The organism is Corynebacterium kalidii, from assembly GCF_022869005.1.
GTDB lineage: Bacteria > Actinomycetota > Actinomycetes > Mycobacteriales > Mycobacteriaceae > Corynebacterium > Corynebacterium kalidii.
In genome coordinates this window covers 165,440-222,855 of record NZ_JALIEA010000017.1, presented here as the reverse complement: position 1 = coordinate 222,855, position 57,416 = coordinate 165,440, and the positions used below count along the sequence as shown (strand labels likewise).

Genomic DNA, 57,416 nt, shown 5'->3' with positions numbered 1-57,416 from the left:
TTTGTCGGCGATGAGAACAACGGGACGGGAATTCTGGGTCACGGATACTCCTGACAGATGTGCTTGTCCCGGCCCCTCCGGCACGACCGCGTCGAAGAGGTCAGGGCCCACGCCTGACTCCCCACACCGAAAAGCCCAGGGGTGACGTGCGACATGGACAGCTTAGTACGTACATGGCCAGCCTGCTCACAGACCCCCGACATCGTGAGGACAACCACCACACGCAGGCGTTGTGACAGCCACCATCACGCACTGCCATACTGTGTTGGTTCACCTATCTTTCTTGAGGAGACCCACATGGACTCTTTCGCTGAGACGATGCAGTCACCAGGCGGGCTAACAGCCATCGGCCTGGGAATCATCATCGTCACCGTCGGCATCCTGCTGCGCGGCCGGAGCAACCCCACCGTCGTAATGACGCTCGTCCCGGTCATCGGCGCGTTGGTCGCCGGCTACGGCATCCAGAGTATCGGCGACTTCTACGAGGCGGGCCTCGGCAAGGTCATGAACGTCGTGGTGATGTTCATCTTCGCCATCATCTACTTCGGCATCCTCAGCGACACCGGCCTGTTCACCCCCTTGGTGAAGGGACTGATCATCGCCACGCGTGGCAAGGTCGTCCTCGTGGCCCTCGGCACGGCCGCGATCGGCATGGTCGTGCACCTCGACGGTGCCGGCGCCACGACCTTCCTGATCACCATCCCCGCCCTGCTGCCCCTGTACAAGGCGATGCACATGTCGCGCTACGTACTGCTGGCCATCGTCGCCACCGCGGCGTCGGTGATGAACATGGTCCCCTGGGCAGGGCCGCTCGGCCGCGCCGCCTCCGTCGTCGACCAGACCCCGGTCGAGCTGTGGCAGCACATCCTCCCCCTCCAGGGCATCGCCATCGTCCTCGTCTTCATCGTCGCCGGTCTCCTCGGCCTGTCGGAGTCGCGCCGTATCGCCAAGCTCCGTCGGTCGCCGGACTTCGTCGGGCACGGCGACGTCGACGTCAAGGGCATCGCCGCGGAGTTCATCGAACGTGAGAAGGCGAAGCAGGACGCCCTCGGCGCCAAGATGCGTACCGGACGGGGGATCACGGCGTTCAACGTCGTCCTGTCCCTGGCGATCCTCGCACTGCTGGTGAGTGGCTGGATCGACCCGGGCCCGGTGTTCCTCGTCGGCACCGCCATCGCCCTGGTCGTCAACTTCCCGCTCTCCGGAGAGCAGGCCGAGACGCTCAAGCGGCACGCCCCGAACGCGCTGTCCATGGCCGGGGTCATCCTGGCCGCCGCGATGTTCCTCGGTGTCCTCAACGAATCCGGCATGCTCGAGGAGATCGCCCTCAGCCTGCTGCACATCCTCCCCGAGTCCGTCGGCTCCCAGCTCCACGTGATCGTGGGCCTTCTCGGTGTCCCGCTGGACCTGCTGACCTCGACGGACGCGTACTACTTCTCCGTGCTCCCGGTGGTCCAGGAGACCGTGGCCTCCTTCGGCGTCTCGGGAAGTGGCGCGGCGGCCGCGATGATCGTCGGCAACATCATCGGCACCTTCGTCAGCCCCTTCTCCCCCGCCCTGTGGCTGGCCATCGGCCTGTCCGGCGGCACGATCGGCAAGCACATCAAGCTGACCTTCCCGATCGCCTGGGCCTTCGGCATCGTGATGGTCCTGATCGCCCTCGCCCTGGGCCTGACCGCCTGACGGACCGCCCGTCCGTCACGGCCGGCTGTCACGGTCGGCAGGAGTCACCACAGCCGGTGTCGCAGATCCCGGGGGCACCCGGCCGCGCCGGCGCCGCCTCCGTCTGCACGGTCACGTGGCCGATCCCGCGGTCCCGGAACACCTGCCTGACGTCGTCGCGCACGGCCTGCTCGTCACCGGTGGTCACCACGTGGACCGTCGCCATCGACGACTCCCCGTCCACCGACCAGATGTGCAGGTCGTGGGAGCCGTAGACGCCATCCGTCGCACTCACCGCCTCCTGCACCTCGACGGGGTCCACCCCGCGCGGCACCTGCTCCATGAGCACGGTCCCCGCCTCCTTCATCAGCGACCAGGCCCGCGGCAGGATCATCGCCGCGATGATCAGCGACGCCGCGGCGTCCACCCAGTACCAGCCGGTGGCGGCCATCACCAGCGCCGCGACGATCACGGCGACCGACCCCAGCAGGTCCACGAGGACATGCAGGTACGCCCCCTTCATATTCAGCGACTGCCCCGCCGTGCGGTGCAGGATGACCGCCGAGACCACGTTGGCGAGCAACCCCACCACCGCGACGGCGAGCATCAGGCCCGTCTGGATCTCCTCCGGCCCCTCCCCCATGCGCCGGAACGCGGCGACGGCGATCCAGACACCGATGACCGCGACCGCTCCGGCGTTGACGGCTGCAGCGAGGACCTCCGCCCTCCGGAACCCGTAGGTGGACCGCGCCGTCGCCGGACGGGAGCCGACCATCATCGCCAGCGCGGCGACGACGAGACCACCGGCGTCGGACAACATGTGCCCGGCATCGGCGAGCAGGGCGAGTGAGCCGGACACCAGGCCACCGACCACCTGGGCGAGGAAGATCGTCGAGGTCATCGCGATGACGACCCAGAGGGCCTTGCCGCGGACCTGCGGGGCGTGGTCGTGGGAGTGATCGTGCGCCATCAGGTTCCTCCATTTTCATTAAGGGCTGAACACTCACTCTACTGTCAGAGATACCGCAGGTCAACGGCACTTCATGGTCATCATTATCGTTACCATTAAGATCAGCTCGCCCGTGTCGCGGACGACCGGGCGAGCCCCCAAGGGGTCGTCCCGACCGCCGAAAAACAGCGAACCCCACGGAACGGGTGTTCCGTGGGGTCGCGGCACAGGACGGCGCTACGGGATGAGTGCGGGATCGCAGCACCTGGAGGCGGTGCCGGAAACCGGTTCTCAGCCGGTCAGACTACGCGGTGGCGTCGAGCGGGTTCTTGACCCAGCTCATCAGGTCGCGCAGCTTGGTGCCGGTGGTCTCGATCGGGTGCTTGGCGTAGTCGGCACGCAGCCCCTCGAGCTCCTTGTTGCCGCCTTCGACGTTCGCGATCAGGCGCTTGGTGAAAGTGCCGTCCTGGATGTCGGACAGGATATCCTTCATCCGCTCCTTGGTGCCGGGGTCGATGACGCGCGGGCCGGAGAGGTAGCCACCGAACTCGGCGGTGTCGGAGACCGAGTAGTTCATGTTGGCGATGCCGCCCTCGAACATCAGGTCCACGATCAGCTTGAGCTCGTGCAGGCACTCGAAGTAGGCCATCTCCGGCTCGTAGCCGGCCTCGGTGAGGACCTCGAAACCGGTCTTGACCAGTTCCTCGGTGCCACCGCACAGGACGGCCTGCTCACCGAACAGGTCGGTGACGGTCTCCGCCTCGAAGGTGGTCGGGATGACGCCGGCACGGGCACCACCAATGGCAGCGGCGTAGGACAGCGCCAGGTCGCGCCCCTCGCCCTTCGGGTCCTGCTCGACGGCGATGAGGCAGGGCACGCCCTTGCCGTCGACGAACTGACGACGGACCAGGTGGCCCGGGCCCTTCGGGGCGACCATGGCGACGGTGATGTTGTCGGCCGGCTTGATCAGCTCGAAGTGGATGTTCAGCCCGTGACCGAAGAACACGGCGTTCCCGTCCTGCAGGTTCGGGGCGATGTCCTCGGTGTAGACGGTGGCCTGGGTGGTGTCGGGCACCAGGACCATGACGACGTCAGCCCATGCCGCGGCGTCGGCATTGGACAGTACCTGGAAGCCGGCCTCTTCAGCCTTGGCTGCGGACTTGGAGCCCTCACGCAGGCCGATGACGACCTCGACACCCGAGTCGCGGAGGTTCTGGGCGTGGGCGTGGCCCTGCGAACCGTAGCCGAGAACAGCGACCTTGCGGCCCTGGATGATCGACAGGTCGGCGTCGTCGTCGTAGAAAACGTCAATTGCCATGAGGTACAGCCTTTCGTGGAAAAACGGGGATGAGGAAAGTGGTGCTGAGTCGGTTCATGAACCGGCATGAACCGGATGGAGCTTCAGTGCCTGCCATCATATCAGCAACGAGTATCAGAGGGTGAGACAGGGTATCCCACCCCGTGAATGACCACAGGTGATCAGAGTTTCGCGGGATACATCGCCTTCTGGCCGCGGCTCACCGCGGTCACGCTGGACTCCACGAGCTCGCGGATACCGAACGGTTCCAGGACCTCCAGCAGCGCCTTGAGTTTGGTCGGGGTACCCGTCGCCTCGATCACGACGGACTCCGGCCCGACGTCGACGACGTGGGCACGGAAGAGCTTCGCCGACTCGACGACCTGCGTGCGGTTGGAGTTGTCCGCGGACACCTTCACCAGCATCAGGCCGCGGCAGACGATGGAGTCCGGGTCGTGCCGGCTGACCTTGATCACCGGGATGAGCTTGTTGAGCTGCTTGGTGATCTGCTCGATCACGTGGTCCTCGCCCTCCACCTGGATGGTGAACCGGTTGACCCCGGCCACCTCGGTTTGACCCGAGGCGATGGAGATGATGCTGAACGCACGGCGGGTGAACATCCCGGTGATCCGGGACGCGATGCCGTCGACGTCCTCACACAGGACGCTCAGGGTGTGGACTTGAGACATTAGTTCTGCTCGCCTTCCTTGATCAGCGTGTGGATCTCGTCGGGGTCCTCCGCCGCGGAGTTCTCGTCGTCGAACAGCGGGCGCAGGTCGCGGACGTACTGGACTTCGTCGTTGGAGGCACCGGCGGAGATCATCGGCCACACCTGGGCGTCCTCGCCGACGATGAAGTCGATGACGACGGGACGGTCGTTGATCTCGCGGGCCTTGGCGATCGTCGCCGCCACGTCGTCCTTCTCCGTGACGCGGAAGGCGGCGCACCCCATCGACTCGGCGAGCCCGACGAAGTCCGGGAGGTAGTTCTCCCCCGGCTTGAGGTTGGTGTGGGCGTAGTGGCCGTCGTAGAACAGCGTCTGCCACTGGCGGACCATACCGAGGTTGCCGTTGTTGATCAGGGCGATCTTGATCGGCAGGCCTTCGACGGCACAGGTGACGAGCTCCTGGTTGGTCATCTGGAAACAGCCGTCGCCGTCGACCGCCCACACCTCGGTATCCGGTGCCGCCGCCTTGGCGCCCATCGCCGCCGGGACGGCGTAACCCATGGTCCCGAGACCACCCGAGTTCAGCCAGGTACGGGGGTTCTCGAACTTCAGGAACTGGGCGGACCACATCTGGTGCTGGCCGACGCCGGCGACGTAGACCGCGTCCGGACCGGCCGCCTCGGTGAGCTGCTCCAGGACGTACTGCGGCGCGAGCTTGCCGTCCTCCGGCTCGTCATAGCCCGGCGGGAAGTCCTCCTTCAGCCCGTCGAGGTAGGTCGTCCAGCGGGAGAGGTCCTGACCAGGGCCACGGTCCTCCATCGCCCGGCGCAGCGCCACGAGGACCTCGCGCGCGTCACCGACGATCGGGACGTTGACCTCGCGGATCTTGCCGATCTCCGCGGGGTCGATGTCGGCGTGGATCACCTTGGCACCGGGGGCGAAGGAGTCGACGTCGCCGGTGACCCGGTCGTCGAACCTGGCGCCCAGGGCGATGATGAGGTCGGACTTCTGCAGGGCCGCCACGGCCGGGACCGTGCCGTGCATGCCCGGCATACCGAGGTACTGCGGGTGCGACTCGGGGAAGACACCCAGTGCCATCAACGTGGTGGTGACCGGGACACCGGTGGCCTCGGCGAACGCCAGGAGCTCCTGGTGCGCGTTGGCCTTCAGCACACCGCCACCGGCGTAGATGACCGGACGCTTCGCCTGCGCGATGAGGCGGGCGGCCTCCTCGATCTGGCGGGAGTGCGGCGTGGTGACCGGACGGTAGCCGGGAAGCCGGTAGGTCGGCGGCCAGACGAAGTCCATCTCGGCGTTCTGCACGTCCTTGGGAATGTCGACGAGCACCGCACCCGGGCGTCCGGTGCTGGCGACGTGGAACGCCTCGGCGATCGCGGCCGGGATGTCCTCCGGGCGGGTCACCATGAAGCTGTGCTTGGTGATCGGCATGGTGATGCCGCGGATGTCGGCCTCCTGGAAGCCGTCGGTCCCCAGGAGGTGGCTGCCGACCTGGCCGGTGATCGCGACAACCGGGACCGAGTCCATGTTGGCGTCGGCCAGGGGGGTGACCAGGTTGGTGGCTCCGGGACCGGACGTCGCGATACACACTCCGACCTCACCGGAGACCTGGGCGTACCCGGTGGCGGCGTGTCCGGCACCCTGTTCATGGCGCACGAGGATGTGGTTGAGCTTCTCGGAACCGTAGAGCGCCTCGTAGAGCGGGAGGACCGCACCACCGGGGAGACCGAAGACGACGTCGGTACCCAGCTCCTCGAGGGAACGGACTACCGCCTGGGCACCGTTGATGCGTTCCGGCTTGCGGCTGCGTCCCGTGGCAGCGACTGTCGCGGGACTGGGGTGTGGGCGTGAGGTGTCATTCACCGTCCGTGCACTCCTTTAGGTGGTCATGAATTGTGGATGTCCGACATTCGAGGTCTCGCCAAGGGGTGGTTCCGCCGTAGAACCAACTGTGCCCCCGCTACCCGGGGTACGGGGCGGGGGCGCCAGATTGTTCCGCGAAGTGACCGCAGGGGCTCTAGCGCCCGGCGGATACAAGAATCAGGAACGTCGTCATGTTCGTAGACACTAGTGGAGCCGGGGCCTCCGGTCAATGGAAAATGAGAAAAATTCCCACCCGCTGGTACCCCCAATCTCACTTCGTGGACGACCGCGTATCTCCGGACTCCGTCCAGCGAACCCCAAGAAAACCACGTTACGGTGGACGCCATGAACGTCAGCTATTTCTTCTTCTCGCTGTGGGACTGGGGTGTCCAGCACGGGCTCCCACTGGCCGCGTTGTTGATCGTCGCCATCCTGATCCCCAGGGTCGGCCGACAGGTCGTCCGCGTCCTCACCGACCGCCTCGAGCACGGCCAGGAGGAGACCAAGGCCAAGCTGGCCCTGGTCGGTGCCCTGGTCTACATGCTGGAGATCGTGGCCTACTTCGTTGTCGTCCTGCTGGCGCTGACGAACCTCGGCGTCCCCGCGATGGGCGCCGCGATCCCTGCCACCGTCGTCTCGGCGGCGATCGGTTTCGGCTCCCAGAACATCATCGGAGACTTCCTCACGGGCTTCTTCATCATCTCCGAACGCCACTACGGGGTCGGCGACGTCGTCATGTTCGACGACACCAACAGCCAGGTCACCGGGACCGTGGTGAAGCTGACACTGCGCTCGACCCAGATCCGGACCCTGGCGGGCGAACTGGTCACCGTGCCGAACAGCAAAGCCAGCGTGACCACGAACTATTCGCAGACCTGGTCGCGCGCGGTCATCGACCTCGACATCCCGATGACCGACAACGAATCCATGGCCGATCTGCTCACCTTGGTGGAGGACGCTGCCCAGAGCGCGATCGACTCGGCCGGGGTCGGTGAGAGCATCCGCGGCGAGATCGAGGTCCAGCCTGCCTTGAGCATCACCCCTCCCGCCGCCGCCGGACTCCCCTGGTCTGTGGGTATGCGGATCGGTGTCGACACCGACCCTGCGATGCAGTGGGCCGTAGAGCGGGCCATCCGCGCCAACCTCGTCAACGTCTTCTGGGACCGCTACCAGGCCCCCGGCGAGGCCATGGCGGCGCGTGCCGAACTCGAGCTCGCGAGCCACACGGACACCGCCGCCCGACCCCACCACCCCACCACCGGCCAAGAGGACCACGAGGACGACTCAGCCAACTCACCGGATCCGTCGGACACCGACCGGGTCGTGGCCGCCGCCACCGCGGGCAGCGACCACATGTCGCTCAGCGAGGCGGAGGACGCCGACGGCGTCCCCGACGCCGACGACGCCGCCACCCAGGTGCTCCCCTCCCCGGACGCGTCGGGACCCGGCAGGCACGCCGCCGAGACGACCGCCACCGCCGCGACCACCGTTGCCGGTGCAGCGGGGACGGAGTCCGACGCGGACGACACCAGGAAGGCAGAACTCGGCGACCTCGTCCATGGCCCGTACGACTCCAAGGCCAAGAACGTCCTGAGCGTCGGCGGACGCTTCCGCCCCTCGACCGCCGGGCTGATCATCGCCCTGGTCGTGGTCGGGCTCCTGGCACTGTTCTCCAGCAACCCGGACGACAGCACCCCCGGCTGGCTCGCCCCCGACCGCTGGCGCGGCACCGCCGCCACGACCAGCGAAACCACGGGCCCCACCGAGACCCCCGCGACCTCCGACGCGCCGGCCGAGCCCCAGAACCCCGAGCCTGCCACCACGCCGGAGGACACGGAGAACACCCAGGACCCCGCCGACAGCGGCTCAACGGACACCGGGAACACCAGCGGGGACACACAGGACTCCGGTTCCGGCACCGGTTCCCGGGACAACCCCGACAGCGGAACCACCAACACCGGCGACTCCACCGGAAACACCGACTCCGGGACGACAGGCACCGGCGGCACCGGCGGCACGGACGGGGCCACCCAGAACCAGGGGCAGGCCAGCCGCCTGCAGAACGACACCACGACCGGCACCACCGGCGGCCAGTCGACCGCCCCCTGACCCCACACCTCCCCCTCGACATCGCCCGGACCACATGGTCCGGGCGATGTGTCTGTCCGGTCGGCGTGCTGATTAAATGGGACACCATGAGTGCTGTGGAGTCACCCAAGCTGCCGTACCGGGTCCGCACGGACCAGGCCCACCTGATCGCCGGTGTCCTCATGGTCGCCATGTCGTTCATCGGCGTCGCCTACGCACCGAAGATCCTGTTCTGGCTCCCGCTGCTGCCGATCCTGTTCATCGTCGGCGTCCTGCGCACCCGGACGGAGTTCACCGAACGCGGCATCACGGCCCGTTACCTCCTTCGCCCGACAAAGTCATTGGCGTGGGACGACTTCCAGGCGTTACGATTCACCCGTGGAGGCAAGGCCCTCGCCGTCGGCGCGGACGACACGACCTTCCTGCTCCCCGGAGTGAGCTTCAATTCGCTGGTGACCCTGGCGGAAGTGACCGGAGGCAGGATCCCCGACCCGGTGACCCCGAGTCTCTCCGCCATCGACGAGAAGGTCCGCGTCGTCGAACGCGACAGTGGGCTGGCCGTCCTCATGGACGACGACGAGTACAGCGAGTACGAGGCCGCGCGACGGGCCAGCCACATGGCACGCGAGGAACTCGAACGCCGCCGCGCCGCGAACGCCGACCGGGAGTCCACCTCCTCACCGTCCGACGACAGCTGACGACTGTCCCCACCCCGGACACCACTACCCCACACCTGCCTTCATCACCGACGTGACTGCCCACGGGCCGGGCAGCCGCCCGAGGCCCGACGAGAGGACGCTTTACCCATCATGAACGAGATCTCCTACCGGTCATCCGTGACCACCCAGGGACGTAACGCCGCCGGTGCCCGCTCACTGTGGCGTGCGACCGGCATGACCGACAGCGACTTCGAGAAGCCGATCATCGCCATCGCGAACTCCTACACCCAGTTCGTCCCCGGTCACGTCCACCTCAAGGACGTCGGAGACATCGTCGCCGACGCCGTCCGGGAAGCCGGCGGCGTCGCCCGCGAGTTCAACACCATCGCCGTCGACGACGGCATCGCCATGGGCCACTCCGGGATGCTGTACTCGCTGCCCAGCCGCGAGATCATCTCCGACTCCGTGGAGTACATGGTCAACGCCCACCAGGCCGACGCCATCGTCTGCATCTCCAACTGCGACAAGATCACCCCCGGCATGCTCAACGCCGCGATGCGGCTGAACATCCCGGTGGTCTTCGTCTCCGGTGGCCCGATGGAGGCCGGCAAGGCCGTGGTCGTCGACGGTGTCGCACACGCGCCGACCGACCTGATCACCTCGATCTCCGCGTCCGCCAGCGAGCAGGTCTCCCAACAGGGGCTCATGACCGTCGAGCAGGCCGCCTGCCCCACCTGCGGTTCCTGCTCCGGCATGTTCACCGCCAACTCGATGAACTGCCTCACCGAGGCCCTCGGTCTCTCGCTGCCGGGCAACGGCTCCACCCTGGCCACCCACTCGGCACGCCGCGAACTGTTCAGCGAGGCCGGCCGTACCGTCGTCGAGCTGTGCCGCCGCTACTACGGTGAGGGCGACACCTCGGTGCTGCCGCGCAACATCGCCACCAAGGAGGCCTTCCGCAACTCCATGGCCCTGGACATGGCGATGGGCGGCTCCACCAACACGGTCCTGCACATCCTGGCCGCCGCGCAGGAGGGCGGGATCGACTTCGACCTCTCCGACATCGACGAGCTGTCCCGCACGGTGCCCTGCCTGTCGAAGGTCTCGCCGAACTCCGACTACCACATGGAGGACGTCCACCGTGCCGGCGGCATCCCCCGTATCCTCGGCGAGCTGTGGCGTGGCGGCAAGCTCAACGAGGGCGTCCACACGGTCCACTCCGCCAGCCTCGCCGAGTGGCTGGAGAAGTGGGACGTCAGCGCGGAGTCACCGTGCCAGGAGGCCGTCGACCTCTACCACGCCGCCCCGGGCGGGGTGCGTACCACCGAACCGTTCTCCACCGACAACGTCTGGGACGAGCTCGACCTCGACGCGGAGAACGGGTGCATCCACGACGTCGACCACGCCTTCACCTCCGACGGCGGCCTGGTGATCCTGCGCGGGAACCTCTCCCCCGACGGTGCGGTCATCAAGTCCGCCGGTATCGACGAATCCCTCTGGCACTTCTCCGGCCCCGCGCTGGTCGTGGAGTCCCAGGAGGAGGCCGTGGACGTCATCCTCAAGAAGAAGGTCACCCCGGGCGACGTCATCGTCGTGCGCTACGAGGGCCCCTCGGGCGGGCCCGGCATGCAGGAGATGCTGCACCCCACGGCCTTCCTCAAGGGGTCGGGTCTGGGCAAGAAGTGCGCGTTGATCACCGACGGGCGTTTCTCCGGCGGGTCCTCGGGCATCTCGGTCGGCCACATCTCGCCTGAGGCCGCCGGTGGTGGCCTCATCGGCCTCGTCGAGAACGGCGACACCGTGACCATCGACGTCCACAACCGTCAACTCACCCTGGACGTCCCGGACGAGGAGATCGCCCGGCGTCGTGCGGCGATGGAGGCGTCCGACACCCCCTGGACGCCGGCCACCCGTCAGCGCAAGGTGACCAAGGCCCTGCGCGCCTACGCGAAGATGGCCACCAGCGCCGACAAGGGTGCGGTGCGCGAGGTCGACTAGACCCCGCCGGGTGCGCAGGGGTGCGCACCGTCCGCGCACGTCCGCGCACCGGGCCGGGACGCACCGGGGGATGTCAGAAGGTCCCCGGGTACGTCCCGCCGTCCAGCAGGACGTTCTGTCCTGTCATGTAGCCGGCCTGGGCCGAGCACAGGAACGCGCACACCGCGCCGAACTCCGCCGGGGTGCCGAAACGTCCCGCCGGGATCCCCTCGGGCGAGGGTTCCTCCCCACCGACGGTCTGCCGTAACCGGGCCGTGGCGAAGCGCCCGGGCAGCAGGTTGTTGACCGTCACGTTCGCCGACGCCAGACGCGGTTGCCGTGCCACGCCGGCGACGAACCCGGTCAACCCGCTCCTGGCCCCGTTCGACAGGCCCAGGTTCGCGATCGGTGCCTTCACCGCACCCGAGGTGATGTTCACGACCCTCCCGAAACCGCGTGCCGCCATGTCGTCCACCGTGGCCTTGATCAGCTCGACCGGGCCCAGCATGTTCCGGCGCACGGCGGCGAGCCAGTCGTCCTCCGTCCACGTCCGGAAGTCCCCGGGCGGCGGCCCACCGGCGTTGGTGACGAGGATATCCACCTGCGGGGCGGCGTCCAGCAGCGCCCCGCGGACGTCCGGGTCGCTCACGTCGCCGACCACCTCGCGCACGACGACACCGTGCCGGCGCAGGCGTCCGGCGGCGTCGGCGAGCGGCCCGGCGCGTCGCGCGTTGAGCACCACGTTCACCCCCTCGGCAGCCAGTGCGTCCGCGCAGCCGAACCCGAGCCCCTGGCTCGAGGCCCCGACCACTGCCCATCGATCACGTATCCCGAAATCCATGGCCCCAGGCTACCGCCTAGAATGGGCGGCCATGCCTGTCACGAGCCCCGATATCCGTGTCCACGACGCCCACCTGCGGAACCTCCGGCATGTCTCGGTGGACATGCCACACGGGAAGCTGGTGGCTGTCACCGGGGTGTCGGGGTCGGGGAAGTCGTCCCTGGCGTTCGGCACGATCCACGGGGAGGCGCAGCGGCGGTACCTGGAGTCGGTGGCGCCGTTCGCCCGGCGGTTGATCGCCGGCGCGGTGGACCCGCGGGTGGGACGTATCGACGGGCTACCGCCCACGGTGGCCCTGGAGCAGTCCCGGGGTGGCGGTGGCGCCCGGTCCACGGTGGGGACGTTCTCCACGGTGTCGAACTCGGTGCGCCTCCTGTTCTCCCGTGCGGGGACGTATCCGGAGGAGCTGCGCGGGCGTGTGGGACGATTGGACTCCGACCACTTCTCCCCCAACACGGCTGCGGGGATGTGCCCGACGTGTCAGGGCACCGGCACGGTCCATGCTCCGACGGAGGAGTCGATGGTGCCCGACCCGTCGCTGTCGATCGACGAGGGTGCGGTCGCCGCCTGGCCCGGCGCGTGGCTGGGCAAGAACTTCCACGACATCCTCGTCACGCTGGGCTACCGGACGGATGTCCCGTGGTCGACGTTGCCGCGTGAGGAGCGCGACTGGATCCTGTTCACCACGGACCGGCCGGTGGTCACGGTGCATCCGGTGCGTGGTGCGGAGCAGATCCAGCGGACCTACGAGGGGACGTGGCGGTCGGTGTCGACGTACCTGCGCGAGACGTTGGCCTCGACGTCGTCCGAGTCGACGCGTCGTCGGGTGTTGTCGTTCATGGAGGAGTCGGTGTGCCCGTCGTGCGCCGGGCGGCGGCTGACCCCGGACGCCCTGTCAGTGACGTGGCGGGGAATGTCGATCGACGAGCTCAACGGACGTCCGCTGGCCGAGGTGGCCGAGCTCATGGGCGTCGCCGGCGGGACGGCGGAGGCGGCAGAGCCATCGGAGACCTCGGAGGCCGAGCGGCTGCTGCTGGAGCAGGTGGTGCCCACGGTGAAGGCGGCGGTGGAGCTCGGGGTGGGTCATCTGAGTCTGGACCGTCCGGCGTCGACGTTGTCCGCCGGTGAGCTGCAGCGCCTGCGGCTGGCCTCGCAGCTGCATTCGGGCCTGTTCGGCGTGGTGTACGTCCTCGATGAGCCGTCGGCCGGTCTGCACCCGAGTGAGCGGGTGGCGGTGCGTGACCTGATGGACCGCTTCCTGGCGGCGGGGAACAGCGTGGTCCTCGTCGAGCACGACATGTCCCTGGTCGCCGGTGCGGACTGGGTGGTGGACGTGGGTCCCGGTGCCGGGGAGAACGGCGGTGAGATCCTGTGGTCGGGCCCCGTGGACGGGCTGTCGGGGCAGGACACGCCGACCGGCCGTGCCCTGGCCGCCCCGCCGCCGGTGCTCAAGGGTGGCGCGGTCGCCGTCCGTCCGGCGGCGTCGTCGCTGCCGGTGAGGACGACGGAACGCACCCTGGACGTCGACACGCACCTGGGGCTCGGCCAGTTCACGGCGGTGACCGGGGTGTCCGGCTCCGGCAAGTCGACACTGGTGTCCACGGCGCTGCCCGAGATCCTCGCCGAGGAGGGCGTGCGTACGGTGCGTATCACGCAGCAACCCATCGGCCGGACCACCCGGTCGTGTCTGGCGACGTACACCGGATTGTTCGACGCGGTCCGTAAGCTCTTCGCGGGGACGCCGGAGGCGCGTCGCCGGGGCTGGTCGGTGTCGCGGTTCTCCTACAACGTCGCGGCGGGACGCTGCCCCACGTGCAACGGCGAAGGGGCGATCGAGGTGGAGCTGGTGTTCCTGCCGGGGAGCTACACCACCTGTCCGGACTGCCACGGAGCGCGGTACAACGACGAGACCCTGGAGGTCACCTGGCACGGGCTCACCGTGGCCGGTGTCCTGGACCTCACGGTGACCGACGCCCTGGAGGTCTTCGCCGGGGAGCCGTCGGTGCTCGCCGCGTTGCAGGCGCTGGACGCCGTGGGGTTGTCGTATCTACGGCTGGGTCAGGGTGCGCCGGAGCTGTCCGGTGGTGAGGCACAGCGCATCAAGTTGGCCACGGAGCTGCAGCGCAGCCGTCGGGCCCGGCGCGGGTCACGCCGCGGGGCCGAGACGGTGTACCTGCTGGACGAGCCGACGACGGGGCTGCACCCGTCCGATGTCGGGCTGCTGGTCACGGAGCTCAACCGGCTGGTGGACGCCGGGGATGCGGTGGTGGTGGTCGAACACGACGTGCGTGTCGTCGCACAGGCGGACCGGGTCATCGACCTCGGTCCCGGTGCGGGTGCCGACGGAGGACGGGTGATCGCCGACGGGACGCCCGCGGCCGTCGCGGAGAGCGGTACCGCGACGGGGACGGCCCTGGTGACGGCGGTCGCCCGGGGCCGGGAGTCGACCGAGACGACGACCTAGGCGTCGACCTAGGCGTCGACCTAGGCGTCGACCGCCTCGGCCGAGGCTGCCTTCATCCGTCGTACCCGTACCCGGGTGACCACGGCGCTGCGGATCGCCACCAGGAGGACGACGGCCAGGATGCCGTAGATGGTCCAGGTGATCGGGCTGGAGACCAGGATCGTGAAGTCCCCGGAGGAGGACAGCAGGGCGTCGCGGATCGACGTCTCCGCCAGCGGCCCGAGGACCATGCCGATGATCAGCGGTGCCAGCGGGTAACCGTAGCGGCGCATCAGGAACCCGACCACCGAGATGCCCAGCAGGAGCAGCAGGTCGAACACCCGCCCTGAGGTGGCGTAGACACCGAGACCGCAGAAGAGGGCGATGCCCGCGTAGAGGTAGGGCTGCGGGATCAGCAGGAGCTTCGCCCAGAGCTGGGCGAAGGGCAGGTTGATGATCAGCAGCACGACCATCGCGATGAAGAAGCTCGCCAGCAGGGCCCACACGAGGTCGGGGTTGCGGTCGAAGAGCAGCGGTCCGGGCTGCAGACCGTACTGGCGGAAGGCGGCCAGCAGGATGGCCGCCGTGGCGGAGACCGGCAGGCCGAGCGCCAGCAGGGCGCCCATCGCCATACCCGTCGTCGAGTTGCCGGCGGCTTCCGGCGCGGCGAGGCCGCGGATGGCGCCCTTGCCGAACATCGGTGACGGGCGGCGGGTGTCCAGGCGTCGCTCCACCGAGTAGGCGAGGAACGTCGGCACCTCGGAGCCGCCCACCGGGATCACGCCGAACGGCATGCCGATGGCGGTACCCCGGAGCCAGGCGGGCAACGCCTCACGGAACTCGGCGAGCTTGAGCCACGGCCGTCCCGCCGAGCGGGTCTTGAGGTCCTGCTTGTCGCGGCGGGCGCGGGAGGCGATGAAGAAGACCTCCCCGAGGGCGAGGATCGCGACGGTGACGGTGACGATCGAGATCCCGTCGAACAGCTGCGGCACCCCGAGGGTGAACCGTTCGGTACCGGTCACCGAGTCGATGCCGACCGTCGAGATCCCCAGACCGATCACCAGGGCGGACAGGCCCTTGGGGACCGAGTCGGAGACGACCGACGAGGTGGCGACGAAGGCGAACAGGGCGAGTGCGAAGTACTCCGCCGGCCCGAAGTATGTCGACAGGTCGGCGAGCAGCGGAGCGAAGAAGACGACCACGACCGAGGCGACGAAGCCACCGATGAAGGCGCCGATGGCCGCGGTCGCCAACGCCTGGGGTGCACGTCCGGACATCGCCATCTTGTGTCCCTCGAACGTCGAGGCGATGGCGGACGCCTGCCCCGGTGTGTTCATCAGGATCGCCATGGTGGAGTCACCGAAGAGACCACCGAAATACACGCCGGCGAAGAAGATGAAGGCCGCCGTCGGGTCGAGGGCGAAGGTCATCGGCAGCAGCAGTGCCACCGCCATCGACGAGCCGAGTCCGGGCATGACGCCCACGGCGGTGCCGAGGAGACAGCCGAGGAGCACCCACATCAGGTTGGCGGGGGTGAGGGCTCCGGCGAAGCCCTCCATCAGCAGACCGAGCGAATCCATGTCAGACCCCCCCGCCGATGATGCCCGAGGGGAGACTCAGGCCGAGCGCCACGTCGAAGGCGAGGTAGGCCACCGACCCCATGAACAGTGAGACCAGGATGTCGAACACGGGACGGCGGGAGCCGAACCCGCGGGCCACGCACCAGAACAGCAGTCCGGAGGCGAGGATCCAGCCGAGCCACGGCAACAGGACAGCGAAGGCGAGGAAGCCCAGGACCGTCCACCCGAGGGCCGGGAAGTCCGAGTGGAAGCGCGTGGTCTGCTCGGCCGCGCCCTCGACGTGCTCCGGGCGGCGGATGATGCCCACGGCGATCACCGTCGCCAGGACGAGACCGATGACCCCGATCAGGGTCGGGAAGAACCCCGGGCCGGGGAAGGCCGCGTCGGCGGCGTCCATGGACATCGAGCCGATGATGAGGAAGAGGCTGAATCCGGCGATCACGACGGGCATGACCAGCCCGGACCTGCCGGCCCAGACCGTGCCCGCACCGACCGGTGTCGTCGTCCGCGGTTCCGCGGTGTCGCTTGTGGTGGTCATCGTCCCATCTCCTCGAACAGGGTGGTGATCCGGTCCGTCTCGGACTGGACGTACTGGTCGAGCTCCTCGCCCTCCAGTGGTGCCTCGCGCCAGTAGTTGCGTTCCACGGTCTCCTGCCATTCCGGGGTCTCGACGGCTTCGGCGACGATCTCGCGGAGTTCCTCGACGTCCTCGTCGCTGGCGGAGGGCGGGGCGAACAGGACACGCCAGTTGGTGATGGTCACGTCGAGCCCCTGCTCGGTGAGGGTCGGGATCGCCTCGATCTCCGGGCTACCGGAGAGGCGCTCCTCGGCGACGACGCCCAGCACCCGCAGCCGGCCGGACTCGACCTGCGGGTAGATGTCGGCGAAACCACCGGCGGTGATGTCCGCCGTGCCGTTGAGGAGGGCCTGGATGGCCTCACCGCCACCGTCCGAGGGGATGTAGGTGGTCTCGGAGACGGGGACACCGAGTTCCAGCGCGATGTCGGTCATCACCAGCTGGTCGAAGGAGCCTCCCCCGGTCCAGGCCAGCGAGCCGGCGTCCTGCGTCCACGCCTCGGTGACGTCGTCCATCGACTCGAAGGGCGAGTCGGCGGGGACGGCGATGATGTCGTACTCCTCGAGCACCTTGGCCACCGGGGTCACGTCCTGGATCCTGGAGGGGGTGCCGAACTGGACCTGTGCGGTGATGTGGCCGGAACCACCCACCATGAGGTTGTTGGCCTCCGGCTGCTGGGCGAGGACACCGATGCCGATGGTGCCGCCCGCCCCGGGCACGTTGACGACCTGGACGTTGTTGACGATCCCGTTGGTTCTCAGCGTCTGCTGCAGCTCACGCTGGAACGTGTCCCAGCCACCGCCGGCGGCAGCCGGAGCGATCAGTGACATGTTGCCTCGGACGTCCGTGCCGCCCGAGGCCGACCGGATCGAGAAGAAGGACGCCGTCCCGATGACGATGACCGCGATGACGGCGAAGACCGCGGTGCCGACCGTGCGTGACCGGGGTCTCGCCTGCCCCGGGGGTTCTGCGGCCGTGGGCTGATTCATTGGAGCTCCTTCACAGGCCCCGGGGGAAGGAGCCGGGGCGCGTGGTTCGGATGACAGTGGTACCGGACTCCGCCGGGCACCGGTGTGGTGCACGCCGCCGACGCGGCGGTGTGCACGGCGGGGTCAGGCGAGGCCGGTCCGTGGACGCCCTCAATCATCGCAGCAAAGTGTTCACCCGACAAAAGCGCAGGACCCGTCCCGGGGCGGTTAGACGCCGTCGGCGCCACCGGACCCGGCGAGCCGCGCCCGGACGCCGTCGAGGATGACCTCGAGGCCGTAGCGGTAGACCGCGTCCGGGTCGGTGACGGCCTGGTATCTCTCCCCCACCGCCGAGCCGACGCGCCCGGAGACCGGGAACTCGTCGCCGCGCATGACCTGTGAGAGGACCGGCTCGTTGGCCTGCCACCACTCGACGTCGCTCTGGCCGGAGGTTCGGGCGAGTTCGCGGGCGTTCACGCTGGCCGCGGCGCTGGCGACGGCATGGGACTCCACCAGCGCCACGGTGTGGTCCATGGCCACGTCGTCGAGTCCGCACCCGTCCAGCGCCGCGAGCTGCCATTCATACCGTTCCGAGACGTTCGGTCCGATCAGCGGCCGGTGGCGCTGTGCACTGAGCAACCACGGGTGCCGGTGGATCTCCTCCCAGGCGACCCGGGAGAGCTCCCGCAGCCGCTCGACGACGACCGTCGCCGAGGTGGCGGGGCCGTCGAACACGGGGAGCTCGGCCCTGCCGGTCACCTGGTCGACCATGAGGCCGAGCAGTTCGTCGCGGCCGGGGATGTAGGTGTAGAGGCTGGCGGCCGAGGTATGCAGTTTCTCCGCGATCTTGCGCATGGAGACCGCCTCGACCCCGGCGGTGCCGGCGGCGTCGGCGTCCTCGATGGCGGCGTCGACGACCTCATCGACGGACCACTTCTTGCGGGGGCCGCGCCGACCCGCCTCCTCCCCCAGGCGGTGGCGCCAGACCAGTCGGAGCATCCGGTCGGATTCCCGGTTGTTGTCGGTGTCCATGTTGACAGCCTACTCCGAACAGCGTACGTTAATCACTCCCCTCAACACCGTACACCGTTAGGAGTTATTGGTGAGTTCAGACTCCCCACCCGCAGTCCACGCAGAACACCTGGTCAAGACCTACGGTGACCAGCGGGCACTCGACGACTTCACCCTCTCCGTCCCCGCCGGCAGCATCCACGGCCTGCTCGGGCCCAACGGCGCCGGCAAGACCACCGCCGTCCACGTCTTCACCACCCTGACCTCCCTGACCGGCCGGGACGCCGGCACCGCCCACGTGGCGGGGACCGACGTCCGGGACGCCGCCGCGGTACGCGCACGCATCGGCTTGGTCGGCCAGTACGCCGCGGTGGACGAGGTCCTCGGCGGCCGCGAGAACCTCGTCATGTTCGCCCGGCTCCTGGGGCTCCGACGTCACGACGCCCGTCGGCGGGCCGATGAACTCCTCGGGCAGTTCTCCCTCACCGACGCCGGCGACCGGCCGGTCGCCGGGTACTCCGGTGGTATGCGTCGACGCCTCGACATCGCCGTCGCCCTCATCCGGCATCCCGAGGTGCTCTTCCTCGACGAGCCCACCACCGGCCTCGACCCGCGCGGACGCACGGACGTCTGGGAGGCCGTCCGGCAGGCCGCACACACCGGCACCACCGTCCTGCTGACCACCCAGTACCTGGAGGAGGCCGACCGCCTGGCCGACCGCGTCTCGATCATGGCGTCCGGCCGGGTCATCGCCGAAGGCACCCCCGCCGACCTCAAACGCCGCCACGGCGGCGACCGCGTCGACGTCACCTTCGCCCCGGACGTGACCCGCACCCAGGTCACCGACGTCCTTCCCGCCGGCCCGGCCGGGACCGCACTGTCGGTCACCGAGTCACCCGACGGGCTGCACGCCAGCATGCCCGCGCCCGGGGGCACCGGGACCATGGTCGACATCCTCCGTCGTCTCGACGCCGCGGCCCTGACACCCACCGACATCGCACTGCGCCGCCCCACCCTCGACGACGTCTTCCTCTCCGTCACCGACCCCTCCCCGAAGGAGAACCGATGAACAGCGTCACCGCCGGACTGGTCCTGACCTCCCGGGAACTGCGGCACTGGCGCCGACAGCCACTCACCCCGGTCTTCAACATCATGTTCACCGTGATGCTCCTGCTGATGTTCTCCCTGCTCTTCGGCGGGTCGATCACGCTACCGGGCGGCGGGGACTACATCGACTTCCTGCTTCCCGGCATGATGGCGCTGACCATGATGTTCGGCGTCGAGGCGACGACGCTCGCCATGGCCGCCGACGCGAAGAAGGGCATCACCGACCGCTTCCGCTCACTGCCCATCGGGGACGCCTCGGTCGCCGTCGGCCGGGTGGGGGCCGACATGATCACCTCGGCGGTGGAGCTGGCCGTCCTGCTCGGCGGCGGACTCCTGCTGGGGTGGCACGTCACCGGAAGCGTCGGTGACGCGGCCCTGGCCGTGGCCCTGCTGCTGTGGTTCCGGTTCGCCGTGCTGTGGATCGGGATCTACCTGGGACTCACGGTCGGACGACACGCCGGGGCCACGACCATGGTCCAGGTGCTGGTGTGGCCGGTCGGCTTCCTGTCGACCGCCTTCGTCTCCCCCGAGTACATGCCCTCCTGGCTAGCGCCGCTGGCCACATGGAACCCGGTGTCCGCCACCGCCACGGCCGCCCGCGACCTCTTCGGCAACCCCGTCGGCTTCTCCGGAGGCGTACTCGCCGACCATGCCGTCCTGGCGGCCGTGCTGTGGCCACTGGCGCTGGTGGCGGTCTTCCTGCCGCTGTCGGCCCGGGCCTACCGCACCCTCAGGAGGTGAGGCCGACGGCGGCGGCCGCGTGCACAGCGTCGGTGAGGACGCCGAGGGTGTCGGACTCCAGGCGCCAGTGCTGCCAGTACAGGGGCACCCGGACGACGTCCTCGGCCAGCCGCACCATCGTGCCCGCCTCCACGTACGGCGACGCCGCCGCCACCGGCACCAGCGTCCACCCGAGCCCGGCCACCACCGCGTCGTTGAGCCCCTCGAAGCTGGGGATGCGTGAGACCCGGCGGTCCGGACGCGTCGCCACACCCCGTGGCCCCAGCACGCTGTCGGTCATCCGGTCGTGGGGTCCGATGACCAGCAACGGCAACGACGCCCACGCCTCGTCGCCACGTCCGGCCAGGCCCTCGGCGAGCTCACCGGCGAGCCCCGGGGACCCCACCGGCCAGTAGGCCAGGGTGCCGAGGGCCTCGACGACACACCCGGCGACCGGTTCCGCCTCGGCGGTGACCACGCCCATGCAGTCGCCCCGGCGGAGCATCGCCAGGGAACGTTGCTCGTCCTCCAGGTTGAGTTCCAGCGACATGCCGCCGGCCTCGGCGACGTGGCGCAGGACGGGCCGGAACCAGGTGGCCAGCGAGTCCGCGTTGACCCCCACGCTCACCGGGCGCTCACTGACGCGTCCCCGCAGCCGGTCGTCGGTCTCCGACTCCAGCAGGCGCATCCGCCGCGCGGTCTGCACCAGGACCTCCCCGGCGTCGGTGACCCCGACCGGTGAGGTACGCCGGACCACGACCCGGCCGACGTCGGACTCCAGGGCCTTGATCCGCTGGCTGACCGCCGACGGGCTGACACCCAGCCGCGCCGCCGCCGCCTCGAAGCTCCCCTCGTCGACGACGAGCAGCAGCGTATCCATGTGACGTGGCATCATGAAGCACATCTTAGCTGTCAGAAGAATATCTTTCTTGTCTTCACCACGGCCGGTTCCTAGGCTCTGCGTCGTGGTCAACGACAGTCTCACCCCCGCCTTCTCGAACCTCCCGGTGCTGCACATCGCGCTCGCCGGCCTGGTGTTCCAGCTCTCGGTCATCGCCGCCGTCGGCCCGCAGAACATCGTGCTGCTCAAACAGGGCGTCCGACGCCACGGACTGGCACTGGTGGTCGGCGTCTTCATCCTCGGCGACCTGATCCTTCTGCCGCTGGGCACCGCCGGCGTCGGCGTGGTCACCGACCGACTCCCCGTCCTGCTGGAGATCCTGCGGTGGGGCGGGGTGGCCTACCTGCTCTGGTTCGCCACGACGTGCCTACGCGACGTCAAAAACCCCCGCGGAATCGACAGCGGCCCGACTCCGGACGACGACGCCGACGACACCGACGACGCCGACGACACCGACACGTCCACCCCTGTCGCCGACACTGTCCCCGACACCGGCACCGGCGCCGGTGGTCAGGTCGCCACGGCGACACGGACCGTCCGGGTCCGCAGCCTGCAACGCCAGCGCCGGCAGAACCGGCAGAACCAGCAGGGACGCACCCTCGCCCTCGCCGCGCTCCCCACCGCGATGGCGGTGACCTTCCTCAACCCGGCGGCCTACGTCGACGGCATCGTCGTCTTCGGCACCATGGCCAACCAGTACGACGACGCCGGGCGGTGGATCTTCACCACCGGGGCACTCGTCGGCTCCACCCTGTTCTTCCTCGTGGTCGGCTACGGTGCCCGGCTGCTGAGCCGCCCCCTGTCCAGCCCGCGGGTGTGGCGCTGGATCAACCTGGGCATCGGCCTGCTGATGATCGGCATGGCCGCACGGCTGGCACTGGGCTGACCGGCCGCCGTCATCCCCCCGCCACTGGGGTCAGAACGGGCTTCCCCCGCCGACCGCCAGCCACAGTCCCGCAGCACCGGCAAGCCCGACGACGAAGAAGACCCATGCCGAGGCCAGCGGGCGTGTGGCCCACCCCCGCGAGACGTCGGCGGAGTACCGGCCCGGCCCCGTGAACGTCAGGACCAGTCCGGCGAGCCCCGTCAGCCCCCAGTACTGCACCTGCGGGCTGAGGGTGTAGGGCCAGTAGCCCGAATCCCAGAGCGAGACGTTGTGCAGCGCCAGGAACCCCGCGACCGCCACGGTCAGCGCGCCACCCACCGGGGTGAGGAGCCCGAAGACCAGCAGCCCGCCCGCGACGATCTGCGCGACCGGCAGGGCGACAGCCAGGATGTCGGCGACGCTATACGCCGACAGCGTCTGCTCGAGGGCGCTGATACCGGGGTCCCCACCGAAGGCGAACAGCGTCTGCAGACCACGGACCACGAGGAGTCCGCCGATGACGACACGCAACAGGAACAGACCGAAGTCCAGGGTCCCCCGACGCGGGTCCCCGGCCGGCGTGTCCGCCGCGGCCGGGTCGGCGTCGGTACGGGGATCGTCGGGGAACACCGGTGACACCGGTGTGGTGACCGGGGCGTCCTCCGCCGGCCGGGTTCCTGCCGGCCCGACGGCGAAGACCGACGTCTCGGCCGATTCCTGGCCGTCACCTGCCGCCGCGGACGGGGCCCCCGTGCCGTCCGTGCCGACCGTTCCGACCGTGCCGTCCGTGCCGTAGGTGGCTCGCCCCGACGCCCCGGCCTGGCCGCCGAACACGAGGGTCTGGTTCTGGTCGTCTGCCCCGGGGTTCGCCCCGGTGTAGGCGGGGTCGACGCCTGCGGCACCGAAGACCTCCGTCTTCGTGTCGTCGGCCGGTTCCTGGGGTCGCACCGGCTCCGCGGAACGCGGCTCGATGCGCTGCGGGCGCGCACGCCCGGACACCGCGTAGATGTCACGCTTCGGTTTCGCGGGACTGACCGGGTCCGTCAGGTCTGTCGCGTCAGCCGGGTCAGCCGGGTCAGCCGGGTCCGCCGGGTCCGCCGGGTCCGGTTCGCCCTCCGGCGCCTGATCGTCACCGTGGTCGGCCACCGCCGAGACCTCTGCAGGCTCCGTGGGCTCCGGGTGCGCGGGGGTCTCCGCCCGCGGCACGTCCAGCGGACGTGTCACGTCCGGAACGTCGATGCCGTCCGCCGCGTCGATGGCGTCGAACAGGTCGTCGTCCCCGTGGTCCACCCGGCCGGACGGAGTCGTCGACGCGTCGTCACCCGACGCGCCCGACTTGCCCGACTTACCCGGTGTGCGGTCAAACAATCCCATGGTCTCCCACCTTCTGCGCCGCCGGCGTGGTGACCTCTGGCGCCGGATCTCGTGCTGGTCTGTGTGCTCGTTTCCGCATGGATACGTGCGTCAAGCCTAAGCTAGAACCCGGGCACGACAGCGTAGGAACACGGTATGTCGCCTCCTACCGGCTGCCGGCGGTCTCCGGCCCCCGCAGTCGGCCCCGGACAGAGACAGACACTGACAGACACTGACAGACACTGGCAGACACTGGCAGAGACAGACAGCAACCGAAAGACGACTCCAGGAGGTCACCATGGGCTACGTCGCCAGCGGCGCCGAAGGCTTCAACAGGGACATGAACTACATCGACGACCGGGTCGTCGCCGACCCCTCCGGCTTCGACCCGGCGACGACCGCGTCGGGCCAGGGCCACCCCTGGCCCGTCGAGGCCGGACGCTACCGTCTGGTCGCCGCGCGGGCGTGCCCGTGGGCACACCGTGCGGTGATCGTCCGCCGTCTCCTCGGGCTTGACGGCGCCGGCGATCCCGACCAGCCCGCGCCCCTGTCGCTGGGGCTCGCCGGCCCCACCCACGACTGGAAGTCCTGGACCTTCGACCTCGACGTCAACTCCGTCGACCCGGTCCTGGGTATCGGACGGCTGCGGGACTGCTACCTGCACCGCTACGCCGACTACCCCAAGGGCATCACGGTCCCCGCCCTCGTCGAGGTCGAGACGACGTCGGTGGTGACCAACGACTTCCGGACGATGGTCCGCGACTTCGTCACCGAATGGACGCCCCTGCACCGGGACGGCGCGCCCGACCTCTACCCCGCCGGGCTGCGGGACGAGATCGACGAGATCTCCGACCGGGTGTTCCGTACCGTGAACAACGGCGTCTACAAGTGCGGGTTCGCCGGTTCACAGTCTGCCTACGAGAAGGCGTTCGCGGAGCTCTTCGCCACCCTCGACATGCTCGAGGAGCGCCTCGGGAACCGGCGGTACCTGGTCGGCGACCACATCACGCTGGCGGACATCTACCTCTTCGTCACGCTGGTCCGCTTCGACATGGTCTACCACGGGCACTTCAAGTGCAACCGCTACACGATCTCCAGCCGGCCGAACCTGTGGGGTTACCTCCGCGACCTCTTCCAGACCCCCGGTTTCGGCGACACCACCAACTTCGGTCAGATCAAGGACCACTACTACATCGTCCACACAGACGTGAACCCCACCGGGGTCGTGGCCGTGGGGCCTGACCCGGCGGGGTTCCTCACCACCCACGGGCGTGAGCGGCTCGGTGGATCACCGTTCGGCGAGGGGACCGCACCGGCCGCACCGCGGCCGGAGGACGTCCGGCCCGGCGACGGCGCCTGAGCCCCGGCGCCTGGCCCCCGCCACCAGGACAACTACAACGCGGCGGTGATCGCCTCGACAGACTGCTTGGCATCCCCGAGCAGCATGTCGGTGTTCTCGTTGAAGAACAACGGGTTCTGCACACCGGCGTACCCCGAACCCATCGACCGCTTGAACACCACGACCTTCTCGGCCTCCCACACCTTCAGCACCGGCATACCGGCGATCGGCGAACCGGGCTCCTCGGCGATCGGGTTGACCGTGTCATTGGCACCGATGACCAGCACCACGTCCACCTCACCGAAGTCGTCGTTGACCTCGTCGAGCTCCAGGACGATGTCGTAGGGCACCTTGGCCTCGGCCAACAGCACGTTCATGTGGCCGGGCAGACGACCCGCCACCGGGTGGATACCGAAGGTGACGTCCACCCCCTGCTCACGTAGCTTCGCCACCAGCGAGGCCACCGGGTACTGCGCCTGCGCCACGGCCATGCCGTAACCCGGGGTGATCATCACCGACTTGGCACCCTTGAGCAGCTCGGCGGTCTCCTCGGCGGAGACCTCGGTGTGCTCACCGTAGTCCCGGTCGTCACCGGCGGACGCCTCGGAGCCGAAACCACCGAGGATCACCGAAATGAACGAACGGTTCATCGCCTTGCACATGACGTACGACAGGTAGGCACCGGACGAGCCGACCAGCGAACCGGTGATGATCAGCAGCGGGTTCGCCAGCATGAAACCGGCGGCCGCGGCGGCCCAGCCCGAGTAGGAGTTCAGCATCGAGACAACCACCGGCATGTCGCCACCACCGATCGCGGCGACCAAGTGCACACCCAGCGCGAGCGACAGCACCAGCATCACGCCCAGCAGCGTCCACGACACCGCCGGGTTGTCGACACCTGCGGCGATGAACACGCCCATCCCGACCAGGGACACGACGATGACCAGGACGTTGAGCAGGTTGCGCCCCGGCAGCGTCAGCGGCGAACCGCTGATCTTGCCCGACAGCTTCAGGTAGGCCACGATCGACCCGGTGAGGGTCACCGAACCGATGAAGATACCGAGGTAGATCTCACCGAGGTTGAAGCCGGCGACAGGCTCGCTGGAGCCGGACTTCTCGATGAAGGAGTTCACACCGATCAGCACCGCGGCCAGACCCACGAAGCTGTGCAGCATGGCGATCAGCTCGGGCATGCCGGTCATCTCGACCTTGCGGGCCCGGGGGATGCCGATGGCCGCACCGATGAGCATCGCCACGGCGATCAGCAGCAGGGTGACCACGGCGCCACGGTAGGACTCCGGGTCGTTCTCCGAGGCGACGACCGCCTTGACGATCGTGGCGACCAGGGCGATGGTCATACCGGCCATACCGAACCGGTTTCCACGCGAGGCGGTCTGCTGCTTGGCCAGACCGGCCAGCGCCAGGATGAACAGCAACGCCGCGACGATGTACGCCAGGTTGGTGATCTTGTCCGTCCATTCCAGGACAGTGGGGTCCAACGCCCCCTCGTCGACGGCCGAGCCGGCCGCGAGAATCAGCTGGTTCATGTCAGTTGCCTCCCTCGAACATGGTGAGCATGCGCCTGGTGACGAAGAAGCCACCGAAGATGTTGATCGAGGCGACGACAATGGCGATGAAGGCCAGGACCGACACGGCGATATTCGACGAACCGACCTGGAGTATCGCACCGACCAGGATGATGCCCGAGATGGCGTTGGTCTCACTCATCAGCGGGGTGTGCAGCTTGTGGGTCACCGCGGTGATCACGTAGAAGCCCACCACCACGGCGAGCATCAGCACCATGTACTCGTCGGCGACCTCCAGCGGGCTGACCAGCACCAGGGCGATGCCCAGCAGACCCGCCAGCAGCTTCCACGGCAGCGACGACTTCGCCGGGGCCTCGTCCTGCCCGACCGCCGCGGTCTCCGCCGCCGGCGACGGCGCCGGCGCCGGCGCCGCCGACACCTTCACCGGAGGCGGCGGCCACAGGATGTCGGCGGACGCACCGGCACCGTCGCCGTCCGTCGCCTTGGTCACGGTGATGCCACGCACGATCTCGTCGTCGAGATCCAGCACCACGTGGCCGTCCTTACCCGGGGTCAGCAGCTTGAACAGGTTGACCACGTTCTGCCCGTACAGCTGCGACGACTGCGCCGGAAGACGCCCGGCGAGATCGGTGTAGCCGATGATCTTCACACCGTTGTCGGTGGTGGTCACCTCACCGGGCACGGTGAGCTCACAGTTACCGCCGTTGGCCGCAGCCATGTCCACGATGACCGAACCCGGCTTCATCTTCGCCACATCCGCCGCCGTCAGCAGCACCGGCGAGGTACGCCCCGGGATGTTCGCCGTGGTGATGACGATGTCGGCGGCCGCGGACTGCTCGGCGTAGAGCTTCGCGGCAGCGGCAGCCTGGTCCTGGGTCATCTCCTTGGCGTACCCGTCGTCGGACTTCTCCGCAGCGGTGGGGATCGCCACGAACTCCGCACCCATCGACTCGACCTGCTCGGCGGTCTCGGGGCGCAGGTCGGTGGCCTTGACCACCGCACCCATGGAGTTCGCTGTACCGATCGCCGCCAACCCGGCGACACCGGTGCCGATGACGTAGACCGTCGCCGGCGGGACCTTACCCGCCGCGGTGACCTGCCCGGTGAACAGGCGCCCGAAGGTGTTCGCCGCCTCGATCACGGCACGGTACCCGGCGACATTGGCCTGGGAACTGAGTACGTCCATCGACTGTGCCCGGCTGATGCGCGGAACGGTGTCCATCGCGATCGCCGTGACGTTCTTCGCCGCCAGCTCGGCGACGAGGTCGTCGTTGCGGGCCGGTGCGAGCCGGGAGATCAACATCGCACCGGGCTTCAGCGCGGCACGCTGGTCAGCGGATGGGACATCGAGAGTGGTGACGATGTCGCAGGACCACACGTCCTGATCGACGATCGTGGCGCCGGCGGCCTCGAACTGGCTGTCGGGGAAGTTCGCCTCGTCTCCTGCGCCGGCCTGGACGGCCACGTCGTAGCCGAGCTTGATCAGCTTCCCGACAGTGTCAGGCGTCGCAGAGACCAAGGTTTGCGGTTCCCGGGGGATACCTATGAGCAACGGAGGGCTCCTCTGGTGCGTGGCCGATCGTCCCGGAACGTCGCGGAGCCCCTCCCGGAAGGTGTCGGGCGACTCCATGCTGAGTCCGGACGTCGACCCTGTCATCAAGTACACGTCTGTTAACGTCCGGTTTATTATGCACTTGTAGGCGACTTCCCAACAGAGGTTCCGGGATTTTGTCCGAATCTCGCCCATAACGCCACATAATCACCCCCGAAACGACCGATATTCCACCCCCGTCGTCACTTTCCCGGAGCAGTTCACCGTTTCTCACCCCAAAGAAACCTCGGTGACGATACGATCCGCCCCCTGGTACGCCGGATCAACCCCACCCCCGCGGGCCGACCCGGCCGTCCGTCAGCCCAGCTTCGTCGCGATGAGCTTGTTCACCTGTGCGGGGTCGGCCTTTCCGCGGGTGGCCTTCATGACCTCACCCACGATGGCCCCGGTGACCTTCTTGTTGCCCGCACGGTACTTCTCGACGATGTCCGGGTTCGCGGCCAGGGCGTCGTCCACCGCCTTCTCGATCGCGCCGTCATCGCGGACGACCTCCAGGCCGCGTGCGGCGACGACCTCGTCGACGTCACCTTCCCCGGCGAGGACGCCGTCGACGGCCTTCCGGGCGAGCTTGTTGGTCAGCTTGCCCTCCTTCACCAGGGCGGAGACCCGGGCGACCTGCTGCGGCGTGATCTGCAGCCCGTCCAGGTCGACGCCTTCCTCCTTCGCCTTCTGCGACAGGTAGGCGACCCACCAGCTGCGGGACTCGGCCGCGGTGGCCCCGGCCTCGACGGTGGCGATGATCAGGTCGAGGGCGCCGGCGTTGACCAGGTCGCGCATCTCCTCGTCCTTGAGGCCCCACTCCTCCTGGATACGGGCACGACGGATCCAGGGCATCTCCGGGAGGGTCTCACGGATCGACTCGACCCACTCCGCCGGGGCCAGCACCGGCGGCAGGTCCGGGTCGTTGAAGTAGCGGTAGTCCGCCATCGTCTCCTTGACGCGACCTCGCGAGGTCGTGCCGTCGGCCTCCTGGTAGTGGCGCGTCTCCTGGATGATCTCCACGTCGTTGACGATGCAGGCGGCCTGACGCTGCATCTCGAAGCGCACCGCCTGTTCGACCGACTTCAGGGAGTTGATGTTCTTGGTCTCGGTACGGGTGCCGAACTCGGTGGTCCCCACCGGACGCAGCGACAGGTTGGAGTCGACGCGCATGGACCCCTGGTCCATGCGGGCGTCGGAGACCTCGAGGGCCTTGACCAGGTCGCGCAACGCGGTGACGTAGGCGCGGGCGATCTCCGGGGCCCTCTCCCCCGCGCCCTCGATCGGCTTGGTGACGATCTCGATCAGGGGGATGCCGGCACGGTTGCAGTCCACCAGGGAGGCGGTGGCACCGTGGATACGGCCCGTGGCGCCACCCAGGTGGGTGAGCTTTCCGGTGTCCTCCTCCATGTGGGCGCGCTCGATCTCGATGCGCCACTCGGTACCGTCGTCCAGGACGATGTCCAGGTAGCCGTCGTGGGCGATGGGCTCGTCGTACTGGGAGATCTGGTAGTTCTTCGGCTGGTCCGGGTAAAAGTAGTTCTTCCGGGCGAAGCGGGAGTACGGGGCGATCTCGCAGTTCAGCGCCAGGCCGATCTTGATGGCCCACTCCACGCCCTGGCGGTTGACCACCGGCAGGGCACCGGGGAGTCCGAGGCTGCACGGGTCGACGTTCGTGTTCGGCGCGTCACCGAACTCCGCGGACGACGCGGAGAACATCTTCGTCCTCGTGGCCAGTTCAACGTGGACCTCCATACCCATCACGGGGTCGAAGCGCTCGAGCACCTCGTCGAAGTCCATCACATCATCGGAGTAATCGTTCACCACGGCAGTCATGGTGGTTCAGTCTAGTGGATGCCCGGTGAACCGTCGCCCGCGCGGTCGGCTCTGCGCGCGGCCCGACCGTCGGACGCCCGGCACAGGGCGGCGAACACCGCCCCGGAGAGGTTGTGCCACACCGAGAAGATCGCACCCGGAAGTGCCGACATCGGCTCCATGTGCTGTGCGGCCAGCCCCGCGGCCAAACCCGAGTTCTGCATGCCGACCTCGACCGCCATCGTCCGACGTACCTGCACCGGCTGCCGTGAGACCAGACCTGCACCGTACCCGAGCGCGAGGCCCAGGACATTGTGGAGCACCACGGCGACCAGCACCAGCAGGCCAGCCTCGAGCAGGTTGTCGCGGTTGCCTGAGACGACGATCGCCACGACCGCGGCGATCGCGAACACCGACGTCCAGGGCAGCACCGGCAGTATCCGGGCGATGACCGACGGCAGGAGGAAGCGGAAGACGAGACCTGCGACGACAGGGACGAGCACGACCTGGACGATCGACATGGCCATCGAGCCGCCGTCCAACGGCATGTACTGCCCGGCCAGCCACAAGGTCAGCAGGGGTGTCAGCAGAGGTGCCAACAGCGTGGACACCGACGTCATCGCCACCGACAGCGCGAGGTCCCCGCGGGCGAGGTAGGACACGACGTTCGAGGCGGTCCCTCCCGGCGCGCACCCGACGAGCACGACACCGGCGGCGATGGCGGAGGGAAGTCCCAGCACCCACACCACCAGTAGTGCGGCGAGAGGCATGACCGCGAACTGGGCGACGACGCCGACCAGGACCGGGAGCGGCCGCTTGGCGACGAGCACGAAGTCGCGCGGTTGCAGGGTCAGCCCCATGCCGAACATGATCAGGCCGAGCAGCCAGTTGGTCCACCCCGAGGTCGCGGCAGACAGGTCGGCTCCCCCGAGGAAGCCGACGACGCCGCCGAGAATGACCAGCAGCGGGAAGCCGAGGGAGGCGATGTAGGCGCTGCGGTCCTGGTTGGAGGGGGCAGGGAGATCAGGGTGGTCGACGGGTGCGGACGAGGATGGCATGGCGCTTTCCGGGGAGAACTGGTCTGCGGTGGCCCCGGGGCTCAGGTCATGGCCGGGGACCGCAGTGTTTTCGTGCGGTGAGCGTCACAGTACAACCGGACCACCGTCCCCCGGTGGTGCGGGTCCGGATTTGTCGGCCACGGCGGGCGCCACAGTCACCGCGGGCACCACAGCCACCGCGGGTGCCGGGCCCCGGCAGGAGGTCAGCCGATCAGCGCGCCGACGGAGTCGATGCGCTGCTGCGGCACGACCTTGAGGTTCCCGACCGCCTCGTCGAAGCTCACCAACTCGATGCGCTCACCGTGCAGCGCCACGACCTGGCCGGTCTCCCCGCGCAAGGCCGCTTTCGTGGCGTGCACGGCGTAACGGGTCGCCAGCACCCGGTCGAAGGCGGTGGGGGTGCCGCCGCGCTGGATGTGGCCGAGCACGGTGGACCGCACGTCGGTGTCCAGGCGGTTCTCGATCTCCTTGGCGATCTTCGCCCCGATGTCGTCGAACTTCTGGTGTCCGAACTGGTCGACACCGCGTTCACCGATGTCGAACGTCCCTTCCTTGGGGACGGCCCCTTCCGCGACGACGATGATGCCGTACTTCTCCCCCAGCTCGAACCGCCTGGACATGCGCTTGCACACTTCGTCGATGTCGAAGGGCACCTCGGGGATCAGGATGTCGTGGGCGCCGCCGGCCATGCCGGCGTGCAGGGCGATCCACCCCACGTGTCGGCCCATCACCTGCACGATCATCACACGGTTGTGTGACTCCGCGGTGGTGTGCAGCCGGTCGATGGCGTCCGTGGCCACCGCCACCGCCGTGTCGAACCCGAAGGTGTAGTCGGTGGCGTTGACGTCGTTGTCGATCGTCTTGGGTACGCCGATGACCGGCACGCCGTTCTGGTGCAGCCACTGCGCCCCCTTGAGGGTCCCCTCCCCGCCGATGGCGATGAGGACGTCGATACCGGCGTCGGCGAGGTTCTCCTTCACCAGGTCGATCGACTGCTTGAAGGTGTCGGTCTTCAGTCGCCCCGTCCCCAGGATCGTGCCGCCCCGGATGAGGATACGGTCGATGTCCTCGTCGTCGTAGAGCTGGACCCTGCGGTCCTCGACCAGTCCCTGCCAGCCGTCCTCGTAACCGACGACGGTCGCTCCACGGCCCGCCGCTGTACGGACGACACCGCGGATGACGGCGTTGAGTCCGGGGCAGTCCCCTCCACTGGTCAAGGTTGCGATGCGCATGGCCACGATCCTAGTCAGCTACCTGCCCGTCTGCGACCGGTGCAGGTTGTTGGTCGACATCAGCGACGAGGTGACACCCACGACCATCGCCGCGGCCGGCACGAGCACGGCCAGGCCGAATGCCGTGGCGGGCTCGTCGACGGTGAGACGCCACTGCATCATCGCGCCGACCGCTGCGACACCGAGGACGGATCCGAGCTGGCGGGTCTGGTTGTAGACACCCGAGCCCGCCCCCATCTGGTCCAGCCGGAGGTCGCGCATGGTCGATGCCGAGTTCGGCGCCCACACCAGGGCGTTACCGACGCCCAAGCCCACCAGCGGGACGATCGTCCAGTAGTGGTCCGCCCCGGAGACCATGACCGCGGTCATCCCGGCGATCGACAACGCCATCACGGCGAACCCCGAGGCGCCCAGCCCACGGGAGCTGTACTTGTCGGTCATCTTCCCCACGATCGGCGACAACACCAGCGCCGTGGCCGCCTGGGGCGCGAGCATGAAGCCCGCCTCCAGCGGCGTGAGCCCGTGGGCCTGCTGGTAGTACAGGGTGAACGGCAGCGGGACACTGGCCACGGTGAACCCCATGGCGACGATGCCGATATTGCCCAGGGAGAAGTTGCGTACCCGGAACAGGCTCAGGGGCATCAACGGGTCACGCCCGGCCTTCTCCGCCACAACCTGCTGCCGGACGAACAGCACGAAGAGCACGAGGGCCACTCCGATCATCGTCCAGATCCACCATGCCCAGTCCATGGTCTCGCCCTCCTGGAGGCCGAACACCAGCAGGAACACCGCCACCACCGACAGGACGATCGACCACACGTCGATCCGTCGGGCCGCCGGCGGGAACCGCGGGACCCACACCAGCACCGCGATGATGGACAGCACACCGATCGGGACGTTGATGAAGAAGACCCACTCCCAACCGACCGTGCCGGTGATCAACCCGCCCAGCAGCGGACCACACAGCGTCGACAGACCGGCGGTGGCGCCCCACACGCCGAGGGCCGAACCGCGCCTCTCCCGGGGGAAGATGCGGTTGATCACCGCCATGGTCTGCGGGGTCAGCAGGGCGGCGCCCAGCCCCTGGACCGCGCGTGCGGCGATCAACTCCTCCACGCTGCCGGCCAGTCCGCACCACAGTGACGATGCGGTGAAGATCGCCATTCCGACCGCGTAGACGTTGCGGGGTCCGTACCGGTCACCGAGCCGTCCGGTCACCAACAGGGGCACGGCGAAGGTGAGCAGGTAGACGGACGTGACCCAGATGACCTGGTTGTAGTCCGCCTGCAGCTCGCGTTGAAACACCGGCGTCGCCACGGCCACGATGGTCTGGTCGAGCAGGATCATGAAGAAGCCGGTGCACAGGGCGAAAAGGGCAGGCCACGCGTCCTTCGCCGGCAGCGGCATCGTGGGGTACCGCTTGTCGGGTGTCGCCGGGGTGTTCGTGTCAGTCACGTCGGACCAGTCTGCCACGAAGCCCGACGGAATGTCAGGCCTGCGACTGCTCCCCGAGGCGGGCCCGCAGGTCGGGAAGTGCCTCCCGGAACGGGGGGATCAACGGTAGTTCGGCGACCTCGTCGAGAGGGCACCAGGCCAGGTCGGCGCTTTCCGCCGACGGGAGGAGCTCCAACGGCGCCGCGCACGAGGCCAGCACCGTGGTGTAGGTCCACTCCCCGACACTGGTGTCGGGGGTCTCCCAGCACAGCTGACCGGCCAGAGTCATCGTCAACGGGTAGCCGGTGTCCGGGTGGGTGAGCCGGTGGGTCCGGACAGCCTCCAGGAGTGACGCACCCCGCGCGACGGCGTCGGTCACCGGGGTGACCAGCGCCATGTCCTCCTCGCTGAGGGGAACCCGGACCAGGACGTGGGAGAGCTCGGAGCGCGCGGTGACCAGGTGCTCGGAGACCCGGACGTCGGCGGGGTCGACCCCGGTCTCCTCCTGGGTCTCCCGCAGTGCCGCCTCGACAGCCGACTCCCCGGGTTCCACCGCCCCTCCCGGGATACCCCAGGTGCCCCCGAAATTGGTCCAGGTCGCACGGTGCTGGACCAGGAGGAGTGTCGTGCCGTTTTCCCGTGTGGTGAGGAAGAGGCCCGCCGCGCCGAGCGTGCCCCACCGTCGGGCGCCGTCAAGGCCGACCGCCCACCCGTCACCGTGCCGTGCCTGTTGGGTCATGCCGACCAGGGTACGCTTTTTCCGGGCAGCTATCCGGGTGCGACGGCCAGGCGGGTGGCTACGCCCGGCTGCGGCCCGCCTCAAAGGCGGCACCGACGCGGTAGAGGCGGTCGTCGCCGTGCGCCGGGCCCATGATCTGCAGGCCGACCGGGAGACCGGTGTCGGTGGACAGCGGACCCGGGACGGACATGCCGCACACCCCGGCGAGGTTCAGCGGCAGGGTGCACAGGTCGAAGAGGTACATCGCCAACGGATCGTCGGCCTTCTCCCCCAGTTCGAACGCCGTGGTGGGGGTCACCGGGGAGACGAGGACGTCGACATCGGCGAATGCCTTGGCGAAGTCCTGTGCGATCAGGTTGCGCACCCGCTGGGCCTGCAGGTAGTAGGCGTCGTAGTAGCCCACCGACAATGCGTAGGTACCCAGGATGATGCGACGCTTGACCTCGGGGCCGAAGCCTGCGGCGCGGGTGGCGGACATGACCTGGTCGGCGGAGTGGTGGCCGTCGTCGAGCTGGCGCTGGCCGTAGCGCATACCGTCGAAACGGGCCAGGTTGGAGCTGACCTCGCAGGGCAGGATGAGGTAGTAGGCGTTGAGCGCGTACTCGAAGCTGGGGCAGTCGACCTCCACGATCGTGGCGCCCTGTGCCGTGAGCTGCTCGAGGGAGGCCCGATAGCTCTCGGCCACCCCGGCCTGCAGGCCCTGGACGTTCTCGAGCTGCTTGACCACACCGACCGTCACACCGCTCAGGTCACCGTCGGCTCCCCGGCGGGCTGCCTCGACGACAGGGGCGACCGGGTGCGCGGACGAGGTGGCGTCCTGCGGGTCATGCCCGGCGATCACCTCGTGCAGCAGCGCCGTGTCGAGCACCGTACGGCCGGTCGGGCCGCCCTGGTCCAGCGACGAGGCGCAGGCGACCAGTCCGTAACGGGAGACGGTGCCGTAGGTCGGCTTGACACCCACGGTGTTGGTCAACGCGGCGGGCTGGCGGATGGATCCGCCGGTGTCGGTGCCGATGGCCAGCGGTGCCATCCCGGCGGCGAGGGCCGCCGACGACCCACCGCCGGAACCGCCGGCGGTCCGGGAGAGGTCCCAGGGGTTGTGCGTGGGGCCGTAGGCGGAGTTCTCGGTGGACGACCCCATCGCGAACTCGTCCATGTTGGTCTTACCCAGGATGGGGATCCCGGCCTCCCGGATACGCCGGGTCACCGTGGCATCGTAGGGGCTCATGTAGCCTTCGAGCATCTTCGAGGCACAGGTCGTCGGCGCGTCGGTGGTGACGAAGACGTCCTTCAGCGCCAGGGGCACACCGGCGAGGGCCGAGGCGGCGTTGCCCGCGGCGATGTCCTCGTCGGCCTGCTCCGCAGCAGCGAGGGCCTCCTTCTCCCCCACGTGCAGGAAGGCGTGGACGTCCCCGTCCACCGCGGAGATCCTGTCGAGGTGCGCGCGGGTGGCATCGACGGAGCTGACCTCTCCCGCGTGGATCTTCTCCGCGAGCTCTGCGGCGGTCCAGGTCGTCAGGTCCGAGTCGTCCCGGGTTCCGACGGTGTAGGTGGTGCTGTTCACTTCACTCATTTCGCTGTCGTCTCGCCCTCTACTCGCCCAGGATCCGGGGAACCTGGAAGCGCTGCTGCGCCTGCTTCGGGGCCTGGTCGAGCGCCTGCTCGGCGGTGAGGGACTCCTGGGGGACGTCCTCACGCATCACGGATACGGCACCGTCGACGTTCTGGGTCGGGTGGCTCAGCGGCTCGACACCGGCGGTGTCGACCTCGCGGACGGCGGCGACCGTCTCCACGATGCCGTCAATCTGCGCTGCATAGTGGGTGAGCTCGTCCTCGGTCAGGTCGAGGCGGGAGAGCCTGGCGAGGTGCGCGACCTCGTCACGGGAGATCTCGGACACAGGTGGGTCCCCTTTTCGTGTTCGCTGGGTTTACCACGACCACTCTAGTAGGACGCCGGGTCAAGACCTACGCTCACCCCGGTTCGCTACAATCGGGGCGTCCACTCTCCGATTTACGCTGAGGTACACCTTGTCCTATCTGATGCGCGTCCGGCTCCCCGACGTCCCCGGCACCCTCGGGCTCATTGCCGCCACGTTGGGCACCATCGACGCCGATATCCGCAGCGTGGACGTCGTGGAGCACGACCCGGACGGCACCGTCGTCGACGATGTCGTCGTCGACCTTCCCCCCGGCCGCCTGGCCGACGCGCTCATCAGCGCGGCACAGGAGGTCGACGGGGTGCTCGTCGACTCGATCCGCCCGTTCTCCGGGACGGTCGACCGACGCGGCCAGGTCAGCCTGCTGGCCGAACTCGCCCGGCACCGGCACCGCGCCCTCGACAGCCTGCAGAAACTGATCGACGCGCTGCCGAAGTCAATGTCGGTGCAGTGGGCCGTCGTCCTGGAGTCCGGCGAGAAGACCCGCCGTGTGGCCGCGTCCTCCTCCGCCCCCGAGGACGACGGACGCGAGCTGTCCGAGACCCCGGTCTCCGAGCCCCGTGCACTGACCGACCGGGACGCCTGGGTGCCGTCGAGCTGGACGGTGATGGACTCCGCCCTGGCAGCCACCCCGCTGCCCGGCACGGACTTCATCCTGATCCTCGGCCGCCCCGGTGGCCCGGACTTCCTGCTCTCCGAGATCGAGCACCTCGGGGAGGTCGGGCAGATCCTCGGCGCGCTGCTGAGCTGACCACCTACTCCCCCGCGGGCGCGAGGAACAGCTGGTAGGACGGGTTGTCGGTGACCTCGGTGAAGGGGTAGCCCAGTTGGCTGAGGTGGTCCTCGAAGTCTGCCGAGCGGGCGTCCTCGAAGGCCGCGAGGATCCGGCCGTAGTCCATCCCCTGGCTCCGGTAGTGGAACGCGGTGATGTTCCAGTTCGTGCCGAGCACGTCCAGGAAGTGCACCAGCGCGCCCGGGTGTTCCGGGAACTCGAAGGAGAACATCCGCTCGTCGACGAAGGCGGGCGGGACGCCGCCGATCATGTAGCGGATGTGTTCCTTCGCGATCTCGTCGTCCGACAGGTCCACCACGTCGTACCCCGCGCCGGCCAGCGCGTCCGCGATCGCCTCGCGTTCCGTGACGCCCTCCTTGAGCTGGACACCGACGAAGATCCGTGCACGCCGGTCGTCGCCCCGCTCTCCCACACGGTAGTTGAACTCGGTGACCATCCGACCGTTGAGGACCTCGCAGAACTCGACGAAGGCGCCCTGCTGCTCCGGGATGGTGACCGCGAAGATCGCCTCGCCCCCTTCACCGAGCTCTGCCCGTTCGGAGATGTACCGCAGGGTGTGGAAGTTCAGGTTCGCCCCGGACAGCACGTTCACCAGGGTCTCATCCTGGATGTCGTTGGCGGCGGCGTACTTCTTCAGCCCCGCCAGTGAGACCGCGCCCGCCGGCTCGGCGATCGCCCGCGTGTCGTCGAAGAGGTCCTTGATGGCCGCGCTGACCTCGTCGGAGCTCACGGTGACGACCTCGTCGAGGTACTCCCGGCACAACCGGAAAGTCTCGGCACCGATCTTGCGCACGGCCACGCCTTCGGCGAAGAGGCTCACACGGTCCAGCTCGACGGGCTCACCGGCCCACAGTGCCGCGGTGAGGCACGCGGATTCCTCGGGTTCGACGCCGATGACCTGGATCTCCGGGTTCAGTTCCTTCAGCAGCACCGCCACGCCGGCGGCCAGGCCGCCACCGCCGACAGGGACGAAGACCCGGTCGACCGGACCCGCCTGGAAGATCTCCAGCCCGATGGTGCCCTGGCCGGCGATCACCGCCTCGTTGTCGAAGGGCGGCACATAGACCAGCCCTTCGGCCTCCGAGAGCTCCTTGGCCTTGCCCTGTGCCGCGTCGAAGTTCCCGCCGTGCAGGACGACTTCGCCGCCGAAGCCACGCACGGCGTCCACCTTGATCGACGGGGTGGTCACCGGCATCACGATGACCGAGCGGATGCCCAGCTCACGGCCGGACAACGCCACCCCCTGGGCATGGTTGCCCGCTGAGGCGGTGATGACCCCGGCACAACCGGTGAGCTGCGACATCCGGTTGAACGCGCCACGTAGCTTGAAACTGTGGACCGGTTGCAGGTCCTCACGCTTGACCAGCACGCGGTTGCCGGTCTTCTCCGACAGGGAGTCCATGCTTTCCAGCGGTGTGTGCCTGGCCGCCCGGTAGACCGGTGCGGCAACGATGTCGCGGAGGTATTCTGCCGAGGTCTTCGTCGCGGAGTTAGCCATGGTGGTCAATCGTACTGAACGGGCACCACCGGTGAGTCAGGAGGACTGCAACGGCCAGGACGTGTTCACCGTGGCCGCCCGGTCGGTCTGCCCCTTGTCCTCGAAGTACTTCTTCAGTCCCGACTGCGACTCGTAGTGCCAGGTCGCCTGCTGCAGCATCAGTTCGTCCGAGGTCATCTCGGTGAGCTCCGGGTAGGCACGTGCCAGCTTCCAGGCCACCCGCGCCGCCGCCAGGGCGTCCGCCGTGGCCTCGTGGGCGTTGTCCAGGGTGACACCCCAGTGGGCGCACACCGGCTCCAGCTGCCGCTTACCCTTCCGGTAGGGGTCCTTGGCCTTGTCGATGACCAGGGGGTCGACCACCGGACCGTCCACCGTGAAGCCGGGGTCCAGACTCCGCAGCACGGTGAGGTCGTAGGCGGCGTTGTACACGATCACCGTCGCACCGTCGCGCCACCCGGCGCGGATACGTTCGACGGTCTCGGCCAGGACCTCGTCGTGCGGGCGCCCGTGTTCGCGGGCGTACTCGGTGGAGATGCCGTGGACCTTCGCCGCCCCCTCCGGGATCGGGATACCCGGATCCGCGAGCATCTCCAGGTCGTCGCGCTGCCGACCCTTGATCGAGATCAGGGCGCTGGTCACGATGCGGGCCGTGAAGGGGTCCGTGCCGGTGGTCTCCAGATCGAAACTGAGCAGATGGGTCGGGTCGAAGTGCGCGGCGGTCGTCATGGCAGCCACTCTATAACGCCCGCCGGACACGGACGCCGCGTGGCGGTGCACTGACGCACCTCGCCCGGGCGTACCGGCGTGTGTGCGGTACGCCCGGGCGAGGTGGCTCCGGGGAGGCGGCCGGCACGGGGCCGGCCGCGGGGGACGAGTTAGACGAGGAAGTCGTCGTGCTCCACGGTGTCGACCGCGATGGCCTCGTCATCACCGAAGAGGAAGTAGTTGGCGCCGGAGGCCATCTCGTTGATCTCTTCGCGGCTGAGCAGGTTGAACATGTGATCGTCCTTTCCGAAATGCAGCCATCTGATGTGTTCGCTGGTCTGCGCTGGTCTGCGAGGGGTTCGTTCTGACGCGTCCAACGCTAGATTTTGTCCGGTGAACAGATCCACCCCTCCCGGTGTCCGGCCACCCCGATATCCACATCACATTCACCGGATCATCGCAGGACACGGCCCACCCACCCTCGCCATCTAGTTATGTCCACCGCAGACAGCCCCACCCCCGCGGTATGTGCCGCGGATCACAGTGGACCGGGGTGGTGTGAGGAGCCACTCACATGGCGACAGAACAATCGGCCTTTCGCCAGGCCTGCTCCCCTCCGTGCGGGGTGCTCACTACACTGGCGACGGTGACTGAGACTTCGCCCGAGACACCTCCAGAGACACCCGTGGACCGGTGGACCCGCCTGGCCGCCGAGATCCGTCGACACCGGGAGCTCTACTACTACGACGCCCCGGAGATCTCCGACGCCGACTTCGACACGCTCATGCGCGAACTGCAGGAGCTCGAGGCCGCCCACCCCGAGGCCGTGCAGGGGCCCAGCCCCACCCGGGAGGTCGCGCCGTCCCCGGAGAACTCGCCGTTCCGCAACGTCGACCACCGTGAGCCGATGCTCAGCCTCGACAACGTGTTCAGCCTCGAGGAGATGCGCGAGTGGCTCGCCCGTACTCCCGCACCCACCTACCTCACCGAGCTGAAGATCGACGGGGCGTCCATCGACCTCCTCTACGTGGACGGCCGGTTGAGCCTCGCGCTCACCCGTGGCGACGGGGTGACCGGTGAGGACGTCACCCACAACGCCCGGACGCTCGACGACATCCCGGCGGTGCTCACCGGAACCGCGGAGTTCCCCGTGCCCGACCTCGTGGAGATCAGGGGCGAGATCTTCATCACCGTCGAGGACTTCGCGACGATGAACGCCGACCGGCAGGCGGACGGCAAGAAGATGTTCGCCAACCCCCGGAACGCCGCCGCCGGGGCGATGCGCCAGAAGAACCCGGAGGAGACCGCCAAGCGGCCGCTGCGTCTGATCTGTCACGGCATCGGCGCCAGGGAGGGGTTCGAGCCCGCCAGCCAGCACGACGCCTACCGTGCGATCGAGGCATGGGGACTCCCGGTCAGCCCGTACACCAGGCAGGTCCACTCCACCGGGGAGGTCCTCGAGGCCGTCACCTACTGGGGTGAGCACCGCCACGACGCGGCGCATGAGATGGACGGGCTCGTGGTGAAGATCGACGATGTCGCCGAGCAGCAGGACTTAGGCGCCACCAGCCGCGCCCCGCGCTGGGCCATCGCCTACAAGTACCCGCCGGAGGAGGCGGTGACCACGGTGGAGTCCATCCGTGTGGGGATCGGGCGTACCGGACGCGCCACGCCGTACGCGGTGATGACACCGACCTACGTCGCCGGGTCCACGGTCACCATGGCGACGTTGCACAACGCCACCGAGGCCCACCGGAAGGGCGTCCGGCTCGGCGACCGGGCGATGATCCGCAAGGCCGGTGAGGTGATCCCCGAGGTGCTCGGGCCCGTGGAGAGCGCGCGCACCGGTGACGAACGCGAGTACGTCTACCCGTCGCTGTGCCCGGAGTGCGGCACCCCGCTGTCCCCGACCAAGGAGGGCGACGCCGACTGGCGCTGCCCGAACACCCGGTACTGCCCCGGCCAGCTGCAGAACCGGTTGAACTACCTCGCCGGACGGGGCGCCTTCGACATCGACGCGCTCGGTGAGCGTGCAGCCCACGACCTCATCGCCTCCGGCGTACTGCCCGACGAAGGCCACCTCTTCTCGCTCACCGCGGAGACCCTCGCCACCACGGGCGCGTACACCACCAAGGCCGGGAACCTGAACAAGCAGGGCGAGGTCCTGCTGGCCAACCTGGAGGAGGCGAAGAAGGTCGACCTGTGGCGGGTGATCACCGCGTTGTCGATCCGCCACGTCGGCCCCACGGCCGCCAAGGCCCTCGCCGCCCGTCTGCAGTCCATTCCCGTCATCAGCGAGACCTCGGTGGAGGACATGGCGGAGATCGACGGCGTCGGCGGCATCATCGCGCAGTCGGTCAAGGACTGGTTCGCGGTCGACTGGCACCGGGAGATCGTCGACGCCTGGGCCGACGCCGGGGTGCGGATGGAGCAGATCGTGGAGGCCTCCGACCTTCCCGAGCAGACCCTCGAGGGGTTGACGGTGGTGGTCACCGGGTCCCTGGCGAACTTCGACCGCACCGAGGCCAAGGAGGCGGTGGAGTCCCGCGGGGGCAAGGCCTCGGGGTCGGTGTCGAAGAAGACCGACTTCCTCGTCGCCGGGGAGAAGGCCGGCTCCAAACTGACCAAGGCCGAGGACCTGGGTGTCCCGGTCCTGGACGAGGCCGGGTTCGAGAAACTGCTCGCCGGAGGCCCGGAGGCGGTGGGCTGAGCCGGCCGCGCACACGTGCGTGCGTGTCCGCGGTAGGCTCGCGGGCACGACATCCCCGTCGCCTCGTACCCCCGTGAGGAGTTTCATGTCCGTCGTGAAGATCAACGCCATCGACGTTCCGGAGAACGCCGGTCCCGAGCTGGAGGCCCGCTTCGCGGCCCGGGCCCACAGCGTGGACGGGTCCCCCGGATTCGAGGGCTTCCAGTTGCTGCGCCCCACGGCCGGCGAGAGCCGCTACTTCGTGGTGACCACGTGGGCCAGCGAGGAGGATTTCGCCGCGTGGCGCGACGGGCGGGCCGGTGCCGCCCACGCCACCGGGAAGAAGCCGGTGGCCACCGGTGCCTCGCTGCTCGAGTTCGAGGTCGTCGACCTCGAGGCGATCGCCGCAGCATCCCCCGGAACATCCTCCGCAGAGTAGGTCCCGGGCACCTCGTGCGGGCGGCTCAGTTGCTGTGCAGCAGCGCCGCCGCGCCTCGCACGGTGCGGGCCAGCTCGGCCGCCGCCGTGGGTGTCAGGACACCGTCGCCCACCGCGACCAGGTCGATCTGCGGTTCGGGGACGGCGCTGTCGAAGGTCCACTGCCGCCAGGTCCGGATGACACTGTGCGCGATCTCCTCGCTGGTGCGGTCGTCACCGACCCGCCAGGCGACCTGACTGCCGGCGTCGATCATCCCGGCGACACCGTCGGTCAACTCGTCGACGACGAAGGCGTCCGCCCCGGTGTGCACCACCTCCGGCCACCCGACCCCGCTGTCGAGGACCACCGACCGTGCCCCGTCGCCGCGGATCTGGTCGAGGAACCGTCGCTCGACATTCACCGCGACCTCCCGGTCGACCTGCATCGTCTCGAATTCGGTCGCCCCCTGCAACCGGGAGACGACCTCGCCGAGGCGTCGCTCGTGGACGTGCACCACCGACGCCCCGACGGCGTCGCAGAACTCCCGGACGCCCTCCCCCAGCGACAGCGCCACGTCCCGGAACGCCGGACGGTCGAAGCACAGCGGATGACCGTGGTACTCCACCGACGCACCGAACGTCCACGGCCCGGAGACGTGCACCATCAGCCGCTCCGCACCCGGCATCACCTCGGCGACGATGTCGGTGAGTTCGTGGAGCCGGCCGAGGAAATGCCGTGCGTCGAGCGTCCTGCCGGGCGCGACCTCCCATCCGCGGGCATGTGACCGCAGGTAGGGTCCACCGACCGGGACGCCCATCGCCGCGGTCACCGGCAGCAGGTCGCTCTGCGGCAGGCTCAGCGGGGGGACGACGCCGACGTCCTCGTCGACGTCGCGCGTCCGTCGTGACGCCGCGGCCAGGGCCGCCCTGAGGTCGGCGTGGTCGGTGCGCAGGTCCTCCCACCAGCCGAAGCGTCCGCTCACGCCGTCTGCACCCCGGCACCGGCGGTCCAGGGCGCGGTGGCGCAGATCGTCCCCGAGCCGAGCAGGATGTCGCCGTCCTCGTCGGGGAGGTAGACCACCGCGGCCTGCCCGCGGGCGACACCCCGCAGCGGCTCGTGGAGGTCCAGTTCGACGGACTCGCCGGTCAGCGTCGCCGTCGCCGGGACGACGCCACCGTGGGCACGGACCTGGACCTCGCAGTCGAAGGTGGTGCCGTGCGTCGCCGGGTCCAGACGTTTGAGGCGGTCGGCGGTGATGCGGCCCACGCGCAGGTCGTCGCGACCACCCACGGTGACCGTCCCGGTGGACGCGTCGATGTCGGTGACGTACCGCGGCTGACCGTCGGCGGCCGGCCCGGCGACACCGAGCCCCTTGCGTTGCCCGATGGTGAACCCGTACACGCCGTCATGCTCGGCGAGGGTCTCCCCGTCCACCGACTTGACCATCCCCGGCCGCAGACCGATCTGGCTGCCCAGGAACGCCTGGGTGTTGCCGTCGGGGATGAAGCAGATGTCGTGGCTGTCCGGCTTCGAGGCCACACCCATGCCGAGGTCCCGGGCCTCCTCGCGGATGTCCGGCTTCACCGTGTCCCCGACCGGGAACATGCAGTGTGCGAGCTGCTCGTCGTCGAGGACGCCGAGGACGTAGGACTGGTCCTTGTTGTCGTCGACACCCCGCCGCATCACCCCGTCGTGCAGGCGTGCGTAATGACCGGTGACCACCGCGTCGAAACCCAGCGCGATCGAGCGGTCGAGCAGCGCCTCGAACTTGATCTTCTCGTTGCAGCGCAGGCAGGGGTTCGGTGTCTCGCCGATCTCGTAGGACTCCACGAAGTTGTCGATGACGTCGGCCTTGAACCGGTCCGAGAAGTCCCAGACGTAGAACGGGATCCCCAGGGAGTCACAGACCCGGCGGGCGTCGGCGGAGTCCTCCAGCGAACAACAGCCCCTCGACCCGGCGCGTACCGCCTCCGGGGACTGGCTCAGCGCGAGGTGGACCCCGATGACCTCGTGGCCCTCCTCGAGGGCGCGTGCTGCAGCCACGGAGGAGTCCACTCCCCCGCTCATCGCCGCGACAACCCGCATACCGTGTTCCTTTCCGGTCCGTGCTCCGTCTGTCAGCCCTTCACCCTACACCGGCCCCATCCACGGCAAAACCGGGTCAGAACGCCATCCCGGCCGCCCGTGCCTGGTCGACGACACCAGGCAGCAGGGAGCACAACCGGTCGACGTCCTGGGCGGTCGTGGCGGTGCCGAACGTCAGTCGCAGCGCCCCCCGGGCCACCTCGACCGGCACCCCCATCCCGGTCAACACGTGGCTGGCGCGGTTCACGCCCGCCGAGCACGCCGAACCGGTCGAGGCGTCCACCCCGGCGACGTCCAGGAGCATGATCAGGCTGTCGCCCTCCGCCCCCGGGAAGGCCATGTGCGCGTGACCTGCCAACGCCCCTCCGTCCGGGTCGGTGTACACCTGCGCCCCGGGGATCGTCCGGGCGACCGACAGCACGCGGTCCCGGTACTCCCCCAGGCGCCTGTGCTGCACCTCGATCTCCGCCACCGCCGCCGCCAGTGCGGCCGCGGTGGCGGCCGCCCCCTGCGGATTCGCGGTCCCGGAGCGCACACCGCGTTCCTGGCCACCACCACGCAGCGGGCTGACCAGGGCGGCGTCGCGGCGCGCCAGCAGGATACCCATCGATTTCGGCCCGCCGAACTTGTGTGCGCTGGCGGCCAGAGTCGCGGCCCCCAGGGCGTGGAAGTCCACCGGCAGGTGCCCGACCACCTGCACCGCGTCGACGTGGAACGGGACCCCGCCGTCGGTGGCACGCTGGACCAGGGCGTGGACCGGCTGCAGGTTGCCGGTCTCGTTGTTCGCCCACATGCAGGTCACCAGGGCGTCCCGGGCGGCGTCGAACGCACCGGATTCGCCGACCTGCACCCTGCCGGAACCGTCGACAGGCAGGGCGACGTGGTCGAACTGCGGGGTCCCGCCACCCGGGACACCACCGCAGAGCCAGTCGACGGTCTCCACCACGGCGGGGTGCTCGGTCACCGCCGAGTGGATCCGGCGGGCGGCGGGGCCCCGGGTCTTCTTCGCACCGTAGGCCAGGCCCTGGACGGCGAGGTTGTCCGACTCGGTTCCGGAGGCGGTGAAGATCACCTCGGCACGGTCGGCCCCCAGCAGTTCGGCGACGTGCTCCCGGGCGTCCTCGAGCACCCGCTGGGCGTGGCGTCCCGAGGCGTACTGGCCGGCGGGGTTGAGCAGCCGGCCGGTCTCCTCGATGGCGCGGGCCGCTTCCGGACGCAGGGGTGCGGTGGCCGCGTGGTCGGCGAAGATCCTCGCTCCCGGTGTCGGACCGGGCGACGGGTGCGACGGGTGCGACGGTGATGGCATGGGTGTGATCACTTCTCCTCGGGGAGGGCGAGTAGTCGGCGGTCGAGTTCGCGCATCTTCTCCCCGATCGCCTCGGGGTCCACGCCTCGCTTGTACTTCGAGGCGGCGAGACTGCGCTGGGCGGCGAACATCGCCTCGCGCCGGACGAGGAGTGCCTTGCGGCCCAGGGCGCGGCTACGTTCGCGACGCCGGCGCAGGATCTCGGCCTCCGGTGATTCCGTCCGGGACCCGTCGCCGACCGCGGTAGACCCCGTAGGCCCGGTGGCGTCGGTGATGTCGGTGGTGTCGTCGGAGCTGTCGTCCGAGCTGTCGTCCAGTGCCGACGCCGAACGGACGAGGCTGAGCCGCTCCTCGATCCTGGCGGCCTGTTCGGGCGACAATCCCTCGCTCATCTGGGAACGGACCACGCCCAGTGCCGCCCGGTACGCCTCGTCCAGCGCCTCTTCGGTGAGCTTGTCGTCCAGGTCCTGGAGTCCGTGGTGGGTGCGCAGATACGAGGTCAGTGCGGGCAACGTGAGCCCCGGGACCACCATGGTGCACAGCAGGACGACGAAGGCGACGATGGTGAACTCGTCACGCAGCGGGAAGTCCACCGGGTTCAACGACAGGACGAGCGCGAAGGTCACCAACCCGCGCATGCCCGACCAACTGAGCAGGATGACGTCGGTGACACGGATCGGTGCCCGGTAGCGGCCCCGTCGGGACCGGTTGGCCTTCAGCAGCCAGCCCATCCAGAGGAACCGGACGAGGATGAGCACGGCGGAGATCACCAGGCCCCACCAGACGGGGTTGAGGTGGTCGGTGTCGTCGTCGACGATCGCGTCGCGGACGTTCATCCCCATGAGCCCGAAGGCCAGGCCGGTGACCAGGAGTTCGGTGACCTCCCAGAAGGCCGACCCGGTCAGCCGCGAGTCGGCGGCCGTCGCATCGGTGCGCGAGGTCAGTTCCACGGCGGCGACGACCACGGCGATGACGCCGGAGACGTGGATCTCCTCGGCCGCGAGGTACACCATGAACGGCAGCACCCAGGTGAAGGCGTTGCCGGCCACCGGGGAGTCCAGCCACCCCAGCACCAGCGCGGACCCCCGTCCGATGACCCAGCCGAGGACGACCGCGCCCACGGCGCTGTAGACGAACGTGCCTCCGGCCTCGAACCAGTGGATGTCGTCGTGGTACTCGGCGGCGGAGATCGCCGCGCTGAAGATCACCAACGACGCCGCGTCGTTGAACAGGCCCTCCGACTGCAGCGAGCCGATGATCCGGCGGGGAATGCCGGCGGGTTCGGCCACCGCCTCCACCGCCACCGGGTCCGGCGGTGCCACCGCCGCGGCCAGTGCCAGGGCCGCGACCAGTCCCACCCCCGGGATGATCAGCAGCGTCACTCCGGTGACCACGGCGACGGTGGTGAACACCAGCCCCACGGACAGGCTGAGGATGGTGCGCCACTGGTCCCGGAACATCCCCCAGGACGTCCGGCGTGCCAGTGCCCACAGCAGTGGCGGCAGGAACAGCGGGAGGATCAGCTCGGGGTCGATCCACACCGTCGGCGTGCCGGGGATGAACATCACCGCGGTGGTGACCAGCAGGAGCAGGACCGGCCACGGCAGGCCGATGCGGTCACCCACGCCCACGGTCATGACCGTGGCGAGCATCAGGAACATGATGACGAACAGGGTGGTCACAGCATTGACGTCCTTCGTGGTGGGGTCCGGCGCCCCACGTCGGCGGCGGGTCGGTGGGGTGTACGGACACATGACGAGGACCCGCACTCGATGAGTGCGGGTCCTCGTGGCGCCGTGGCGCGGTACACCTCACCGGGTCTCCGCTGATTCTACGCCGCGCCACCGGCACAGACACCGCCAGGTGTCTGCAGGGTCGTGCTCCTAGCCGCGGGCCTTGAGTGCCTCGGTGGCCTGCGGGGCGACCTTGAATAGGTCACCGACGACACCGAAGTCGGCGATCTCGAAGATGCTGGCCTCCTCGTCCTTGTTGACCGCGACGATGGTCTTCGAGGTCTGCATGCCGGCCTTGTGCTGGATCGCGCCCGAGATGCCCAGTGCCAGGTACAGGTTCGGCGACACGGTCTTACCGGTCTGCCCCACCTGGAACTTGCCCGGGTAGTAGTCGGCGTCGACGGCGGCACGGGACGCACCGACGGCGGCACCGAGGACGTCGGCCAGGGGCTCGACGACATCGCGGAAGCCCTCGGGGCCGGCGACGCCACGGCCACCGGACACGACGATCTTGGCCTCGGTGAGCTCAGGACGGTCGGCCTTCTCCGCGGGGGCGAAGGAGGTGACGGTCACCGCGGTCGGGCCGGCGGCCGGCAGCTCGACAGGCTGGACGGTACCGGACGCGGCCTGCGGCTCCGGGTCGACCGCACCAGCGCGCAGGGTGTAGACCGGCGAGGCGCCACCGGCGGTGGACTCGACGGTGAAGTCGCCACCGAAGATGGAGCCGGTCGCGGAACGGTCACCGCGGACCTCGATCTGGTCGTACAGCACGCCGGACGCCACGCGGGCGCCCACACGGCCGGCGATCTCGTTGCCGGCGGCACCGGCGGCGATGAGCACCGGGACCTGCAGCTGGGCGGCGAGGCCCGACACCGCGTCGACAGACGGGGTGACGACGTACTTCTCGGCGTCGTCCGACTCGGCGGCGTAGATGGTCTCGGCGCCACCGGCGGCGAGACCGGACTGCAGCTTCTCCGCGGTGCCGGGGGCACCGACGACGACGGCGCCGACGCTACCGAAGGCGCGGGCTGCGGTGATGAGCTCGAGGGTGGAGTTCTTCAGTTCACCCTGCGTGTGCTCGACAAGTACCAGGACGTTGGTCATGGTTGTGAATGTCCTTTCGACAGATTCGTTCTGGGGGAATCGGGGTGAACTAGACGAGCTTCTTCGACACGAGGTAGTCGACCAGCTTGGTGCCGCCGTCTCCCTGGTCGGTGATGATCTCGCCGGCGGTCTTCTCCGGCTTCGGGGCGACACCGGTCACCGAGGTCGACGCGGCCGCCAGGCCCACGTTCTCCGGGGCGACGCCGATGTCGGCCAGGCTGACTTCCCGGATCTTCTTCTTCTTGGCGGCCATGATGCCCTTGAACACGGCGAAGCGCGGGGTGTTGGCCTTCTCCGTGACAGAGACGATGGCCGGCTTGGGGGCCTCGACGGAGTAGACGCCGTCCTCGGTGACACGCTCACCGGAGACCTTGTCACCGGTGACCTCCAGGCTGCGCAGGTGCGTCAGCGCGGGGATCTGGCGGTACTCGCTGAGGAGGCCGGGGACCGCACCTGCCACACCGTCGGTCGAGGCGTTACCGGCGATGATCAGCTCGATGTCGTCGACGAGGTTGAGGGCGTTCGACAGGGTCCAGGCGGTCCCGAGGGCGTCGGAGCCGGCGAGTGCGTCGTCCGTGACGAGGATGGCCTCGTCTGCACCGAGGGACAGTGCCTTGCGCAGCGCGTCCTTGGCACTGGCCGGACCGACGGAAAGCACGACGACGTTGCGGTCGCCGCCAGCTTCCTTGAGCTGGAGTGCAGCTTCCACGGCGTTCTCGTTGATCTCGTCGAGGATCGCGTCGGCGTTCTCACGATCGAGGGTGAAGTCGTCATCAGTCAGCTTGCGCTCGGAATAGGTGTCCGGCACCTGCTTGACCAGAACCACGATGTTCGACATTCATAGGCCTTCCTGCTTGGGGTGCTTTTCTTCGTTCAGGAGTCTACCTGCGAATCACCGTGATGTACCCCACATGGGGATCCTCGTCGAGGCCACGTCACCGCGCACGGCCGGTCACCTGCGGCGATGCCGAGCGAGGCCCAAAAAACATTTTTTAATAACTACCCCCGCAGGTGTAGTTCCTCGGTGATGACAGCCACCGCGGTGTCACCGGTCCTGGTGACGATGACGGTCAGCTCGCGGGTGTCCGACCCCTTCGCCAGCTTCATCTTGCGGCGCAGCGCGTCCGGGTCGACGTCCACCCCGCGCACCAGGATCTCCAGCCGTCCACAGCACAGGGCCGCCAACGCCGCCTTGAGGCGTTTGACGGGCACCTGGTCGAGGACCTCGAAGATCCGCTGCCCCGGTGCCGCACGGTCGGTGCCGACCGCGTCGAGGGAGTCGCCGCTGAGGTAGGCGATGTGCGGGTCGATACGCCACCACCCCATCGCCGCGGCGTACTGCCGCACCAGTCCGGCCCGGACCACCGCCCCGTCCGGGTCGAGGATGTACCGGCCCAGACCCGCGACCTCCTCGGACTCGGGGTCGTCCGAGGTCAGTTCGTAGCGCCGGTCCCCACGGAACACGACCGCACGCCGGTCGTGCCGGGCCAGGTCCGGGGTGTACAGGCAGGCCTCCTTGACACCGCCGTCGACGCTGACGACGTCGACCTGACCGGCCCACCCGCTGTAGTCGATGCCCGGGGCGCACTTCACCGCCAGGGCCGTGTCCGCATGCGCGGCCAGCAGGTCGGGAAGCGGCGGCAGCAGGTCCTTGGGGTCGCGGATCCGGCCCCGGGAGGTGCGGCGTGCCGGATCGGCGACCACGACGTCCACGCTCCCTGGGGCGAAGGGCGGGACCACCGCGTCGGCGCGGAGCAGTCCGACCTGCCGGGGCGACAGCCCGGACACTTCCATGTTGTACCGGGCCATCGCCAGCCTCGCCGGGTCCAGGTCACCGCCCAGGACGGTGCCGAACCGCCGGGACAGGTGGAGCAGCTCGGTACCGACCGAGCAGGTCACGTCCGCGGCGACCAGGCCCTGCCCGGCATTGCCGTCACTGCCGTTCCGTCCGGAGCCCAGGACACCGGACAGGAAATCCGCGCGCTCCGCCGCGACCACCGCCGGGGTCGCCTGCTGGGCGGACTCCCCGCACACCAGCCAGTCGTCGGGGACCTTGCCACCGCGTACCGCGGCACGACGGGCCGTGACCAGTTCACTCAACGCCCGTGCCCACTCCCCGTGACGCTCCCGGAGCACCGCGGTGTCACGGAGCCGGCTCGACGCCGACAGCTCCAGCTGTTCCGCCTCGGCCACCGCCTCGGGATGCTCCGCGAGCCAGTGGACCTCCTCCACCGTGTACGTCACGCGAACGGTGACGGAGGCAGATCCTCCGGGTCGACGGCGAACTTCATACCGGGGGCGAACACCCGCTCCGGGTACCCGTACATCCGGGTCTCCAACAGGTAGTACTCGGCCATGTACGGCTCATCGACGGGTTCGCTGCGCACCGGGTCGACCCGCAGGGTCTCGGCGAAATCAAGGATCTCGTCGACGCTACGGAAGGTGTCGAGCATCTTCAGCTGCGCCCAGGTCGGCGGCATCAGGTTGATCTTCCGGTTCCGCCACCCGTCGAGCAACGTCACCGGACGGAACCAGCCGGTGGACGTGGCTTCCCGGGTGTCCCCGTAGGTCTCCTGCCCGTCCGGCATGGCGGCGACGAAGAACGCCGTGTCGTACCGGATCGGCTGCGACTCCGGGGTCACCCAGTTCGCCCAGGGGCGCAGCAGATCGCCCCGCAGCACCAGGTCATGCATGCTCAGGAAGTCCGAGAACGCCAACCTGTGCTGCTCCAGGTCCCGACGGAACGGCAGGTACGGTGTGGTGTCCCTGACCGGTCCGCCGCCTTTCTCCGCCGACGCACCGGCGTTGCCCGCCAGCAGCGTCCCGGTCTCCTCGAAGGTCTCGCGCACGGCGGCACACACCAGGGCGCGGGCCAGTGCCGGGGTGGTGCCCAGTCGCTCGGCCCACCACTGCGTCGGTGGCCCCTGCCATCCGATCTCCGGGGAGTCGTGCCCGTCGCCGTCGGCGTCACCCGGCAGGTCCCTGGCGTCCACTCCCCCTCCCGGGAACACGGTCATCTCGGCGCAGAAACGCATGGTGCTCGCACGTTCCTGGACGTAGACCTCGGGGCCGCTGAGGGTGTCGCGCAGCAGCATCAGGGTCGAGGCGTGCCGCGCGGGAACCACGCCGCTGTCCGCCGTCCCTGCACCGTCCGCGGTGCCCCCGGCAGCGGTACCGTCGAGTTCCCCGCCGTTGCTGCTGTTCACGCTGCCGTCCACCATGCCCTCCACCATAGCCGTCCCTGTACTCCCACGCCGTCGTCCCCCGTCCCCCGGACGGGGCCGGTCCTACCGCACGCGGTGGCTCCCCGCGTTCCTCGTCCGACGTGCGAAATAGCGCCCCTCGTCGACGGTCAACGAGATCGGCTGGTGGTAGGCACGGGTCAGGTTCTCCGAGGTCATCACGTCCTCCAGCAGCCCCTGTGCCACCACGTGCCCCTCGTCCAGGATCATCGCGTGGGTGAACCCCGGCGGGATCTCCTCGACATGGTGGGTGACCATCACCATGGCCGGTGCATCCGGGTCCGCGGCGAGTTCACCGAGCATCAGCACCAGGTCCTCACGCCCCCCCAGGTCCAGGCCCGCACCCGGCTCGTCGAGCAGCAGCAGCTCCGGGTCAGTCATCAGTGCCCGGGCGATCAGGACCCGCTTGCGCTCGCCCTCGCTCAGCGTGGCCCAGCGCTGGTCGCCGAGGTGGACCGCACCCATCTGCTCGAGGATCTCCATGGCGCGTTCCTCGTCGCCGCGGTCGTACTTCTCCCGCCAGCGCCCCATCACGTCATACCCCGCCGAGATCACCAGGTCGATGACCTTCTCCTCCCCCGGGACCTGGTACGCGACGGCCGCCGACGACATCCCCACGGCGGTACGGAGTTCGCGGACGTCGGTCTTCCCCAGGGTCTCCCCCACGATCCGGGCCGTGCCGGACGACGGGTACTGGCGGGCGCCGGCGATCGTCAGCAGCGAGGTCTTCCCCGCCCCGTTCGGGCCGATCAGGATCCACCGCTCGTCCACCTCGACCTGCCAGGTCACCGGATGGAGGACGTGGCGTCCGTCGCGGACCATGGCGACGTCACGGAGATCCAGGACGAGATCCTCGTCCAGGGCGTCGGCGGTGGCTGGTGTCGAGATGATGGTGTCGTTCACCCCTCCTATCGTGCCCTATCGACCCCGCCCACGGCAGAGCAGGGGCCCCTACCGCCGAGACCCCGACCCCGAACCGGCCCCGGCCCCGGCCCCGAGTCAGAACAGCGCGGAGGCCATGCGGGTCCGTGCGGCGATGACCCCCGGGTCCGCTGCGTCGTACATGGAGAAGATCTCCAGGAGCCTCGTCCGCGCCGCGTCTCTGTCGTCGCCCGCACCCGTGCGCATCCGCTCGATCAGGGTGTCGAACGCCTGCTCGCGGGCACCGGAGAGCAGAAGGTCGTCGATCTCGTCGGAGTCGCCCTGCGCCGAGCGTTCCAGCAGAACCGCGGTGACACGGGCGGCCCGGGCCTCGGTGACGGTCTCCGGGTCTGCCCCGCCGTCGGCGATGATCCGGTCGTAGACCGCCACTGCACCGGAGTAGTCCTCCGCCTCCAGCAGCGAGGCGGCCTCCTCGAACCTGGGGTCGCCACCCTCTGCCTCCTCTGCGGCCCCTGCGGCGTCGGCGGTGGCACCGTCCGCAGCACCACTGTCGGGGAGTCCCGGCAGCCTGCCGTCGACGGCACGGACCACCGCCTCGACGAACTGGGCGATCTGGTCCGGCGGCTGCACCCCCTCGAAACTAGACAGCGGGCGGCCGCCGGCCAGCGCCAGCACCGTCGGCACCGCCTGGACCTGCAACGCCTGTGCGATCTCCGGGGTGGTGTCCACATCGACCTCGCGGAACACCCACTGCACCGGTTCACCCGAGGCGTCCTGCGCCTCAGCGAGACGGGCGAACTCGGCGGACATCTCCGCGCATCCCTCGGCACGCTGACTCCCCAACAGGAGGACGACCGGCACCTGCGTGGAGCGGACGACGAGATCCTGCTCGAAGGACTCGGGGGTGACCGTCGCACTCCGCGGGATCTTCACCCCGCTCTCCGCCTCGGCCTTCGAGCGTTCAGCCACCCGTTGCCGTTGGTCCGCGGCCTCCTTCACCGCGCCCAGGTCCACGGCCCCCGCCGCGAAACGGTTCGGTGCGGCAGGGCCGCCCTGCTGATGGTGTCCCGGAAAATTCGGTGTCGTCATGGCGTCCCATCTTAGCGCCGACCGGTGCGCCGCCGCTCCCAGCACCCGGAGTGCCAGTGGCGCCGGTCGTCGCCGCCGCGGTGGGAGTCGGGCCAGGCGACGACATGCGCGACGCCGGGCGGGATGTTCTGGTTGCAGCCCGGGCACACGTAGTACTTCACCGCCGCCTGCGCGCCGATCCGCCGCACGAGATAGCTCTCCGCCCAGCCGGAGGTCCCACCCGCCCAGGACGGGGCGTCCTCCCGACGGGTCCCCAGGTAGGACGACCCGTCCCGGCGCAGCGTCCCGTCCGGTCCCGCCTGTCTCCTGTTACGTCTCGGCATCGTGGGTGGACGTCGCTCAGAACAACCGGAGTTCGTCGGACTCCACGCCCCGCATCGCCTGGTAGTCCAGGGTCACGCAACGGAACCCCCGGTCCTCGGCGAGCGTCCTGGCCTGTGGCTTGATCTCCTGGGCGGCGAAGACCCCCTGGACCGGGGCGAGCAGTTCATCGCGGTTCAGCAGGTCGACGTACCTGGACAGCTGCTCCACCCCGTCGATACCGCCCCGTCTCTTGATCTCCACCGCGACAGTCTTCCCGTCACTGTCGCGCGAGAGGATGTCGACCGGCCCGATGGCGGTGGGGTACTCACGCCGCACCAGTGTGTACCCCTCCCCGAGGATGTCGATCTGCTCGGCGAGCAGTTCCTGGAGGTGTCCCTCGACGCCGTCCTTGACCAGACCCGGGTCCTCGCCCAGCTCGTGGGAGGTGTCGGAGTAGACCTCCCGCAGCCGGATCGTCAGCCGCTCCTTCTTCGGGTTCTCCACCGTCCACACCGCGACGACGCCCTGCTCCGCCATCTCCGTCCGCACGTCGGCCCCCTCGGCGACGGTGAGTGCGCACGGCGGTGTCATCCAGTTGAGCGGCTTGTAGGCACGGTCATCGGCGTGGATGCTCACCGAGCCGTCCGCCTTCACCATGATCAGACGGTCAGCTTCGGGGAGATGGGCTGCCAGACGCCCCTCGTAGTCGACAGAACAGCGGCAAATGACCAAACGCATGGAGAACAGGCTACCCCATCCTCTGCCGGCCGCCGCGCGTCCACCCCGCCCGGCGCTGTCGGCCTAACCGATCCCCCGCCGGCGCAACGCCCGCATGTCCGACCGGACCATCCGCTCCGACGGGGCGGACTCCAGCCAGGACACCAGCGCGGTGTCCCCGGCGTCGTCGAGGGCGACCTCCCAGGACTTCTCACCGTCCGACAGGGTCATCACATGCAGTTCCGCCTCCAGGAAGGCCGACTCCCGCTGGGTGATCTCCCGCCGTTCTGTGATCTCGGTGTGGTGCCGGCTCAGCTGCAGATCCGATTCCGGGCGGATCGACCGCAGCTTGTAGACCCGGGCGATCCCGCTGCCGTAAACAAGAACCCCGTGGCGCCAGTGCCTGCCGTCCGGACTCGGAAGGCTTCTGACCACCACGGGGATGCCCCGGCTGCGAAGGGTGAGAAATCGTGCACCCGCGATCAACGCTCCACAGGCCAGCACGATCACCACGACGGTGACCAGAATGTTCAACAGCACCAGGTACGCCCCTTCTCGGTCGTCGACCACTGACGGTAGTCACCCGCCAGTGGCGCCGCGCCTCCGAACTTTCCGACGATACTACCGCTGCCCGGCGACAGGTGCAGGGGCTGTCAGCTCTCCTGCAGACGCTTCACGGCGCGAAGTTCGGACTCCGCCAACTCCCGCTCCTCCTCGGTCGAGGCGTCGCGGACGCGCGCCTCTGCCTCGGCGGCGTTGACCTCATGGGCCCACGACGCGGAATCGGCCAGGATGGTGATCTTCTCCGTCGACACGGACAGGAAACCACCCTGTACCGCGGCGACGAGGGTCTCGCCCTCGGTGGTCCGGATGACCACGACGCCGTTCTCGACCAACTGGCCGAGCAGCGGTTCGTGGCCGGGCAGCACGCCGATCTCGCCCTCGGTGGTCTGTGCGGTGACGGAGGTGGCCTTACCCGACCACAGCATCCGCTCCACGGCCACCAGTTCAGCGGCAATCTCAGCCATGTGCGTGACCCCTTACTTCTCGGTGAGCTTCTTGTAGGCGGCCTCGACGTCGTCGAGTCCACCCAGACCGTCGAAGCACTGCTCCGGGTAGGCGTCGAACTCGCCGTCGCAGATGCGCTCGAAGGCGTCGATCGTGTCCTTGAGGGGCACGAAGGAACCGGGGATATCGGTGAACTTCTGGGCCACGAAGAAGTTCTGGCCCAGGAAGCGCTCGATACGACGTGCACGCTGGACGGTGATCTTGTCCTCTTCGGACAGCTCGTCCATACCCAGGATGGCGATGATGTCCTGCAGTTCCTTGTTCTTCTGCAGGATACCGATCACGCGCTGGGCGACAGCGTAGTGGCGGTCACCGACGATACCGGGCTCCAGGATGCGCGACGTCGAGGTCAGCGGGTCCACCGCGGGGTAGATACCCTTCGAGGCGATGGCACGGTTGAGCTCGGTGGTCGCGTCCAGGTGGGCGAAGGTCGTCGCCGGGGCCGGGTCGGTGTAGTCGTCGGCGGGCACGTAGACGGCCTGCAGAGACGTGATCGAACGGCCCTTGGTCGAGGTGATCCGCTCCTGGAGCACACCCATCTCGTCCGCCAGGGTCGGCTGGTAACCCACTGCGGAGGGCATACGCCCCAGCAGCGTGGAGACCTCGGAACCGGCCTGGGTGAAACGGAAGATGTTGTCGATGAACAGCAGCACGTCCTGGTTCTGCACATCGCGGAAGTACTCCGCCATGGTCAGGCCGGACAGCGCCACGCGCATACGGACTCCCGGAGGCTCGTCCATCTGGCCGAAGACGAGGGCGGTGTCCTGGAGGACGCCCATCTCCTCCATCTCCAGGCGGAGGTCGGTACCCTCACGGGTACGCTCACCGACGCCGGCGAACACGGACGTACCGGAGAACTCGCGGGCGATACGGGTGATCATCTCCTGGATGAGCACCGTCTTGCCCACACCGGCGCCACCGAACAGGCCGATCTTACCGCCCTTGACGTACGGGGTCAGCAGGTCGATGACCTTGATGCCCGTCTCCATCAGTTCGGTGCGGCCCTCGAGCTGGTCGAAGTTCGGGGCGTCGCGGTGGATACCCCACTGCTCCCCGTCGCGGCCGAGGCCCGGCTCGTCGAGGCAGTCACCCAGGGCGTTGAACACGTGGCCCTTGACGACGTCACCGACCGGGACGGAGATCGGACGACCGGTGTCGGTGACCTCGGCGCCACGGACGAGTCCGTCGGTCGGGGCCATGGCGACACCACGGACGATGTTGTCACCCAGGTGCTGGGCGACCTCGAGGACGATGGTCTTGGCCACCGCCTCGAGAGTCACCTCCACCTCGAGTGCGTTGTACAGTGCCGGCAGCGCGCCGCGCGGGAACTCCACGTCGACGACCGGTCCGATGACTCGGACCACGCGACCGGCAGCAGTCGATGCGGCGCTGTCGCGCTGCACCTCAGTAGCTGTAGTCATAGTTAGTCACTTTCTCCGCTGTCGGCGAGCGCGTTGACGCCACCGACGATCTCTGAGATTTCCTGGGTGATCTTTGCCTGGCGCAGCTGGTTGGCGACGCGGGAGAGGTCGTTGACCAGTGCGGT

Annotated in this window: 52 protein-coding genes (2 of these 52 running past the window's edge); 12 read left to right on the top strand and 40 right to left on the bottom strand. The window is 68.9% G+C overall.

The window, feature by feature from the left end:
* Nucleotides 1–42, bottom strand: partial view of a phosphoglycerate dehydrogenase gene (gene serA, locus MUN33_RS11820; RefSeq protein ID WP_244805109.1) — the beginning only. The gene continues 1,554 nt to the left of window position 1, outside the view; only the first 42 of its 1,596 coding nucleotides appear in the window; its start codon is at nt 40–42; its stop codon lies beyond the left edge, outside the window.
* Nucleotides 43–318: 276 nt separating this feature from the next.
* Between serA and MUN33_RS11815 the strand changes: the two genes are divergently transcribed.
* On the top strand, nt 319–1,683 hold the full coding sequence (locus tag MUN33_RS11815; RefSeq protein ID WP_244805517.1) for a CitMHS family transporter: 1,365 nt from the start codon (nt 319–321) through the stop codon (nt 1,681–1,683).
* A gap of 28 nt (nt 1,684–1,711) precedes the next feature.
* Here MUN33_RS11815 and MUN33_RS11810 read toward each other — a convergent pair whose 3' ends face one another.
* The 4 genes from MUN33_RS11810 to MUN33_RS11795 form a co-directional block, all read right to left on the bottom strand.
* Nucleotides 1,712–2,632, bottom strand: a complete 921-nt coding sequence (locus MUN33_RS11810) for a cation diffusion facilitator family transporter (protein ID WP_244805108.1) — start codon at nt 2,630–2,632, stop codon at nt 1,712–1,714.
* Between the two features lie 283 nt (nt 2,633–2,915).
* The gene (gene ilvC / locus MUN33_RS11805; protein WP_244805107.1) at nt 2,916–3,929 is read right to left on the bottom strand and encodes a ketol-acid reductoisomerase; all 1,014 of its coding nucleotides are present in this window, start codon (nt 3,927–3,929) and stop codon (nt 2,916–2,918) included.
* 161 nt (nt 3,930–4,090) lie between these two features.
* On the bottom strand, nt 4,091–4,597 hold the full coding sequence (gene ilvN, locus MUN33_RS11800) for an acetolactate synthase small subunit (protein WP_038547880.1): 507 nt from the start codon (nt 4,595–4,597) through the stop codon (nt 4,091–4,093).
* A complete protein-coding gene (locus MUN33_RS11795) occupies nt 4,597–6,456 on the bottom strand; it encodes an acetolactate synthase large subunit (protein WP_244805106.1) in 1,860 nt (619 codons plus the stop codon). Before MUN33_RS11795 ends, ilvN begins: the two co-directional genes overlap by 1 nt.
* Nucleotides 6,457–6,801: 345 nt before the next feature.
* Between MUN33_RS11795 and MUN33_RS14115 the strand changes: the two genes are divergently transcribed.
* The 3 genes from MUN33_RS14115 to ilvD all read left to right on the top strand — a co-directional run bounded on the left by MUN33_RS14115 (nt 6,802) and on the right by ilvD (nt 11,201).
* Nucleotides 6,802–8,565: a mechanosensitive ion channel family protein gene (locus tag MUN33_RS14115; protein WP_255806788.1), complete on the top strand. Its 1,764-nt coding sequence runs from the start codon at nt 6,802–6,804 to the stop codon at nt 8,563–8,565.
* Nucleotides 8,566–8,651: 86 nt separating this feature from the next.
* Nucleotides 8,652–9,242, top strand: coding sequence for a PH domain-containing protein (locus MUN33_RS11785; RefSeq protein WP_244805105.1), 591 nt, complete (start codon nt 8,652–8,654; stop codon nt 9,240–9,242).
* 111 nt (nt 9,243–9,353) lie between these two features.
* Nucleotides 9,354–11,201 (top strand): dihydroxy-acid dehydratase, encoded by a 1,848-nt coding sequence (ilvD, locus tag MUN33_RS11780; RefSeq protein ID WP_244805104.1) that lies wholly within the window; start codon nt 9,354–9,356, stop codon nt 11,199–11,201.
* A gap of 73 nt (nt 11,202–11,274) precedes the next feature.
* Here the strand turns inward: ilvD and MUN33_RS11775 are convergent, their stop codons facing one another.
* On the bottom strand, nt 11,275–12,021 hold the full coding sequence (locus MUN33_RS11775) for an SDR family oxidoreductase (protein WP_244805103.1): 747 nt from the start codon (nt 12,019–12,021) through the stop codon (nt 11,275–11,277).
* Nucleotides 12,022–12,052: 31 nt separating this feature from the next.
* Here MUN33_RS11775 and MUN33_RS11770 point away from each other — a divergent pair, with 31 nt between their 5' ends.
* A complete protein-coding gene (locus MUN33_RS11770) occupies nt 12,053–14,485 on the top strand; it encodes an ATP-binding cassette domain-containing protein (protein WP_244805102.1) in 2,433 nt (810 codons plus the stop codon).
* 20 nt (nt 14,486–14,505) lie between these two features.
* On the opposite strand, the gene tctA is transcribed toward MUN33_RS11770, so the two are convergent.
* From tctA to MUN33_RS11750, 4 genes are all read right to left on the bottom strand, one after another.
* Entirely contained in the window at nt 14,506–16,044 is a 1,539-nt protein-coding gene (tctA, locus tag MUN33_RS11765; protein WP_244805101.1) for a tripartite tricarboxylate transporter permease TctA, read from the bottom strand.
* Between the two features lies 1 nt (nt 16,045).
* Nucleotides 16,046–16,582 carry a tripartite tricarboxylate transporter TctB family protein gene (locus tag MUN33_RS11760; RefSeq protein ID WP_244805100.1) on the bottom strand — a complete coding sequence of 179 codons (537 nt, stop codon included), beginning with the start codon at nt 16,580–16,582 and terminating at the stop codon, nt 16,046–16,048.
* Nucleotides 16,579–17,610, bottom strand: a complete 1,032-nt coding sequence (locus tag MUN33_RS11755; protein ID WP_244805099.1) for a tripartite tricarboxylate transporter substrate binding protein — start codon at nt 17,608–17,610, stop codon at nt 16,579–16,581. The genes MUN33_RS11760 and MUN33_RS11755 overlap by 4 nt, the downstream gene beginning before the upstream one ends.
* A gap of 207 nt (nt 17,611–17,817) precedes the next feature.
* Complete coding sequence (locus MUN33_RS11750; RefSeq protein ID WP_244805098.1) at nt 17,818–18,621, bottom strand: TetR/AcrR family transcriptional regulator; 804 nt, start codon at nt 18,619–18,621, stop codon at nt 17,818–17,820.
* Between the two features lie 70 nt (nt 18,622–18,691).
* On the opposite strand from MUN33_RS11750, the gene MUN33_RS11745 reads away from it, so the two are divergent.
* Together MUN33_RS11745 and MUN33_RS11740 are read left to right on the top strand one after the other, a co-directional pair.
* Nucleotides 18,692–19,669: an ATP-binding cassette domain-containing protein gene (locus MUN33_RS11745; protein WP_244805097.1), complete on the top strand. Its 978-nt coding sequence runs from the start codon at nt 18,692–18,694 to the stop codon at nt 19,667–19,669.
* Nucleotides 19,666–20,448, top strand: a complete 783-nt coding sequence (locus tag MUN33_RS11740) for an ABC transporter permease (RefSeq protein ID WP_244805095.1) — start codon at nt 19,666–19,668, stop codon at nt 20,446–20,448. The genes MUN33_RS11745 and MUN33_RS11740 overlap by 4 nt, the downstream gene beginning before the upstream one ends.
* Here the strand turns inward: MUN33_RS11740 and MUN33_RS11735 are convergent.
* On the bottom strand, nt 20,438–21,322 hold the full coding sequence (locus tag MUN33_RS11735; protein WP_244805094.1) for an ArgP/LysG family DNA-binding transcriptional regulator: 885 nt from the start codon (nt 21,320–21,322) through the stop codon (nt 20,438–20,440). The two genes, MUN33_RS11740 and MUN33_RS11735, sit on opposite strands and share 11 nt — an antisense overlap.
* Before the next feature lie 70 nt (nt 21,323–21,392).
* On the opposite strand from MUN33_RS11735, the gene MUN33_RS11730 reads away from it, so the two are divergent.
* Nucleotides 21,393–22,214, top strand: coding sequence for a LysE/ArgO family amino acid transporter (locus MUN33_RS11730; protein ID WP_244805093.1), 822 nt, complete (start codon nt 21,393–21,395; stop codon nt 22,212–22,214).
* A gap of 30 nt (nt 22,215–22,244) precedes the next feature.
* Here MUN33_RS11730 and MUN33_RS11725 read toward each other — a convergent pair whose 3' ends face one another.
* A complete protein-coding gene (locus tag MUN33_RS11725; protein WP_244805092.1) occupies nt 22,245–23,567 on the bottom strand; it encodes a DoxX family protein in 1,323 nt (440 codons plus the stop codon).
* A 277-nt stretch (nt 23,568–23,844) separates the two neighbouring features.
* On the opposite strand from MUN33_RS11725, the gene MUN33_RS11720 reads away from it, so the two are divergent.
* Nucleotides 23,845–24,906, top strand: coding sequence for a glutathione S-transferase family protein (locus tag MUN33_RS11720; protein WP_244805091.1), 1,062 nt, complete (start codon nt 23,845–23,847; stop codon nt 24,904–24,906).
* Between the two features lie 32 nt (nt 24,907–24,938).
* On the opposite strand, the gene pntB is transcribed toward MUN33_RS11720, so the two are convergent.
* The 9 genes from pntB to gatC form a co-directional block, all read right to left on the bottom strand.
* Nucleotides 24,939–26,432: a Re/Si-specific NAD(P)(+) transhydrogenase subunit beta gene (gene pntB, locus MUN33_RS11715; RefSeq protein ID WP_244805090.1), complete on the bottom strand. Its 1,494-nt coding sequence runs from the start codon at nt 26,430–26,432 to the stop codon at nt 24,939–24,941.
* 1 nt (nt 26,433) lies between these two features.
* On the bottom strand, nt 26,434–27,984 hold the full coding sequence (locus MUN33_RS11710) for a Re/Si-specific NAD(P)(+) transhydrogenase subunit alpha (RefSeq protein WP_244805089.1): 1,551 nt from the start codon (nt 27,982–27,984) through the stop codon (nt 26,434–26,436).
* A gap of 357 nt (nt 27,985–28,341) precedes the next feature.
* Nucleotides 28,342–29,859 (bottom strand): Asp-tRNA(Asn)/Glu-tRNA(Gln) amidotransferase subunit GatB, encoded by a 1,518-nt coding sequence (gatB, locus tag MUN33_RS11705; protein WP_244805088.1) that lies wholly within the window; start codon nt 29,857–29,859, stop codon nt 28,342–28,344.
* 11 nt (nt 29,860–29,870) lie between these two features.
* A complete protein-coding gene (locus MUN33_RS11700; protein WP_244805087.1) occupies nt 29,871–30,896 on the bottom strand; it encodes a bile acid:sodium symporter family protein in 1,026 nt (341 codons plus the stop codon).
* A gap of 203 nt (nt 30,897–31,099) precedes the next feature.
* Nucleotides 31,100–32,128 carry an ATP-dependent 6-phosphofructokinase gene (locus tag MUN33_RS11695; RefSeq protein ID WP_244805086.1) on the bottom strand — a complete coding sequence of 343 codons (1,029 nt, stop codon included), beginning with the start codon at nt 32,126–32,128 and terminating at the stop codon, nt 31,100–31,102.
* A gap of 18 nt (nt 32,129–32,146) precedes the next feature.
* The gene (locus MUN33_RS11690; RefSeq protein ID WP_244805516.1) at nt 32,147–33,535 is read right to left on the bottom strand and encodes a DHA2 family efflux MFS transporter permease subunit; all 1,389 of its coding nucleotides are present in this window, start codon (nt 33,533–33,535) and stop codon (nt 32,147–32,149) included.
* Nucleotides 33,536–33,617: 82 nt separating this feature from the next.
* Nucleotides 33,618–34,301: an NUDIX domain-containing protein gene (locus tag MUN33_RS14110; protein WP_255806786.1), complete on the bottom strand. Its 684-nt coding sequence runs from the start codon at nt 34,299–34,301 to the stop codon at nt 33,618–33,620.
* A 58-nt stretch (nt 34,302–34,359) separates the two neighbouring features.
* The gene (gene gatA, locus MUN33_RS11680; RefSeq protein ID WP_244805085.1) at nt 34,360–35,874 is read right to left on the bottom strand and encodes an Asp-tRNA(Asn)/Glu-tRNA(Gln) amidotransferase subunit GatA; all 1,515 of its coding nucleotides are present in this window, start codon (nt 35,872–35,874) and stop codon (nt 34,360–34,362) included.
* A gap of 19 nt (nt 35,875–35,893) precedes the next feature.
* Entirely contained in the window at nt 35,894–36,199 is a 306-nt protein-coding gene (gene gatC, locus MUN33_RS11675; RefSeq protein WP_075813130.1) for an Asp-tRNA(Asn)/Glu-tRNA(Gln) amidotransferase subunit GatC, read from the bottom strand.
* Nucleotides 36,200–36,329: 130 nt separating this feature from the next.
* Between gatC and MUN33_RS11670 the strand changes: the two genes are divergently transcribed.
* Nucleotides 36,330–36,989, top strand: a complete 660-nt coding sequence (locus MUN33_RS11670) for an ACT domain-containing protein (protein ID WP_244805084.1) — start codon at nt 36,330–36,332, stop codon at nt 36,987–36,989.
* A gap of 4 nt (nt 36,990–36,993) precedes the next feature.
* Here the strand turns inward: MUN33_RS11670 and ilvA are convergent, their stop codons facing one another.
* The 3 genes from ilvA to MUN33_RS14105 form a co-directional block, all read right to left on the bottom strand.
* A complete protein-coding gene (gene ilvA, locus MUN33_RS11665) occupies nt 36,994–38,529 on the bottom strand; it encodes a threonine ammonia-lyase, biosynthetic (protein ID WP_244805083.1) in 1,536 nt (511 codons plus the stop codon).
* Between the two features lie 36 nt (nt 38,530–38,565).
* Nucleotides 38,566–39,255: a 3'-5' exonuclease gene (locus MUN33_RS11660; RefSeq protein WP_244805082.1), complete on the bottom strand. Its 690-nt coding sequence runs from the start codon at nt 39,253–39,255 to the stop codon at nt 38,566–38,568.
* A 149-nt stretch (nt 39,256–39,404) separates the two neighbouring features.
* On the bottom strand, nt 39,405–39,527 hold the full coding sequence (locus MUN33_RS14105) for a hypothetical protein (RefSeq protein WP_255806785.1): 123 nt from the start codon (nt 39,525–39,527) through the stop codon (nt 39,405–39,407).
* Between the two features lie 281 nt (nt 39,528–39,808).
* Between MUN33_RS14105 and ligA the strand changes: the two genes are divergently transcribed.
* Nucleotides 39,809–41,944, top strand: a complete 2,136-nt coding sequence (gene ligA, locus MUN33_RS11655) for an NAD-dependent DNA ligase LigA (RefSeq protein WP_244805081.1) — start codon at nt 39,809–39,811, stop codon at nt 41,942–41,944.
* Nucleotides 41,945–42,029: 85 nt separating this feature from the next.
* Complete coding sequence (locus MUN33_RS11650; RefSeq protein ID WP_244805080.1) at nt 42,030–42,362, top strand: antibiotic biosynthesis monooxygenase family protein; 333 nt, start codon at nt 42,030–42,032, stop codon at nt 42,360–42,362.
* 25 nt (nt 42,363–42,387) lie between these two features.
* On the opposite strand, the gene MUN33_RS11645 is transcribed toward MUN33_RS11650, so the two are convergent.
* From MUN33_RS11645 to MUN33_RS11570, 16 genes are all read right to left on the bottom strand, one after another.
* Nucleotides 42,388–43,323 (bottom strand): hypothetical protein, encoded by a 936-nt coding sequence (locus MUN33_RS11645; RefSeq protein WP_244805079.1) that lies wholly within the window; start codon nt 43,321–43,323, stop codon nt 42,388–42,390.
* On the bottom strand, nt 43,320–44,426 hold the full coding sequence (gene mnmA, locus MUN33_RS11640; protein ID WP_244805078.1) for a tRNA 2-thiouridine(34) synthase MnmA: 1,107 nt from the start codon (nt 44,424–44,426) through the stop codon (nt 43,320–43,322). The genes MUN33_RS11645 and mnmA overlap by 4 nt, the downstream gene beginning before the upstream one ends.
* 76 nt (nt 44,427–44,502) lie before the next feature.
* A complete protein-coding gene (locus MUN33_RS11635; protein WP_244805077.1) occupies nt 44,503–45,732 on the bottom strand; it encodes a cysteine desulfurase family protein in 1,230 nt (409 codons plus the stop codon).
* Between the two features lie 8 nt (nt 45,733–45,740).
* Nucleotides 45,741–47,414 carry a cation:proton antiporter gene (locus tag MUN33_RS11630; RefSeq protein WP_244805076.1) on the bottom strand — a complete coding sequence of 558 codons (1,674 nt, stop codon included), beginning with the start codon at nt 47,412–47,414 and terminating at the stop codon, nt 45,741–45,743.
* Between the two features lie 201 nt (nt 47,415–47,615).
* Nucleotides 47,616–48,569 (bottom strand): electron transfer flavoprotein subunit alpha/FixB family protein, encoded by a 954-nt coding sequence (locus MUN33_RS11625; protein ID WP_244805075.1) that lies wholly within the window; start codon nt 48,567–48,569, stop codon nt 47,616–47,618.
* Between the two features lie 49 nt (nt 48,570–48,618).
* Entirely contained in the window at nt 48,619–49,407 is a 789-nt protein-coding gene (locus tag MUN33_RS11620) for an electron transfer flavoprotein subunit beta/FixA family protein (protein WP_244805074.1), read from the bottom strand.
* A 161-nt stretch (nt 49,408–49,568) separates the two neighbouring features.
* Complete coding sequence (locus tag MUN33_RS11615) at nt 49,569–50,813, bottom strand: class I SAM-dependent methyltransferase (protein WP_244805073.1); 1,245 nt, start codon at nt 50,811–50,813, stop codon at nt 49,569–49,571.
* Entirely contained in the window at nt 50,810–51,664 is an 855-nt protein-coding gene (locus MUN33_RS11610; RefSeq protein WP_244805515.1) for an NUDIX hydrolase, read from the bottom strand. Before MUN33_RS11610 ends, MUN33_RS11615 begins: the two co-directional genes overlap by 4 nt.
* A 192-nt stretch (nt 51,665–51,856) precedes the next feature.
* Nucleotides 51,857–52,714, bottom strand: a complete 858-nt coding sequence (locus MUN33_RS11605; RefSeq protein ID WP_244805072.1) for an ABC transporter ATP-binding protein — start codon at nt 52,712–52,714, stop codon at nt 51,857–51,859.
* A 96-nt stretch (nt 52,715–52,810) separates the two neighbouring features.
* The gene (locus tag MUN33_RS11600) at nt 52,811–53,782 is read right to left on the bottom strand and encodes a tetratricopeptide repeat protein (protein ID WP_244805071.1); all 972 of its coding nucleotides are present in this window, start codon (nt 53,780–53,782) and stop codon (nt 52,811–52,813) included.
* 11 nt (nt 53,783–53,793) lie between these two features.
* On the bottom strand, nt 53,794–54,105 hold the full coding sequence (locus MUN33_RS11595; RefSeq protein WP_244805070.1) for an Rv1322 family protein: 312 nt from the start codon (nt 54,103–54,105) through the stop codon (nt 53,794–53,796).
* A gap of 16 nt (nt 54,106–54,121) precedes the next feature.
* Entirely contained in the window at nt 54,122–54,823 is a 702-nt protein-coding gene (gene nucS / locus MUN33_RS11590; protein WP_244805069.1) for an endonuclease NucS, read from the bottom strand.
* Nucleotides 54,824–54,886: 63 nt separating this feature from the next.
* A complete protein-coding gene (locus tag MUN33_RS11585; protein ID WP_244805068.1) occupies nt 54,887–55,342 on the bottom strand; it encodes a DUF2550 domain-containing protein in 456 nt (151 codons plus the stop codon).
* A gap of 113 nt (nt 55,343–55,455) precedes the next feature.
* Entirely contained in the window at nt 55,456–55,830 is a 375-nt protein-coding gene (locus MUN33_RS11580) for a F0F1 ATP synthase subunit epsilon (RefSeq protein WP_244805067.1), read from the bottom strand.
* A gap of 12 nt (nt 55,831–55,842) precedes the next feature.
* Complete coding sequence (gene atpD / locus MUN33_RS11575) at nt 55,843–57,291, bottom strand: F0F1 ATP synthase subunit beta (protein WP_244805066.1); 1,449 nt, start codon at nt 57,289–57,291, stop codon at nt 55,843–55,845.
* 2 nt (nt 57,292–57,293) lie between these two features.
* A protein-coding gene (locus MUN33_RS11570; protein ID WP_244805065.1) for a F0F1 ATP synthase subunit gamma crosses the window boundary here: on the bottom strand, nt 57,294–57,416 show its end. It continues 858 nt past the right edge of the window; the window shows 123 of its 981 coding nt (coding positions 859–981); the start codon falls outside the window, past its right edge — the gene reads right to left on this strand; the stop codon is at nt 57,294–57,296.

Bases quoted from the DNA above. Each gene is read 5' to 3' on its own strand.
- MUN33_RS11700 (WP_244805087.1), bottom strand. From the start codon at position 30,896: ATGCCATCCTCGTCCGCACCCGTCGACCACCCTGATCTCCCTGCCCCC.
- gatA (WP_244805085.1), bottom strand. From the start codon at position 35,874: ATGAGTGAAGTGAACAGCACCACCTACACCGTCGGAACCCGGGACGAC.
- MUN33_RS11770 (WP_244805102.1), top strand. From the start codon at position 12,053: ATGCCTGTCACGAGCCCCGATATCCGTGTCCACGACGCCCACCTGCGG.
- MUN33_RS11650 (WP_244805080.1), top strand. From the start codon at position 42,030: ATGTCCGTCGTGAAGATCAACGCCATCGACGTTCCGGAGAACGCCGGT.
- MUN33_RS11810 (WP_244805108.1), bottom strand. From the start codon at position 2,632: ATGGCGCACGATCACTCCCACGACCACGCCCCGCAGGTCCGCGGCAAG.
- pntB (WP_244805090.1), bottom strand. From the start codon at position 26,432: ATGAACCAGCTGATTCTCGCGGCCGGCTCGGCCGTCGACGAGGGGGCG.
- MUN33_RS11750 (WP_244805098.1), bottom strand. From the start codon at position 18,621: ATGGACACCGACAACAACCGGGAATCCGACCGGATGCTCCGACTGGTC.
- MUN33_RS11695 (WP_244805086.1), bottom strand. From the start codon at position 32,128: ATGCGCATCGCAACCTTGACCAGTGGAGGGGACTGCCCCGGACTCAAC.
- MUN33_RS11740 (WP_244805095.1), top strand. From the start codon at position 19,666: ATGAACAGCGTCACCGCCGGACTGGTCCTGACCTCCCGGGAACTGCGG.
- mnmA (WP_244805078.1), bottom strand. From the start codon at position 44,426: ATGCGGGTTGTCGCGGCGATGAGCGGGGGAGTGGACTCCTCCGTGGCT.
- MUN33_RS11635 (WP_244805077.1), bottom strand. From the start codon at position 45,732: ATGCCATCACCGTCGCACCCGTCGCACCCGTCGCCCGGTCCGACACCG.
- MUN33_RS11725 (WP_244805092.1), bottom strand. From the start codon at position 23,567: ATGGGATTGTTTGACCGCACACCGGGTAAGTCGGGCAAGTCGGGCGCG.
- MUN33_RS11815 (WP_244805517.1), top strand. From the start codon at position 319: ATGCAGTCACCAGGCGGGCTAACAGCCATCGGCCTGGGAATCATCATC.
- MUN33_RS11620 (WP_244805074.1), bottom strand. From the start codon at position 49,407: ATGTCGAACATCGTGGTTCTGGTCAAGCAGGTGCCGGACACCTATTCC.
- atpD (WP_244805066.1), bottom strand. From the start codon at position 57,291: ATGACTACAGCTACTGAGGTGCAGCGCGACAGCGCCGCATCGACTGCT.
- MUN33_RS11775 (WP_244805103.1), bottom strand. From the start codon at position 12,021: ATGGATTTCGGGATACGTGATCGATGGGCAGTGGTCGGGGCCTCGAGC.
- MUN33_RS14110 (WP_255806786.1), bottom strand. From the start codon at position 34,301: ATGACCCAACAGGCACGGCACGGTGACGGGTGGGCGGTCGGCCTTGAC.
- ligA (WP_244805081.1), top strand. From the start codon at position 39,809: ATGGCGACAGAACAATCGGCCTTTCGCCAGGCCTGCTCCCCTCCGTGC.
- MUN33_RS11755 (WP_244805099.1), bottom strand. From the start codon at position 17,610: ATGAATCAGCCCACGGCCGCAGAACCCCCGGGGCAGGCGAGACCCCGG.
- MUN33_RS11760 (WP_244805100.1), bottom strand. From the start codon at position 16,582: ATGACCACCACAAGCGACACCGCGGAACCGCGGACGACGACACCGGTC.
- ilvD (WP_244805104.1), top strand. From the start codon at position 9,354: ATGAACGAGATCTCCTACCGGTCATCCGTGACCACCCAGGGACGTAAC.
- MUN33_RS14105 (WP_255806785.1), bottom strand. From the start codon at position 39,527: ATGTTCAACCTGCTCAGCCGCGAAGAGATCAACGAGATGGCCTCCGGC.
- nucS (WP_244805069.1), bottom strand. From the start codon at position 54,823: ATGCGTTTGGTCATTTGCCGCTGTTCTGTCGACTACGAGGGGCGTCTG.
- MUN33_RS11720 (WP_244805091.1), top strand. From the start codon at position 23,845: ATGGGCTACGTCGCCAGCGGCGCCGAAGGCTTCAACAGGGACATGAAC.
- tctA (WP_244805101.1), bottom strand. From the start codon at position 16,044: ATGGATTCGCTCGGTCTGCTGATGGAGGGCTTCGCCGGAGCCCTCACC.
- MUN33_RS11580 (WP_244805067.1), bottom strand. From the start codon at position 55,830: ATGGCTGAGATTGCCGCTGAACTGGTGGCCGTGGAGCGGATGCTGTGG.
- MUN33_RS11660 (WP_244805082.1), bottom strand. From the start codon at position 39,255: ATGACGACCGCCGCGCACTTCGACCCGACCCATCTGCTCAGTTTCGAT.
- ilvC (WP_244805107.1), bottom strand. From the start codon at position 3,929: ATGGCAATTGACGTTTTCTACGACGACGACGCCGACCTGTCGATCATC.
- MUN33_RS11625 (WP_244805075.1), bottom strand. From the start codon at position 48,569: ATGACCAACGTCCTGGTACTTGTCGAGCACACGCAGGGTGAACTGAAG.
- MUN33_RS14115 (WP_255806788.1), top strand. From the start codon at position 6,802: ATGAACGTCAGCTATTTCTTCTTCTCGCTGTGGGACTGGGGTGTCCAG.
- MUN33_RS11735 (WP_244805094.1), bottom strand. From the start codon at position 21,322: ATGATGCCACGTCACATGGATACGCTGCTGCTCGTCGTCGACGAGGGG.
- ilvA (WP_244805083.1), bottom strand. From the start codon at position 38,529: ATGGCTAACTCCGCGACGAAGACCTCGGCAGAATACCTCCGCGACATC.
- gatB (WP_244805088.1), bottom strand. From the start codon at position 29,859: ATGACTGCCGTGGTGAACGATTACTCCGATGATGTGATGGACTTCGAC.
- ilvN (WP_038547880.1), bottom strand. From the start codon at position 4,597: ATGTCTCAAGTCCACACCCTGAGCGTCCTGTGTGAGGACGTCGACGGC.
- MUN33_RS11785 (WP_244805105.1), top strand. From the start codon at position 8,652: ATGAGTGCTGTGGAGTCACCCAAGCTGCCGTACCGGGTCCGCACGGAC.
- MUN33_RS11600 (WP_244805071.1), bottom strand. From the start codon at position 53,782: ATGACGACACCGAATTTTCCGGGACACCATCAGCAGGGCGGCCCTGCC.
- MUN33_RS11595 (WP_244805070.1), bottom strand. From the start codon at position 54,105: ATGCCGAGACGTAACAGGAGACAGGCGGGACCGGACGGGACGCTGCGC.
- MUN33_RS11610 (WP_244805515.1), bottom strand. From the start codon at position 51,664: ATGCTGCTGCGCGACACCCTCAGCGGCCCCGAGGTCTACGTCCAGGAA.
- MUN33_RS11690 (WP_244805516.1), bottom strand. From the start codon at position 33,535: ATGCCGCTGCCGGCGAAGGACGCGTGGCCTGCCCTTTTCGCCCTGTGC.